Source organism: Rhizobium sp. BK008, assembly GCF_014197345.1.
Lineage (GTDB): Bacteria > Pseudomonadota > Alphaproteobacteria > Rhizobiales > Rhizobiaceae > Rhizobium > Rhizobium anhuiense.
On record NZ_JACIFK010000001.1, the window covers coordinates 1,124,029 to 1,179,665 of the forward strand.

At 61.3% G+C, this 55,637-nt stretch carries 58 protein-coding genes (1 of these 58 running past the window's edge); 29 read left to right on the top strand and 29 right to left on the bottom strand.

Annotation, left to right across the window (positions count from 1 at the left end; all coding sequences use genetic code 11):
- Window positions 1-6: 6 nt before the first annotated feature.
- Together cobT and FHT69_RS05450 are read left to right on the top strand one after the other, a co-directional pair.
- A complete protein-coding gene (cobT, locus tag FHT69_RS05445; protein WP_183905057.1) occupies window positions 7-1,023 on the top strand; it encodes a nicotinate-nucleotide--dimethylbenzimidazole phosphoribosyltransferase in 1,017 nt (338 codons plus the stop codon).
- A gap of 159 nt (window positions 1,024-1,182) precedes the next feature.
- Complete coding sequence (locus FHT69_RS05450; protein ID WP_183905058.1) at window positions 1,183-1,566, top strand: diacylglycerol kinase; 384 nt, start codon at window positions 1,183-1,185, stop codon at window positions 1,564-1,566.
- Between the two features lies 1 nt (window position 1,567).
- Here the strand turns inward: FHT69_RS05450 and FHT69_RS05455 are convergent, their stop codons facing one another.
- Window positions 1,568-3,103: a HAMP domain-containing sensor histidine kinase gene (locus tag FHT69_RS05455; protein WP_183905059.1), complete on the bottom strand. Its 1,536-nt coding sequence runs from the start codon at window positions 3,101-3,103 to the stop codon at window positions 1,568-1,570.
- 106 nt (window positions 3,104-3,209) lie between these two features.
- Here FHT69_RS05455 and FHT69_RS05460 point away from each other — a divergent pair, with 106 nt between their 5' ends.
- The 5 genes from FHT69_RS05460 to FHT69_RS05480 all read left to right on the top strand — a co-directional run bounded on the left by FHT69_RS05460 (window position 3,210) and on the right by FHT69_RS05480 (window position 8,063).
- Window positions 3,210-3,767: a thermonuclease family protein gene (locus FHT69_RS05460; RefSeq protein ID WP_047610206.1), complete on the top strand. Its 558-nt coding sequence runs from the start codon at window positions 3,210-3,212 to the stop codon at window positions 3,765-3,767.
- Between the two features lie 4 nt (window positions 3,768-3,771).
- Window positions 3,772-4,404 carry a uracil-DNA glycosylase family protein gene (locus FHT69_RS05465; RefSeq protein WP_183905060.1) on the top strand — a complete coding sequence of 211 codons (633 nt, stop codon included), beginning with the start codon at window positions 3,772-3,774 and terminating at the stop codon, window positions 4,402-4,404.
- A gap of 69 nt (window positions 4,405-4,473) precedes the next feature.
- Window positions 4,474-4,962, top strand: coding sequence for an Lrp/AsnC family transcriptional regulator (locus tag FHT69_RS05470; RefSeq protein ID WP_004678404.1), 489 nt, complete (start codon window positions 4,474-4,476; stop codon window positions 4,960-4,962).
- A 731-nt stretch (window positions 4,963-5,693) separates the two neighbouring features.
- A complete protein-coding gene (locus FHT69_RS05475) occupies window positions 5,694-6,716 on the top strand; it encodes a porin (RefSeq protein ID WP_047610200.1) in 1,023 nt (340 codons plus the stop codon).
- Window positions 6,717-7,166: 450 nt separating this feature from the next.
- Window positions 7,167-8,063 carry a LysR substrate-binding domain-containing protein gene (locus FHT69_RS05480; RefSeq protein WP_047610198.1) on the top strand — a complete coding sequence of 299 codons (897 nt, stop codon included), beginning with the start codon at window positions 7,167-7,169 and terminating at the stop codon, window positions 8,061-8,063.
- Between the two features lie 35 nt (window positions 8,064-8,098).
- Here the strand turns inward: FHT69_RS05480 and FHT69_RS05485 are convergent, their stop codons facing one another.
- Window positions 8,099-8,782, bottom strand: a complete 684-nt coding sequence (locus tag FHT69_RS05485) for a DNA alkylation repair protein (RefSeq protein ID WP_183905061.1) — start codon at window positions 8,780-8,782, stop codon at window positions 8,099-8,101.
- Window positions 8,779-9,648, bottom strand: a complete 870-nt coding sequence (locus tag FHT69_RS05490; protein WP_183905062.1) for an NAD(P)-dependent oxidoreductase — start codon at window positions 9,646-9,648, stop codon at window positions 8,779-8,781. Before FHT69_RS05490 ends, FHT69_RS05485 begins: the two co-directional genes overlap by 4 nt.
- Window positions 9,649-9,810: 162 nt before the next feature.
- Between FHT69_RS05490 and FHT69_RS05495 the strand changes: the two genes are divergently transcribed.
- The 10 genes from FHT69_RS05495 (at window position 9,811) to FHT69_RS05540 (ending at window position 16,874) form a co-directional block, all read left to right on the top strand.
- Window positions 9,811-10,188 (top strand): hypothetical protein, encoded by a 378-nt coding sequence (locus tag FHT69_RS05495; protein WP_047610193.1) that lies wholly within the window; start codon window positions 9,811-9,813, stop codon window positions 10,186-10,188.
- Between the two features lie 188 nt (window positions 10,189-10,376).
- Window positions 10,377-11,342: an aliphatic sulfonate ABC transporter substrate-binding protein gene (locus FHT69_RS05500; RefSeq protein WP_097543686.1), complete on the top strand. Its 966-nt coding sequence runs from the start codon at window positions 10,377-10,379 to the stop codon at window positions 11,340-11,342.
- A 368-nt stretch (window positions 11,343-11,710) separates the two neighbouring features.
- Window positions 11,711-12,886 carry an FMNH2-dependent alkanesulfonate monooxygenase gene (gene ssuD, locus FHT69_RS05505; protein ID WP_047610189.1) on the top strand — a complete coding sequence of 392 codons (1,176 nt, stop codon included), beginning with the start codon at window positions 11,711-11,713 and terminating at the stop codon, window positions 12,884-12,886.
- A gap of 85 nt (window positions 12,887-12,971) precedes the next feature.
- A complete protein-coding gene (locus tag FHT69_RS05510) occupies window positions 12,972-13,808 on the top strand; it encodes an ABC transporter permease subunit (protein WP_047610188.1) in 837 nt (278 codons plus the stop codon).
- A 10-nt stretch (window positions 13,809-13,818) separates the two neighbouring features.
- Window positions 13,819-14,643, top strand: coding sequence for an ATP-binding cassette domain-containing protein (locus FHT69_RS05515; RefSeq protein ID WP_097594306.1), 825 nt, complete (start codon window positions 13,819-13,821; stop codon window positions 14,641-14,643).
- A 247-nt stretch (window positions 14,644-14,890) separates the two neighbouring features.
- Window positions 14,891-15,214 (top strand): ArsR/SmtB family transcription factor, encoded by a 324-nt coding sequence (locus FHT69_RS05520; RefSeq protein ID WP_183905063.1) that lies wholly within the window; start codon window positions 14,891-14,893, stop codon window positions 15,212-15,214.
- Complete coding sequence (locus FHT69_RS05525; RefSeq protein WP_097594307.1) at window positions 15,211-15,621, top strand: SRPBCC domain-containing protein; 411 nt, start codon at window positions 15,211-15,213, stop codon at window positions 15,619-15,621. The genes FHT69_RS05520 and FHT69_RS05525 overlap by 4 nt, the downstream gene beginning before the upstream one ends.
- A 59-nt stretch (window positions 15,622-15,680) precedes the next feature.
- The gene (locus tag FHT69_RS05530) at window positions 15,681-15,902 is read left to right on the top strand and encodes a hypothetical protein (protein ID WP_097594308.1); all 222 of its coding nucleotides are present in this window, start codon (window positions 15,681-15,683) and stop codon (window positions 15,900-15,902) included.
- 11 nt (window positions 15,903-15,913) lie between these two features.
- A complete protein-coding gene (locus FHT69_RS05535; RefSeq protein WP_183905064.1) occupies window positions 15,914-16,384 on the top strand; it encodes a DUF1801 domain-containing protein in 471 nt (156 codons plus the stop codon).
- A 34-nt stretch (window positions 16,385-16,418) separates the two neighbouring features.
- On the top strand, window positions 16,419-16,874 hold the full coding sequence (locus tag FHT69_RS05540) for a DUF1801 domain-containing protein (RefSeq protein ID WP_183905065.1): 456 nt from the start codon (window positions 16,419-16,421) through the stop codon (window positions 16,872-16,874).
- 21 nt (window positions 16,875-16,895) lie between these two features.
- Here FHT69_RS05540 and FHT69_RS05545 read toward each other — a convergent pair whose 3' ends face one another.
- From FHT69_RS05545 to FHT69_RS05560, 4 genes are all read right to left on the bottom strand, one after another.
- Window positions 16,896-17,372: an SRPBCC family protein gene (locus tag FHT69_RS05545; RefSeq protein ID WP_168333203.1), complete on the bottom strand. Its 477-nt coding sequence runs from the start codon at window positions 17,370-17,372 to the stop codon at window positions 16,896-16,898.
- Window positions 17,369-17,710 carry an ArsR/SmtB family transcription factor gene (locus tag FHT69_RS05550; protein WP_047610177.1) on the bottom strand — a complete coding sequence of 114 codons (342 nt, stop codon included), beginning with the start codon at window positions 17,708-17,710 and terminating at the stop codon, window positions 17,369-17,371. Before FHT69_RS05550 ends, FHT69_RS05545 begins: the two co-directional genes overlap by 4 nt.
- A complete protein-coding gene (locus FHT69_RS05555; RefSeq protein WP_183905066.1) occupies window positions 17,707-18,393 on the bottom strand; it encodes a glutathione S-transferase family protein in 687 nt (228 codons plus the stop codon). Before FHT69_RS05555 ends, FHT69_RS05550 begins: the two co-directional genes overlap by 4 nt.
- A gap of 102 nt (window positions 18,394-18,495) precedes the next feature.
- Window positions 18,496-19,314, bottom strand: a complete 819-nt coding sequence (locus FHT69_RS05560; protein ID WP_047610172.1) for a class I SAM-dependent DNA methyltransferase — start codon at window positions 19,312-19,314, stop codon at window positions 18,496-18,498.
- A 115-nt stretch (window positions 19,315-19,429) separates the two neighbouring features.
- Between FHT69_RS05560 and FHT69_RS05565 the strand changes: the two genes are divergently transcribed.
- On the top strand, window positions 19,430-20,152 hold the full coding sequence (locus FHT69_RS05565; protein ID WP_063475036.1) for a DUF2270 domain-containing protein: 723 nt from the start codon (window positions 19,430-19,432) through the stop codon (window positions 20,150-20,152).
- Between the two features lie 60 nt (window positions 20,153-20,212).
- Here FHT69_RS05565 and FHT69_RS05570 read toward each other — a convergent pair whose 3' ends face one another.
- The 4 genes from FHT69_RS05570 to FHT69_RS05585 all read right to left on the bottom strand — a co-directional run bounded on the left by FHT69_RS05570 (window position 20,213) and on the right by FHT69_RS05585 (window position 23,220).
- Window positions 20,213-20,479 carry an usg protein gene (locus tag FHT69_RS05570; RefSeq protein ID WP_018242327.1) on the bottom strand — a complete coding sequence of 89 codons (267 nt, stop codon included), beginning with the start codon at window positions 20,477-20,479 and terminating at the stop codon, window positions 20,213-20,215.
- A 220-nt stretch (window positions 20,480-20,699) separates the two neighbouring features.
- Window positions 20,700-21,530, bottom strand: a complete 831-nt coding sequence (locus tag FHT69_RS05575) for an ABC transporter permease (protein ID WP_063475034.1) — start codon at window positions 21,528-21,530, stop codon at window positions 20,700-20,702.
- Window positions 21,527-22,333 (bottom strand): ABC transporter permease, encoded by an 807-nt coding sequence (locus FHT69_RS05580; protein ID WP_047610168.1) that lies wholly within the window; start codon window positions 22,331-22,333, stop codon window positions 21,527-21,529. Before FHT69_RS05580 ends, FHT69_RS05575 begins: the two co-directional genes overlap by 4 nt.
- Window positions 22,334-22,446: 113 nt before the next feature.
- Window positions 22,447-23,220, bottom strand: a complete 774-nt coding sequence (locus FHT69_RS05585; protein ID WP_183905067.1) for a transporter substrate-binding domain-containing protein — start codon at window positions 23,218-23,220, stop codon at window positions 22,447-22,449.
- 331 nt (window positions 23,221-23,551) lie between these two features.
- Here FHT69_RS05585 and FHT69_RS05590 point away from each other — a divergent pair, with 331 nt between their 5' ends.
- On the top strand, window positions 23,552-25,744 hold the full coding sequence (locus FHT69_RS05590) for an OmpA family protein (protein ID WP_183905068.1): 2,193 nt from the start codon (window positions 23,552-23,554) through the stop codon (window positions 25,742-25,744).
- A gap of 166 nt (window positions 25,745-25,910) precedes the next feature.
- Here the strand turns inward: FHT69_RS05590 and FHT69_RS05595 are convergent, their stop codons facing one another.
- The 11 genes from FHT69_RS05595 to FHT69_RS05645 form a co-directional block, all read right to left on the bottom strand.
- Entirely contained in the window at window positions 25,911-26,999 is a 1,089-nt protein-coding gene (locus FHT69_RS05595; protein WP_047610162.1) for an ABC transporter ATP-binding protein, read from the bottom strand.
- Between the two features lie 117 nt (window positions 27,000-27,116).
- Window positions 27,117-28,571 (bottom strand): ABC transporter substrate-binding protein, encoded by a 1,455-nt coding sequence (locus tag FHT69_RS05600; RefSeq protein ID WP_063475030.1) that lies wholly within the window; start codon window positions 28,569-28,571, stop codon window positions 27,117-27,119.
- 44 nt (window positions 28,572-28,615) lie between these two features.
- Window positions 28,616-29,644: a carbohydrate ABC transporter permease gene (locus FHT69_RS05605; RefSeq protein ID WP_018480741.1), complete on the bottom strand. Its 1,029-nt coding sequence runs from the start codon at window positions 29,642-29,644 to the stop codon at window positions 28,616-28,618.
- Window positions 29,641-30,516, bottom strand: coding sequence for a carbohydrate ABC transporter permease (locus FHT69_RS05610; protein WP_028758823.1), 876 nt, complete (start codon window positions 30,514-30,516; stop codon window positions 29,641-29,643). Before FHT69_RS05610 ends, FHT69_RS05605 begins: the two co-directional genes overlap by 4 nt.
- Window positions 30,513-31,445, bottom strand: a complete 933-nt coding sequence (gene rbsK / locus FHT69_RS05615; protein WP_063475029.1) for a ribokinase — start codon at window positions 31,443-31,445, stop codon at window positions 30,513-30,515. Before rbsK ends, FHT69_RS05610 begins: the two co-directional genes overlap by 4 nt.
- A gap of 12 nt (window positions 31,446-31,457) precedes the next feature.
- A complete protein-coding gene (locus FHT69_RS05620; RefSeq protein ID WP_183905069.1) occupies window positions 31,458-31,913 on the bottom strand; it encodes an RbsD/FucU family protein in 456 nt (151 codons plus the stop codon).
- Between the two features lie 158 nt (window positions 31,914-32,071).
- The gene (locus FHT69_RS05625; protein WP_183905070.1) at window positions 32,072-34,459 is read right to left on the bottom strand and encodes an aldehyde dehydrogenase family protein; all 2,388 of its coding nucleotides are present in this window, start codon (window positions 34,457-34,459) and stop codon (window positions 32,072-32,074) included.
- 5 nt (window positions 34,460-34,464) lie between these two features.
- Entirely contained in the window at window positions 34,465-35,478 is a 1,014-nt protein-coding gene (deoC, locus tag FHT69_RS05630; protein ID WP_047610154.1) for a deoxyribose-phosphate aldolase, read from the bottom strand.
- A gap of 179 nt (window positions 35,479-35,657) precedes the next feature.
- On the bottom strand, window positions 35,658-36,380 hold the full coding sequence (locus FHT69_RS05635) for a DeoR family transcriptional regulator (protein WP_028758701.1): 723 nt from the start codon (window positions 36,378-36,380) through the stop codon (window positions 35,658-35,660).
- A 366-nt stretch (window positions 36,381-36,746) separates the two neighbouring features.
- Window positions 36,747-37,505 (bottom strand): alpha/beta fold hydrolase, encoded by a 759-nt coding sequence (locus FHT69_RS05640; RefSeq protein WP_097594318.1) that lies wholly within the window; start codon window positions 37,503-37,505, stop codon window positions 36,747-36,749.
- Between the two features lie 55 nt (window positions 37,506-37,560).
- On the bottom strand, window positions 37,561-39,336 hold the full coding sequence (locus tag FHT69_RS05645) for a cytochrome c biogenesis protein DipZ (RefSeq protein WP_183905071.1): 1,776 nt from the start codon (window positions 39,334-39,336) through the stop codon (window positions 37,561-37,563).
- Window positions 39,337-39,693: 357 nt separating this feature from the next.
- Between FHT69_RS05645 and FHT69_RS05650 the strand changes: the two genes are divergently transcribed.
- The 6 genes from FHT69_RS05650 to maiA all read left to right on the top strand — a co-directional run bounded on the left by FHT69_RS05650 (window position 39,694) and on the right by maiA (window position 44,450).
- Window positions 39,694-40,740, top strand: coding sequence for an alpha/beta fold hydrolase (locus FHT69_RS05650; protein WP_183905072.1), 1,047 nt, complete (start codon window positions 39,694-39,696; stop codon window positions 40,738-40,740).
- A 123-nt stretch (window positions 40,741-40,863) separates the two neighbouring features.
- On the top strand, window positions 40,864-41,604 hold the full coding sequence (locus FHT69_RS05655) for a response regulator (RefSeq protein ID WP_028758697.1): 741 nt from the start codon (window positions 40,864-40,866) through the stop codon (window positions 41,602-41,604).
- Window positions 41,601-42,923 carry an ATP-binding protein gene (locus FHT69_RS05660; protein WP_183905073.1) on the top strand — a complete coding sequence of 441 codons (1,323 nt, stop codon included), beginning with the start codon at window positions 41,601-41,603 and terminating at the stop codon, window positions 42,921-42,923. The genes FHT69_RS05655 and FHT69_RS05660 overlap by 4 nt, the downstream gene beginning before the upstream one ends.
- A 191-nt stretch (window positions 42,924-43,114) precedes the next feature.
- A complete protein-coding gene (locus FHT69_RS05665; RefSeq protein ID WP_028758695.1) occupies window positions 43,115-43,531 on the top strand; it encodes an organic hydroperoxide resistance protein in 417 nt (138 codons plus the stop codon).
- A gap of 102 nt (window positions 43,532-43,633) precedes the next feature.
- On the top strand, window positions 43,634-43,795 hold the full coding sequence (locus FHT69_RS05670) for a hypothetical protein (protein ID WP_164735947.1): 162 nt from the start codon (window positions 43,634-43,636) through the stop codon (window positions 43,793-43,795).
- A gap of 19 nt (window positions 43,796-43,814) precedes the next feature.
- Entirely contained in the window at window positions 43,815-44,450 is a 636-nt protein-coding gene (gene maiA, locus FHT69_RS05675; protein WP_028758694.1) for a maleylacetoacetate isomerase, read from the top strand.
- 63 nt (window positions 44,451-44,513) lie between these two features.
- Here maiA and FHT69_RS05680 read toward each other — a convergent pair whose 3' ends face one another.
- Together FHT69_RS05680 and FHT69_RS05685 are read right to left on the bottom strand one after the other, a co-directional pair.
- Window positions 44,514-45,503, bottom strand: coding sequence for an aldo/keto reductase (locus tag FHT69_RS05680; protein WP_028758693.1), 990 nt, complete (start codon window positions 45,501-45,503; stop codon window positions 44,514-44,516).
- 14 nt (window positions 45,504-45,517) lie between these two features.
- A complete protein-coding gene (locus FHT69_RS05685; RefSeq protein WP_028758692.1) occupies window positions 45,518-45,913 on the bottom strand; it encodes a cupin domain-containing protein in 396 nt (131 codons plus the stop codon).
- Between the two features lie 133 nt (window positions 45,914-46,046).
- Here FHT69_RS05685 and FHT69_RS05690 point away from each other — a divergent pair, with 133 nt between their 5' ends.
- The 3 genes from FHT69_RS05690 (at window position 46,047) to FHT69_RS05700 (ending at window position 50,745) form a co-directional block, all read left to right on the top strand.
- Window positions 46,047-46,940, top strand: coding sequence for a LysR family transcriptional regulator (locus FHT69_RS05690; RefSeq protein WP_028758691.1), 894 nt, complete (start codon window positions 46,047-46,049; stop codon window positions 46,938-46,940).
- A gap of 153 nt (window positions 46,941-47,093) precedes the next feature.
- On the top strand, window positions 47,094-48,605 hold the full coding sequence (locus tag FHT69_RS05695; RefSeq protein ID WP_047610133.1) for an ATPase domain-containing protein: 1,512 nt from the start codon (window positions 47,094-47,096) through the stop codon (window positions 48,603-48,605).
- The gene (locus tag FHT69_RS05700) at window positions 48,580-50,745 is read left to right on the top strand and encodes a hybrid sensor histidine kinase/response regulator (RefSeq protein WP_183905074.1); all 2,166 of its coding nucleotides are present in this window, start codon (window positions 48,580-48,582) and stop codon (window positions 50,743-50,745) included. Before FHT69_RS05695 ends, FHT69_RS05700 begins: the two co-directional genes overlap by 26 nt.
- On the opposite strand, the gene mobB is transcribed toward FHT69_RS05700, so the two are convergent.
- From mobB to FHT69_RS05715, 3 genes are read right to left on the bottom strand one after another with little or no spacing between them, the layout of a single operon-like run.
- The gene (mobB, locus tag FHT69_RS05705; RefSeq protein WP_097594325.1) at window positions 50,677-51,198 is read right to left on the bottom strand and encodes a molybdopterin-guanine dinucleotide biosynthesis protein B; all 522 of its coding nucleotides are present in this window, start codon (window positions 51,196-51,198) and stop codon (window positions 50,677-50,679) included. The two genes, FHT69_RS05700 and mobB, sit on opposite strands and share 69 nt — an antisense overlap.
- Window positions 51,195-51,824 (bottom strand): molybdenum cofactor guanylyltransferase MobA, encoded by a 630-nt coding sequence (mobA, locus tag FHT69_RS05710; protein ID WP_097594426.1) that lies wholly within the window; start codon window positions 51,822-51,824, stop codon window positions 51,195-51,197. Before mobA ends, mobB begins: the two co-directional genes overlap by 4 nt.
- Before the next feature lie 41 nt (window positions 51,825-51,865).
- Window positions 51,866-52,774, bottom strand: coding sequence for a DMT family transporter (locus FHT69_RS05715; RefSeq protein WP_183905075.1), 909 nt, complete (start codon window positions 52,772-52,774; stop codon window positions 51,866-51,868).
- A gap of 329 nt (window positions 52,775-53,103) precedes the next feature.
- Between FHT69_RS05715 and FHT69_RS05720 the strand changes: the two genes are divergently transcribed.
- A complete protein-coding gene (locus FHT69_RS05720) occupies window positions 53,104-53,871 on the top strand; it encodes an SDR family oxidoreductase (RefSeq protein WP_183905076.1) in 768 nt (255 codons plus the stop codon).
- Between the two features lie 97 nt (window positions 53,872-53,968).
- On the opposite strand, the gene FHT69_RS05725 is transcribed toward FHT69_RS05720, so the two are convergent.
- Both FHT69_RS05725 and FHT69_RS05730 read right to left on the bottom strand, forming a co-directional pair.
- Entirely contained in the window at window positions 53,969-54,751 is a 783-nt protein-coding gene (locus FHT69_RS05725; protein WP_183905077.1) for an SDR family NAD(P)-dependent oxidoreductase, read from the bottom strand.
- Window positions 54,752-54,943: 192 nt separating this feature from the next.
- A protein-coding gene (locus tag FHT69_RS05730; RefSeq protein WP_183905078.1) for an SDR family oxidoreductase crosses the window boundary here: on the bottom strand, window positions 54,944-55,637 show its 3' portion. 95 nt of this gene lie beyond the right edge of the window; only the last 694 of its 789 coding nucleotides appear in the window; its start codon lies beyond the right edge, outside the window — the gene reads right to left on this strand; its stop codon occupies window positions 54,944-54,946.

The window sequence follows — 55,637 nt, forward strand, 5'->3', positions numbered from 1 at the left end:
GCACAGATGAGCGTTTCAGGCCTGCCGTTCGACGATTTCCGTACCCTGCTTCGTGACCTGCCGGGGCCGGATGCCCGCGCGCTGGTGGCCGCGCGCGAACGCGACGCGCAGCTGACCAAGCCGCCGGGCGCGCTTGGACGGCTTGAGGAAATCGCCTTCTGGCTTGCCGCCTGGACGGGCCGCACACCTGCCGTCAACCGGCCGCTGGTGGCGATCTTTGCCGGCAATCACGGCGTCACCAGACAGGGCATCACGCCCTTTCCGCCCGCGGTGACGCAGCAGATGGTCGAGAATTTTGCCGCCGGGGGGGCTGCGATCAACCAGATCTGCGTCGCCTATGATCTCGGGCTGAAAGTCTTCGATCTGGCGCTCGATTATCCCACCGGCGATATCACCGAAGAGGCTGCACTTTCCGAGCGCGATTGCGCCGCGACCATGGCCTTCGGCATGGAGGCGATCGCCGGCGGCACCGACCTGCTCTGCATCGGCGAGATGGGGATCGGCAATACGACGATTGCGGCGGCGATCAATTACGCGCTTTACGGCGGTTCGGCACGCGACTGGGTAGGACCCGGCACCGGTTCGCAAGGCGAGATGCTGGAGCGCAAGATCGCGGCGGTGGAAAAGGCGGTGGCGTTGCATCGCGACCATCTCGATGATCCGCTGGAGATCATGCGCAGGCTCGGCGGCCGCGAGATCGCGGCGATCGCCGGCGCCATCCTTGCCGCCCGGATGGAGCGCATTCCCGTGCTGATCGACGGTTATGTCGCAACCGCGGCGGCGGCGATCCTGAAGGCCGCCAATCCGTCCGCGTTGGATCATTGCCTGATCGGCCATGTCTCCGGCGAGCCCGGACATCTGCGCTCAATTGAGATGCTCGGCAAAACGCCGCTTCTGGCGCTTGGCATGCGGCTCGGCGAAGGCACCGGCGCGGCGCTCGCCGCCGGTATCGTCAAGGCGGCGGCCGCCTGCCATTCCGGCATGGCGACCTTCGCCCAGGCGGGTGTGACCAACAAGCATTGAGGCCGCGACCGGTGCCGCCGATCCCGCGGTCGGCGCGGCCGATCCGCCCGCCTCTGCTTGCGCCGCCCAAGGGGATTCGGTATTTGCGTATTCGCTCATCGAAGGGGAGACAGCAAGCCTTCCCGGGTCTGTGACGCAACGGCAAGAGGAGAGGGCGTCTTGACGAAGCCTGCGGTGACGAAAGAGACCGGATTTCGGCATTTTTTCGCCGCGGCCAGCTATTCCTGGGCGGGCTTCCTGCGCGTGCTGAAAGAGGCGGCCTTCCGCCAGGAGCTTGGTTTCTTCGTCGTTTCGATCGCAGCGCTGGCGCTCGTTGGTGCCAGTGTCGGCGAGATCGTCGTCGCGGTGCTTCTGTTTCTCGCACTCTTTTCGATGGAGGCGATGAATACCGCCGTCGAAGAGGTGATCGACCGGATTTCGCCGGAGATTTCGATCGTCGGCAAACATGCCAAGGATCTCGGCTCTTTCGCGGTAAGCTGCATGATCGCCGCCTGCTGCCTCTATCTCGGCTTCGTTCTCGGCAAGCACCTATTCTTTAGTTGATTCAGGCAAAACTCTTGCGCTTGCGCGCGACGGCCTGGGCCTCCTCGACGGCGGGCAGGCTCTGAAGCACGCGTTTGGCGGGCAGGATGGCAATGACCTCGGTGCCCTCGCGCAGCTTCGATTTCAGCAGGAACTGTCCGTCATGCTTGGCAAGGATTGCCTGGACGATCGGCAGGCCGAGACCGGTGCCCTGTTCGGCGCTCTTGATGGCAATCGAGCCCTGGCCGAAAGCCGACAGGACGACGGGGATCTCTTCTTCCGGAATGCCGGGGCCGTTGTCCTTGATCGAGATGTACTGCCCGCCGCCGGCCGTCCAGCCGACCTTGACATGGATCTCGCCGCCCTGCGGCGTGAATTTGACGGCATTGGAGAGAAGATTGAGCACCACCTGGCGCATCGATTTCTCGTCCGCCCAGATGGCCGGCAGCTGCCGCTCGAACTGGTCCGAAATGGCAATATTTTTGCCGCGGGCGCGCAGCTGGACCATGCCGATGCAATCTTCGGTGATATCGAGAAGCGAGATCGCCTCCTCGCTCAGCTCGTATTTGCCGGCTTCGATGCGCGACAGGTCGAGAATCTCGTTGATGAGATCGAGCAGATGCTGGCCGGAGCGGTGGATATCGCCGGCATATTCCTTGTAGGTCGGATTGGCGAGCGGCCCCATGACTTCGGCCGACATCACTTCGGAGAAGCCGAGGATGGCGTTGAGAGGGGTTCTCAGCTCGTGCGACATGGAGGCGAGGAAGCGGGACTTGGCGAGGTTCGCCTCTTCGGCGCGGCGACGAGCCTCGTCCGACATCGATTTCGCCACCTCCAGCTCGGCAATCAGGTCGTCCTTCTCCGACTGGTAGGAGAGGATCCTGAGGTTCGACTTGAAGAGCCGGTCGCTGATATAGTTGAAGAAGACGAGGGTGGTGGTGAAGACCCCTGTCAGGCTGATTTCGAGGAAGTCGCGCGACAGGCCGCTCTTGGCGGCGAGCGCCAGGACCGCCGGCGAGAAGGCGGCGAGCACGGCAGGCGTCAGCATGAAGTTCGACATCGCCGTGACGGAGAGCGCGATCAGCAGCGTGGCGCCCTTATAAAGAATGAAGCTCGACGGCTCGCAAGTGTCGCAGCCCTGCAGGGCGAAGACGGCCCAGCAGCAGCCGAGAAGGAACTGGCCGAGCAGCAGCATGCGGCGCCATTTGCGGGCGCTCTCGGGGGTGATTTCCTGCCGGCGCGCGCGCCGTGCGAGCAGGATATTGCCGGTGTGACAGGTGAGCGTCAGCAGCGCCCAGAAGAGCAATTGGGTGTTCTGGGTGAAATAGACGCCAAGCGCGGTGATGATGACAACAAACAGCGGCATGATCGTCGCGCCCTGCAGCATCGACGTCACATACATCTTGAGCACGTCACGGTCGAAGGAGGAATTGGACGCATGACCGGACTGAAGACGTTCGCGCGTTTGCCGCACGGCCTTGGAAACGGCCTTGTTGCGGTGGCTGCGCGACCTGTCGACGATGATCTTGTCGGTCGATGTGCTTACGCCGGTACTCATGTGCACGTTGAAACTTCATCCCAGGGTGGATAAGAGCTTAACCGGCAATTCTTAAGAAGATGTTTGCCATCTTTGCCAAGGATTTGTTTTTTAAGGAGGCAAAAGCGTGACACGGGGTCTGCGCCTGATTCGCGACGGCGTGACCGCTTTTGCCCTGCTGGTGCTCGTGGCGCTGATCGCCGCCAAGCTCAACGACGCAGCAAAGATCGAGCATATGGGTGCTTTCCACGCGGCCGACGGTGACAGTCTGACATTGGGAGCCGAACGTTTGCGCCTCGAAGGCATCGATGCGCCGGAACTCAATCAGAGCTGCCAGCGGGCAGGGAAGGCTTGGGCCTGCGGCCGGTCGGCGCGCGAGGCGCTGCAGGACATGATGCTGGCATCCGGAACGCTGTGCCAGGGCAGCCGGCGCGACCGCTACGACAGGCTGCTCGTCGTCTGCCGGAGCGAAGCGGACGGTGACATCAATGCCGCCATGGTGCGGCGGGGCATGGCCATCTCCTATGGCGGTTATGCTAAAGAAGAGGCCGAGGCGAAGGCTCGGAAGGCGGGCCTCTGGGCCGGGACCTTCGAGCGGCCGCGCGATGTGCGCGACCATGCGCGCCACAGTTCCGGTTTCGACGGCGTCCTGCGCTTCATCGGGCAGATTGCCGGATGGGAGTGAAGCCATGAACGATGAAGCCACGCTGGAGACGTTGCGGCGGGAGATCGCGTCCTGCCGAATCTGTCGTGACGCGCCGGCGAAGGGGCCCGAATACCGGCTGCCGCACGAGCCGCGGCCGGTGGCGGTGATTTCGTCGAGCGCGCGCATCCTGATCGCCGGACAGGCGCCGGGACTTCGGGTGCATGAGAGCGGCCTGCCGTTCGACGATGCTTCCGGCGACCGGCTGCGGTCATGGCTCGGCGTTGACAGGGCAAGCTTCTACGACTGCGACCGATTCGCCATCGTTGGTATGGGCTTCTGTTTTCCTGGCTACGACGATAAGGGTGCCGATCTGCCGCCGCGGCGCGAATGCGCGCCGTTCTGGCGGCAAAGAGTGATCTCGGCCATGCCGCAGATCGAACTGGTGCTGGTCATCGGCCAATATGCGCAGGCCTGGCATATGACCGGTGAAAAGCGGGGCAATATGACCGAGACGGTGCGGGCGTGGCGTGACTGTCTTCTGTCCGGCCGATCGCCGACGGTGCTGCCGCTGCCGCATCCGAGCTGGCGTAACAGCGGGTGGCTGAAGCGCAATCCCTGGTTCGAGAAAGAATTGCTCCCGGTCTTGCAGGATCGGACGAAAAAGCTGCTTTCCTGAAACAAAATTCTTTTCGTCGCGCGGAATCGAGTTATACAAAGAAAATAATTCGAAAGGACTGTTGTGCGCATGGACCGCCTTGACCGAAAAATACTGCGTCTTCTGCAAGAAGATTCGACTCTTGCCGTTGCCGATCTCGCCAAGAAAGTGGGGCTCTCGACGACGCCATGCTGGCGGCGCATCCAGAAGATGGAAGAAGACGGCGTCATCAAGCGCCGAGTCGCCATCCTCGATCCGGAGAAGGTCAACACCAAGGTCACCGTCTTCGTGTCGATTCGCACTGCCACCCATTCGATCGAATGGTTGCGGCGCTTTTCCGAGGTGGTCGCCGAATTCCCCGAAGTGGTCGAATTCTACCGGATGAGCGGCGATGTCGACTATCTCCTGCGAGTCGTCGTGCCCGATATCGCCGCCTATGACGCCTTTTATAAGCGGATGATCGCCAAGATCGAGATTCGCGACGTCTCATCGGCCTTCGCGATGGAGCAGATCAAGTATTCGACGCAACTGCCGCTCGACTACATGATTCTCGAGAATGCCAAGTCCAACGAGGATTGAGTCTCCCGGCGCGATCGCCGATCGCGTGGGAAAGCGATAAGTTGCAACAAAGCGAGTCGTGCGGTCCGAGACCGCACGCGACATGCTCGATCGCACGCCGATTGCGGCCTGCTTGAGGCAGGCCCCGCCACATTTAAGTATACTCGCTCGGTAAGAGCTAAGAGTAAGACAATGTGGCTTCGGACTGCACAAAACCCCCAAAAATAGCAAAAAACGCCCAAATCGTGCTGGAATCCGCAAAATATATATAGCCTGGTAAGGATTGCGGAGTTATTATCCATCTCATCAGTGGGCGTTATGTCATTATTTCGTCGCATTGGTATCGAATTCAGAACACCATGTTCTAAGCCGCTGCCTTGTATGTGTTCATTAGCCGGCGGTAGAGTTTATGCGCTTCACCAGTGTGTTCGACGGGGGTCGAACGGTGGAGAATTTGACAAATGGGGCGTAGCGTTTGCGGCTTGCGATGGAGGATTTCCGTCGCGGAGCCGTTTGGTGTGTTTTCTTCCTAGATAATTGAAATTGTTGTATAAAAATCACGTCCCCAGGGAAAGTTGCTCAACGGAACCCATCTGGCGTGTATCGAGAATTGCTTGATCAAGCCTTGTATGTGATGACGGTTTGGCGGTTCGATCGATCCGCACGCCGAGATGGCTGTTCAAACTGGGCCGGCTTCAAATCGACTACCCGATTGGAAGCCAGCCCCGATCGACAAAGGAATGGATTGGTAAATGAACATCAGAATGGTTTTGCTTGCATCAGCAGCAGCATTTGCTGCATCGACGCCGGTTCTTGCAGCTGACGCTATTGTTGCTGCTGAGCCGGAACCGGTTGAATATGTTCGCGTCTGCGACGCTTACGGCACCGGCTACTTCTACATCCCGGGCACCGAAACCTGCCTCAAGATCGAAGGCTACATCCGTTTCCAGGTCAACGTTGGCGAAGATGTCGGCGGCGATTCGGACTGGGATGCCGTCACCCGCGGTCAGGTTCAGTTCACGGCCAAGAGCGACACCGAGTATGGTCCGCTGACCGGCGTCATCGTCATGCAGTTCAATGCTGACAACGCCACCGATCAGGAAGCTATTCTCGACTCCGCTTACCTCGACGTCGCGGGCTTCCGCGCCGGTCTCTTCTACAGCTGGTGGGACGATGGTCTCTCCGGCGAAACCGACGACATCGGTTCGGTTGTAACGCTCCACAACTCCATCCGCTATCAGTATGAAAGCGGCACCTTCTACGCCGGCATCAGCGTCGACGAACTGGAAGATGGCGTTTACAAGGTTGGTGAAGAAGCCAACAACGTTGGCGTTGCTGTTGGTCTCGGCGGCACTGCCGGTGCGTTCAGCTACCAGATCACTGCCGGCTACGACGTCGACAATGAAGACGGTGCTGTCCGTGCAATGGGTACGGTTGACATCGGTCCCGGCACGCTCGGCCTCGCCGGCGTATACTCCACCGGCCCGAACTCCTACTACTCGACGGCTGAATGGGCTGTTGCTGCCGAATACGCAATCAAGGCAACCGACAAGCTCAAGATCACCCCGGCCGTTCAGTACTACGGCAACTACTTTGGCGGTTCCAAGGTTGTTCCGGATGACTTCGACGGTCTCGGCGATGCATGGAAGGTCGGTCTGACGGTTGATTACCAGATCGTCGACAACTTCTACGCCAAGGCTTCGGTTCAGTACCTCGATCCGGATGATGGCGACGACTCCACGACGGGCTACTTCCGTCTGCAGCGTTCGTTCTAATCCACTTGGTGGATGCTCCCGGTCTTCGGACCGGGAGCACTTAAATCAGTTTCTGATCCGAGTGACCTCCGATCAGCTACGGGGACGTGTCCGGTCTTCCCTGCCGGACCGTCCTTGCATTGTTTTTGGCGTGCAGTCTTCAACGCCGTCGATCACGATGGCCTTTCAGGTGAGCCGAACCGGCGCGTTGCGTATCGCAGGTCGGCATCCTGCCAGCCTTGTTTCCCGAGGCCCCCGTTTTTCCAATTTTTGAAATGAGCTGGTTCAGCCGATAGAAATACCGCACAGAACGGCTGTCGATTGCTGTCCTGCTCGGCGTTGGTTGGCTTTGCCGCAACATGTCGTGAAAAGAAAGTCCAATGCCGACAATGTGATCACAGCTTTTTTGGAGAGAGGGTACAACTTTTGCAGGGGCTGGCCTTCATTCCTACTCTCGGATAGCTTGTGCTTATGGATGATCTCAACGATTATTATTATTTCGCCGCTGTCGTCTCCAGCGGCGGTTTTGCTTCTGCAAGTCGCGATCTCAAGATACCGCGTTCGAAACTGAGCAGGCGGGTCAGCCGGCTTGAGGACGGTCTTGGCGCAAGGCTTATAGAACGCTCGACCCGTCACTTCCGGGTGACAGAGATCGGCCAAGCTTTCTACGAAAGATGCCAGACCATCCTGCAGGAGGCCGATCGCGCCAAATCGCTCGTCAGCGAGGCTCAGTCCGACCCGCAAGGTGTGGTGCGGATGGCCTGTCCGCTCGGTCTCGTCGACATTTCGGTCGGGGGGATCCTGCCCGAATTCCTGGAACGTTATCCGAAGATCAAGCTGCAGATCATCGGCTCCGACCGGCGCGCCGACCTCATCAACGAACGGATCGACCTTGAGGTGAGGGCGACCAACGAGCCGGAGACGCAGACGAGCCTGACGATGCGCAAGCTCGACCGTATCAGGCGTATCCTGGTGGCAAGTCCCGCGCTCGTCGAGCGTACCGGTAGCTTGAATGGTGTGGATGATCTCGCCGATCTGCCGACGTTGGCGATGACGTCATGGGTGTCGTTCCATACCTGGGAATTGATCGGTCCAAATGACGTCAAACGAGTGATTCGGCATCAGCCGCGGCTCACCTGCCGCAGCATGACAGCCATCCTCGACGCGGCCCGTGCCGGCCTCGGCTTCGGGCTTTTGCTCGAGAGTGCCTGCGAGGCCGATCTCCGGGCGGGCAAACTGGTGCGGGTGCTGCCGGAATGGCAGTCGGAGGAGAGCCAGTTCTACATCGTCTTCACGACCGCCAAGGGCATGCCGCCGGCAGTCCGCGTGCTGATCGATTTCCTGGTCGAGAAATCCAGGCAGCATTGACGAAGAGGCGCGGCACCTTGGAGCCGGCCTCTGCCTTATTTCAGCCGCGCCAGCAGCTTTTCGCCGGCCAATTCCCTGACGGCATCCTTGCCGATCCAGCGGGCGGTCTTATCAGAGCTCTCCGCCAGGGTCGTTGCGAGCGCCAACGCCGGCGCATGGCAGGCGAGATTACGCTTGCCGATGCTGCGCAGCGCCCAATTCACCGCCTTGCGCACGAAGTTTCGCGGATCGCCGGAATGGACCTCGATCAGCGGCAACCAGGCAAGGATGGCCGCATCGGGCTCCTTCTTTCGATGGACGGCGGCACCTGATATCATGGCGAAGGCGGTGCGTCGGACGAATTCGCGCTCGTCGTCTGCGAAGTCCCGGACGAGGTCATCCAGCCGAGCCTCGACGAAGAGATCGGCGGCGCAGTCGACGATTTCCCATGAGTCGAAATCATTGGCCCAATTTTGAGCCTCTTCCATCGTCAAGCGTTTCGGCTCGGCGGTGTAGAGGGCGATCAGGCGGGCTTCGCGGATATCGCTTCGCCAGAGCTGCATCGCCCTGACGTGATCCTTCTTCGCCAGTCTGGCGACCGCCCTGATATCGGGATTGGAGATACCAAGGGCGCGGCCGGTGACGATACCAAAGCGCGCCATGGCGGCGATATTCTCCTCCGAGCGCAGCGTTTCGAGATGCGCGATCAATCCGGCCGCATCGGAGGAGGGGCCGATCATTTCTCGAGGCGGGCGAGCAGCGAGGATGTGTCCCAGCGATTGCCGCCCATCGCCTGAACGTCGCCATAAAACTGGTCGACGACGGCGGTGACAGGCAGCTTGGCGCCGTTGCGGCGAGCTTCGGTGAGCACGATGCCGAGATCCTTGCGCATCCAGTCGACCGCAAAGCCGAAATCATATTTGCCGGCGTTCATGGTCTTGTGGCGGTTTTCCATCTGCCAGGAGCCGGCTGCGCCCTTGGAGATCACCTCGACGACCTTTTCGATATCGAGGCCGGCGCGCTTGCCGAAATGCAGCGCTTCGGCAAGCCCCTGGACGAGGCCGGCGATGCAGATCTGGTTGACCATCTTGGTCAGCTGGCCCGAGCCTGCCGGCCCCATCAGACCGACCATGCGGGCATAGGCGTCGATCACAGGCCTGGCGCGTTCGAAGACGGCTTCGTCGCCGCCGCACATGACGGTCAGGACGCCGTTTTCAGCGCCGGCCTGGCCGCCGGAGACGGGAGCATCGATGAAATCGACGCCTCGCTCCTTTGCCGCCGCATAAAGTTCGCGGGCGACCTCGGCGCTGGCGGTGGTGTTGTCGATCAGCACCGAACCTGGCTTCATACCGTGCAAGGCGCCGTTCTCGCCCGATGTCACCGATCGGAGATCTCCGTCATTGCCGACGCAAACGAAGACGAAATCGGCCCCAGTGGCAGCTTCTGCCGGGGTAGGGGCGGATTTGCCGGAGAATTTCTCGGCCCAGGCGGCGGCTTTTTCGGCAGTGCGATTGTAGACGGTAACATCGTGGCCGCCCTTCGTCTTCAGATGGCCTGCCATGGGAAACCCCATGACGCCGAGACCGATGAACGCGACTTTAGCCATATGTCCTATCCTTTTCCTCAAGTGCAGGCTTGAGGATTAACCGAAACGGCGGGAGCAGAAAAGCCCGTGAAGATGGACTTGTTTCCGATTGGTGCATAGGAGGCTGGCCACCGTTCGGCCGAGCCCTAGATTGGGAAGAAGGCATTATGTTCCGAGGGTGACATGAGCGAAATTCCGACGATCAAGCCGCGGCGCAAAGGCCGCAGCGGAACGCAGGCGATGCTCATTCCATCGCAGCAGATGGTCGTAGAGCAGATTCGATCAGCGCCGGAAGGTGTGCTTACCGACATCGGCGTCCTCCGCCGCCGTCTCGCTGTCCAATACGGGGCGGATGCCTGTTGCCCGGTGACCGTGCAGCGGCATTTGCGTGCGATCGCCGAACTGTCCTTCGGTGCGCTGGAAAAGGACGAACCGGTTTCGACGCTCACGCCCTATTGGCGCATGGTCGATCCCGCAAGCCTGCTTGCCAAGCGCCTTGCCGGCGGCCCAACCTTCATCCGTGAGCGTCTGGCCGCCGAAGGCTGGGACGGGGTGGAATAGCAGCCGGCAAAGCGGACGCGCGAAAAAAATCCGCTTAACCGCGATATCCGGGCCGCAAAATTTCAGCAATGGCCGAATCTTGCAAATAAAATTGTCGATATAAATTATAGATTTCATCATCATGACACTCATCGCTGAAAGGTCGACCAGCCGAAAACAGGCTCGGCGCCATCAAAAAGGGGAAAGTCATGATTTCACGTCGACAAACTCTCGGGCTTTTCGCAGCAGCCGCGGCCACGGCAATCCTGCCAGCTGTCAGGCCGGCACGCGCTGCCGCCAGCGAGTTCCGTATCGGCTGGCAGAAGAACGGCGTGTTGGCGCTCGCCAAGCGTCGCAGCGCACTTGAGAAGCGGCTTGCCGATCGCGGCATTACCGTCAGCTGGTCGGAATTCACCTCCGGCCCGCCGCTGCTCGAAGCACTGGGCGCCGGCGCCCTCGATTTCGGCGCGACCGGCGATGTGCCGCCGCTCTTTGCCCAAGCGGCCGGCGGGCAGCTCTATTATGTCGGTCTCTACAAGGGTAGCCCGGCAGCCTCGGCCATCGTCGTGCGCAAGGATTCGCCGATCAAGACGCTTGAGGACCTCAAGGGTAAGAAGGTCGCCTTCAAGCGCGGCTCTAGCGCCCATAACGTAACCGTCAAGGTTTTGCGTAAGGCGGGCCTGAAGCCCGAAGATGTCGAGCAGCTCGACCTTTCGCCGCCGGATGCCGCCGCCGCCTTCAAGAATGGTAGCATCGATGCCTGGTCGATCTGGGATCCTTATCTGGCGATTGCCGAAGCCGATCCGGAGACGCGTATCCTGACGACCGCCGAAGGCATCGTCGACTCCTACAGTTTCTTCCTCGCCAACCGTGATTTCACCGACGCCAACGGGCAGGTGATCGTCGACGTGATCGACGAGCTTGCCAAGGTCGGCAAGTCGGCACAAAGCAATCTCGACGCGACGGTGAAGGAGCTTTCCGAGATCACCGGCGTGCCGGTTGAGGTGACGCGCGTGACATTGACGCGCAAGGGCGCCGACCTCGGCAGCGTCTCGACCATCACCGATGCCGCTGCCGCCTATCAGCAGTCGCTCGCCGATGAGTTCTACGGGCTCGGCATCCTGCCGAAGAAGCTTACGACCGGTGATATCGTCTGGCGTCCCAAGGCGAGCTGATTTTCGCCCGGGGCCAAATTTTTCGCGCGGCGACATGGAGTGGGCCTCCATGTCGCCGATCCGGAAAAATATTCTCCAAAATGGATTACAATAGAAAATTGATATTGTCGATCTAATTGGTGGTCTATGTCACTATTCCAGTGATCCGTGGGTGGATGCCGAGAAGGGAGCCATCCGATCGACAGGAATATTTCAGATGCTCACGCACAGACAGGACCCGGCCTTCTTGCCGCCGCCACCGCGATCCTCCCAAGCATCCGTGCGGCGGCGGCGCTGCGCAGGCAGACGGGTTTGCGCGTCGCCGCTTGCCGGGGGCCATCTCGACCGCGTGAGCTAATTTTCGAATTCGCAGCAAAGGACCGTCTTCCATGACCACCACCTCAAATCCCATCAATTTCCTCTGGTTCATCCCGACCTCAGGCGACGGCACCTATCTCGGCTCCTCCGAGCTCAACCGCGCGCCCGAGATCGGTTATCTCACGCAGATCGCCCAGGCCGTCGACCGGCTCGGCTATTCCGGCGTGCTGCTGCCGACTGGGGTTGCCTGCGAAGAATCCTTCGTGACGGCGGCAGCTCTTGCCGCCAAGACCGAGAAGCTGCAGTTCCTGGTGGCGATCCGCCCCGGCACGGCGTCTCCTGCCTACTATGCGCGTCTTGCGACGACGCTCGACCGCATCTCCAACGGCCGGCTGCTGCTCAACATCGTCGTCGGCGGCAGCCCGGCGGAGCTTGCCGGCGACGGCATCCATCTCGAGCATGACGAGCGCTATGCCCATGCCGAGGAGTTCTTCACCGTCTTCGAGGAATTGCTGGAAAAGGGAACGGCAAGCTTCGACGGCAAATACATCAAGGCGACCAATGCGCGCCTCGGCTTTCCTTCGGTGCAGAACCCGCGCCCGCCGCTTTATTTCGGTGGTTCATCGGATGCCGGCATCGATTTCTCCGTCGGCCGTGTCGACAAATACCTGACCTGGGGCGAGCCGCCGGCGCAGGTAGCCGAAAAGGTCGCCAAGGTGCGCAAGGCCGCCGGCGAGCGCGGTCGCGAGGTGAGCTTCGGCATCCGCCTGCACTTCATCGTGCGCGAAACCGATGAGGAGGCATGGGAGGCGGCCGAACGGCTGATCCGCCATCTCGACGACGATACGATTCGCGAGGCGCAGGAGCGCTTCGTCCACGAGTCCGACTCGGTCGGCCAGAAACGCATGGCCGCCCTTCATGGCGGGCGCCGCGATAAACTCGAAGTCTCGCCGAACCTCTGGGCCGGCGTCGGCCTGGTGCGCGCTGGTGCAGGCACCGCGCTTGTGGGGTCACCGAAGACGGTGGCCGCGCGCCTTCGCGAATATCAGGAGATCGGAATCGATACGGTGATCGGTTCCGGCTATCCGCATCTCGAAGAGGCCTATCGCGTCGCCGAGCTGCTTTTCCCCGAACTCGGCATCACCCGCGAGCAGCAGCGCCTGGGCTTCAACAATGAGTTCGGGCGCAAGCAGGTTTTCGCCGGCGGCAGCCATGGCGGCAATCTGAAAGTCGTCTCCGGTTCCTGAGTTCGACGAAGACGCAGAGCGTGACACCGTCGCAAGCCGCTTGCGGCTTGCGGCATCCTGCTCCCGAAAAGCGTGAGGACAATGCATGTCGACTTTCGATACTCCGTTCGTACGGTCTGTCGCTTCCGAAAAGGCCGCGAAGGCGGGTTTACGCCTGCCGTTGCCCGGTCTGGAGAAGCTGACGCCTTACCTGGTGCCGGTGGTGATCGTGGCCTTCTGGCAGCTTGCCTCCTCTGTCGGCTGGATCTCGTCGCGCATCATGCCGTCGCCGGCCGATGTCGGCCTCGCCTTCTGGTCGACGACGGTTTCCGGCCAGTTGCCGAACGACGTGCTGGTGAGCGCCGGCCGCGCCTTTGCCGGCCTTCTCGTTGGCGGCTCGATCGGTTTCCTGCTCGGCATTGCCAATGGCGTGTCGCGCATTTCCGAACAGCTGACCGATACAACACTGCAGATGCTGCGCACCATTCCGCACCTGGCGATGATCCCGCTCGTCATCCTGTGGTTCGGGATCGGCGAGGAATCGAAGCTCTTTTTGACCTCGCTCGGCGTGCTTTTCCCGGTTTATCTCAACACCTATCATGGAGTGCGCAATGTCGATCGCGACCTGATCGAGATGGGCAAGGTCTATGGCATGGGCAATTGGACGCTGTTCCGCAAGGTGATCTTTCCAGGCGCGCTGCCGTCGATCTTCGTCGGCTTGAGATATGCACTGGGCATCATGTGGCTGACGCTGATCGTATCGGAATCGATCGCTGCATCGTCAGGCATCGGTCACATGGCCAACAATGCTCGCGAATTCATGATGACCGACGTCGTCGTGCTCGCCCTTGTCATCTATGCCGTGCTCGGCAAGCTTGCCGATGTCATCGCCCGGGCGCTGGAGAAGCGGACGCTCGCCTGGAACCCGGTCTATCAGAAATAGGAGAGACGCCATGACATCGATTGCGCATGAGCGTTTTCACGCTGCCGCCGACGAGCCGGCCTATGAATCTGCGGCGAAACGCATCGCCCCCGCGGGGGCGGCGGCGATCAGCCTGACGGGGCTTGAAAAGAGTTTTGGGACCAACCGCGTGTTGCGCGGCATCAACCTGCATATTCCGGCCGGCCAGTTCGTTGCCGTGATCGGCAAGAGCGGCTGCGGCAAGAGCACGCTGCTGCGCATCCTGATGGGCCTTGACGAGCCGAGCGCCGGCGAATTGCATTTCGAGGATGCCGAGGGCGCACAGGCGAGCCCGAATGCGCGCATCGTTTTCCAGGAGCCGCGGTTGCTGCCCTGGCTCAGCGTCGCCGACAATGTCGTGGTCGGGCTCGGTGACGGCATCGACCGACGGGCGGCGCTGAAGGCGACTGAGGCCGTGCTTGCCGAAGTCCAGCTTGGCGAGAAGGCCGGCGAATGGCCGGCGCGGCTCTCCGGCGGTCAGCGGCAGCGTGTGGCGCTGGCACGGGCGCTGGTGAGCCGGCCGGGTGTGCTGGCGCTCGATGAGCCGCTCGGCGCGCTCGATGCGCTGACGCGGATCAGCATGCAGGAACTCATCAATCGCGTGTGGCGCGAACTCGGTTTCACCACTGTGCTCGTCACCCACGATGTCAGCGAAGCGGTGCATCTCGCCGATCGAGTCATCGTGCTCGACGAGGGGCGGATCGCGCTCGATCTTCCCATTCCCTATCCGCATCCGCGCCGGCATGGTAACCCCGACCTTGCCGAGCTCGAAGGCCGGCTGCTCGCCGCGATCCTCGGCACCGGCGGCGGTCATTGATCCCAGCGCTGTTCGCGAAGTTGCATGATCTCGGCATAGGCGAGGCGTGTCGACGCGATCATGCATGACCGATGGCGAAATTGATAGGCGCATGGGTATGAGAAATCACTGTTCTCTGCCGAGGCATGCTGCTGCATGCGCGTAACTCGCCAATAATGGCTCCCTCAAGTCGTCTTGCGCCAGCTTGACTCACTCATATCTCTATGGCTATACGTATGAATCATAGCTATTGAGGTATGGATCGTAGATGTCGAACGCTCAGGACATGCTCTTCAGAACGCTCGCCGACCCGACCCGGAGGGCGCTTTTCGAGCGGCTGTGCCGTGAAGGAGAAAAGACGGTCGGAGCTCTGACGGCGCGGGCAGGGGTCTCGCAACCGGTCGTTTCAAAACATCTCGGAATCCTGAAGCAGGCCGGATTGGTGCGCGACCGCCACGAAGGTCGCCAGACGCATTATAGTGCCCAGCTCGGTGCGCTGGCGCCACTGGTCGACTGGACAAGTGAGATGGCTGGCTTCTGGCAAAGCCGTTTCGACGCGCTCGAAGATTTGCTGAAGAGGATGGATCCATGACCTATATATCGACCGAAACACGTTCCGTCGTGATCGAACGGGAGATGCCTTTTCCCACGGACAAGATCTGGCGCGCGCTCACCCAGCCGCACCTGATCCAGGAGTGGCTGATGAAGAGTGACTTCAAACCGGTCGTCGACCACCGTTTCAACTTCAATGCCGATTGGGGCTCGGTCGACTGCCGGGTTCTAGAGGTCGAGCCGAACAAGACGCTCGCTTATAGCTGGGACGCCTATGGCCTCGAAACCGTCGTCACCTGGACGCTCACGCCGACGGGCACGGGCACGCATCTGCGCATGGAGCAGTCGGGTTTCCGGCCGGATCAGCGGCAGGCCTATGGAGGCGCCAGGAGCGGCTGGCCGCAGTTCTTCGAAAAGCTGGAGCAGATTCTCGCGCGGACAGAGTGAGAGGCGCCCGCCCGGCAAGCAGCCCATCTTCAAGGCTCATTTCGAGGAGGAGGTCCCAATTGAACTGGAACAACTGGTTTCGCCAGATCCACCGATGGCTGTCCATTGCCTTTACGGTGGCGGTCATCGCCAATATCATCGCCATGGTGCAGGAGAAATCGTCCGCCTGGGTGGGCCTCTTGGCGCTGTTGCCGCTCACCTTGCTCCTGCTTACCGGTCTCTACTTGTTCGTCCTGCCATATGCCACCCGATGGCGCGGCGCGGGACGCAATGGCGGATAGGAGTGAAGGCGATGGCCGGCAAGACGTCCAAGACCGAAGCGAAGGTCACCAAGAAGGCAGCGGCCAAGCCGGCCACCGGGGAGCCGACCCTTCTCTCCGGCGGCAACCCTCAGATCGCCAAGGGTTACGGCGACGCTCCGGTGCAAGCCTATATCGCCGCCATGCCGGGCTGGAAAGGCGACGTCGGGCACCGCCTGGATGTGTTGATCACGCGCACGGTGCCCGGCGTATACAAGGCCGTCAAATGGAATTCGCCCCTTTACGGCATTGAAGGGCAGGGCTGGTTCCTCGGCGTTCATTGCTTCACGAAATACGTCAAGGTGGCTTTCTTCCGCGGCACGTCGCTGCATCCTCTGCCGCCCGGCCAATCCAAACAGAAGGAAGTGCGCTACCTCGACATCCGCGAGAACGACCAAATCGACGAAGCCCGGCTCGCCGCCTGGGTGGAGCAGGCCAGCCAATTGCCGGGCGAACGGATGTGAGCGGAAGCCAGGCCGGCACCCAGCAACGACAACCATGAAGAAAGCGACAGCAGTCATGAAGAAGAGCGATTCCAGGGAAGGAAACGAGGGAGCCTCTCCCTCTCAGCTGATCGATGCGAGGATCGAGGAACTGCACGATTGGCGGGGCGAGATGCTTGCCCGCGTCCGCATGCTCATCCGGCAGGCCGAGCCCGAGGTGGTCGAGGAATGGAAGTGGAGAGGCGTTCCGGTCTGGGAGCGCGCCGGCATCATCTGCACCGGCGAGACCTATAAGAGCGTGGTGAAGCTGACCTTCGCCAAAGGCGCCTCGCTGGCGGATCCCTCAGGCCTCTTCAATTCCAGCCTTGACGGCAATGTCAGGCGCGCCATCGATTTCCACGAGGGCGACGAGATCGACGAGGAGGCGTTGAAGGCGCTCATTCGGAGTGCCGTCACACTCAATACTTCAACGCGCACGGCCGGCTCGCAGAAGAAATCAAGCAACGCTTGACCCCTGGCAGATCGCCTGACGTCAATGAATCTGGCTTTCCTCGCGCTCGAGGAAGAGTTCCAGATTGTCGAGGCCGATTTCGGTGCCCTGGAGGCGGGCGCCGTTGTCGGCGTAGCCGTCGAGGAAGACCACCTGCTCTGTGAAGACCATTCTGGTGCCGCCGGGTTCGGCGTCGAAGGCGACGGTGGTCAACGAGGCGGAGATGCGGGTTTCACCGAGCTTCATTTCATAGGCATAGATGATGCGGGTATCGGGTACGATATCGATGTAATGGGCGTCATAGGCGTGCAGAAGGCCGTCGGTATCGGCGACGTGGTTTCTTTCCGTGCCGCCGGGGCGGAAATCGAGCCGGTAGTCGAGCGGCACCCAGTCACCATGGCAGGCAAACCATTGGCGCTTGGCCTCCGGCGCCGACCAGGCACGGAAGACGCGGGCAACCGGCGCTTTCAAATGGCGCTCGATGACGAGGGTGGCATGTTCGGCGGATCGTGTCGTCATTCGGGAAGGCCCTTTGTTTCATCGGCGAGAAATTGATCCAGCCTGTCGAAGGCGGTGGTCCAGCGGACCTTTCGCTGTTCCACCCAGCGTTCGACGGTGGCAAGCGCATCCTGCTGCAGGCGATAGGTTCGCACCCGGCCGGATTTTTCGGAGAGCACGAGGCCGCTCTCCTCCAGCACCTGCAGATGTTTCATCACCGTCGGCAAGGCAACCGCGAGCGGTGCGGCCAGTTCGGTAACGGAGGCCGGGCCGCGGCCGAGGCGATCGATCATGCCGCGGCGGCTGCGATCGGAAAGCGCATGGAACATACGGTCGAGATCTGCCTGGCTTTCGATCATCCCGCCGTATCCTGGAAGCGGACCGGCAGCCTGTCTTTGTAGGGGTAGAACTTGAAGTAGGGGCGGGCCTCTTCCAGAACCCGTGCAAAGGACGGGCGCGCCAGCAGTCGATCATAATAGGCGCGCAGGTTCGGCTGTTCCTGAGTGAAGGGGATGAGCGTCTCGGCATAGAAGAGAGCAGGCGCTGCGGCGCAATCAGCCATGGTGAGGGCGTCGCCTGATATCCATTGCTTGTCGGCGAGTTGCTTTTCGATCATCGCATAGGCGGTGGCGAGCGTTGTCTTGGCGGCAGCTACCTCGATTTCGTCAGCCGCGCCCTCGGGCCGCCGGCGATTGCTGACGAGCGTCTGCATCGGCGCCTGGACATAATGGTCGAAGAAGCGGTCCCAGAGGCGGACCTGGAGCACCCGGTCGATCTCTGGCGGCAGCAGGCGAACGGGGCCGGGATAATATTGCTCGAGATATTCGATGATGATCGATGTCTCGGGAATGGTGCTGTCGCGCGCCTCGTCCCGGAGCAGCGGCATCTTGCCGATCGGCCAGAAACGGAAAAGATCGGCGCGTGAGGTCTCATCGGAAAGGTCGACGATGCGATTTTCGAAGGGGGTGGCGTTTTCATAAAGCGCGATCAGCACTTTGTGGCAGAAGGAGGCGAGCGGATGCCCATAGAGCACGAGCGACATGCGGCAACCTTTCCTATCGTTGCGGTAAACTTTACCGATCGACTAACTATCAGGTTGCGACGTCTCAGGCAATAGATACTTCGCCAATCGTGCAAGTATCCGTCAGCCGATATAGCGAGCGATGACCAGATGGCCGGGTGTCGGCTGGCCGTCTTCCATACGCACGTTGATATCCGATATCTCGACGAGTTCGAAACCGGTGGCCGTCAGGCGTTCTCTTACATAGGCGTCGGCATGGGCGAAGCGCTGGTGCGGCCCGACCATGTAGGCGCGGCCGGCGAGGATTTCCTCGGGCAGGGTCTCCGAGGAGAAGATGAACAGGCCGCCCGGCGTCAGGTTCTCGGCGGCGCCGAAGAACAGCGGTTCGAGTGCGCCGAGATAGGGCAGCACGTCGGTGGCGGTGATGATGTCGAAGGCTTCCTCATCGTTGTCGTCGAGGAAATCCTCGACCTCGGCGACGAAGAGCGTCTCGTAAAGATCCTTCTCATGGGCGATCTCGACCATCTTCTCCGATAGATCGATGCCGGTCATGTCAGCGCAGAGATCGCGCAGTGCGCCGCCGGTGAGACCTGTGCCGCAGCCGAGATCGAGCAGTCGCTTGAACGGTCCGAGTTTCAGCGTCTGCAGTCGCTGGCGCACCAGCATCGGCACATGATAGCCGAGCTGCTCGACGAGCACGTCCTCGAAAACCTCGGCATGCTGGTCGAACAAGGTCTCGACATAGGCGTCGGGCGCCCTGACCGGCGTCTCGCCGCGGCCCATCGCGGCGATGCGCACGGCCGCACCGCCGTGATCGTCGGGATCGATTGCCAAGACTTCCTCATAGGCTGCAACGGCCGCGTCGACATCGCCGGCCTTTTCCAGCGCCAGCGCCCGGTTATAGGCCTCGCCAAGGGCTTCTTCGTCGATCTTCTTTGCCATAGCAGTCCATCGTCCTTTTGTTTCAAGCATGCGTCTAAGGCTGCTTTCGATGTTTTGCAATGGCGCGCTTGCGGGCGCAGAATGGCTGAAAAGAAGACGAAGGGAGGAACGAGCCATGAAAATGAAGGAAGACAGGACGTCATTGGTACGGGAAGGAGAGGGTGCACGGCCTTTGCTGCCAAGTACACCAGGCGAGGTTACGAACACGCTCATTCATTATTACCGCGGTGAACTCGGACGGATGACAAGTTGGCGCGACCGCATCGACCGAACCTCCAACTGGGCGATCACCGTGGTCGCAGCACTGCTTTCGGTGTCGCTGTCGACGCCGACTTCGCATCATGGAGTGCTGCTGTTCGGGATGATGCTGGTGACGCTGCTGCTGATGATCGAGGCGCGGCGTTACCGCTTCTTCGATATCTACCGTGCCCGCATTCGCCAGATCGAGCGCTGCTATTTCGCCGAGATTCTGGCGCCGGAGGCCGGGGCCGGCGGCGAATGGGCGATGGTGGTCGCCCGTAGCCTGCGCAAACCGCGCTTCCTGCTCAGCTATCAGGAGGCGATGCACCGCCGGCTCAAACGCAATTACGGCTGGATGTATTTCATCCTGTTGCTCGCCTGGTGCCTGAAGATCTCGACGCCGAAACTGCAGACGGAGGGCATGCCGGCGCTGCAGGCGCAGTCATGGGCCTATGTCATCGACAATGCCGTGCTCGGGCCGGTTCCCGGCCTTGCAGTCATTGCCATTGTCGTCGCCTTCTATCTCGGCATGCTCGCTTTCGCGCTTCGCCCGGATCGCGACGAAGGCGAATTCGGTCATGGCGAGGCGCATGTCTGACGCGGTCAGAACATGCCGCCCGAACCGCTCACACTTTTCGGCAGCCTGCTGCAGAGCCGATCAGTGCAGGATGAACTCGCCCTTCAGCGCCCGCCACTCGGTTGCCGAGATCAGCTTGCGGTGGATGTAGCGCACCGAATGCAGCGGCCCGTCGAGCTTCTCTTCCCAGAATTTCAGGAAGCCGCGCATTTCGGGAAAATCGGGGGCGAGATCGTAGTCCTGCCAGACATAGGTCTGCAGGATCGCCGGGTGGTCCGGCAGGTGGTAGAGGATCTGGGCGGTCGTAAGACCGTAGCCCTGCAATTGTTTTTCCATGTCCTTGTGCATCGCATTCCACTTCTTCTTGTTCCCACTCGCGCGCTTATTAGCGCTACGTGATATGGAAACATGCGAGTGGTTAATGAAATCTTTACAGATACTTCATAAAAGGACAATTTATTTTTTATATCAATGACTTGGCAGCATCATGCCGAGAGTGCTGCCAAGTCGGCTTTGTCTCATGCACGCGCTTATCCCAAAACTGCGACATGCGTTTCGGCGTCACGCATCAGCGCTTGAGATGCCGGGTCAGGCGGCGTTCGATCCAGGCCCAGAGATGGCGTAAGGCCTCGACGATGACGAGATAGAAGATCGCCGCCCAGAGATAGGTCTGGTAGTCGAAGGTGCGGGAGAAGGCGTAGCGAGTTTCGCCCATCAGGTCGAGGACGGTAATGATGGCGACGACCGCCGAGCCCTTGATCAGAAGGATGATCTCGTTGCCATAAGGGCGAAGCGCGACGATGAGAGCCTGTGGCAGGATGATTTTCCGGAAAGCGATGAACTTGTGGATTCCGAGTGCGGCGGCCGCCTCGTGCTGGCCATGCGACACGCTTTCGATCGCGCCGCGCAGAATTTCGGCCTGATAGGCCGCGGTATTGATGGTCATGGCAAACAGGCCGCAATACCAGGCATCTCGGAAGAACCACCAGATGCCGACGGCCTCAAGCTGCGGCCGGAATATGCCGAGGCCGTAATAGACCAGGAACAGTTGGGCAAGCAGCGGCGTGCCGCGGAAGAAATAGATGTAGCTGTAGGCCAGCGCATTCAGTACCCGGTTCTTCGACATGCGCGCCACGGCAAGCGGCAGCGACAGGATGGCGCCGCAGATGACGGAAATGAAAACGAGGCTCAGCGTTATCCAGAGACCATGGAGGTAGCGCGGACCGTAACGGGTGAATTTTTCCGGATCCCAGCCATTGACGACGGAAAAGACAAGAAGCGCTGCCAGCAGAGCCCAGACGGCGACGAAGATATAGCCGGCCATGCGCGCCGGCGTCATCGGTTTCATCACCTCGCGGGGCGCGGGCTGCGGTGGAATCAGCGTTTCGGCATAGCTCATCGACTGATCTCCGAACGCTTGGCCCAACGCTCGACATAGACGAGCAGGAAGGAGGAGAGGATGGCGAGCACCAGATAGAGGCAACAGGCCAGGCCATAGAAGAAGAAGGGTTCCTTGGTCACGCGCACGGCGACACTCGTCTGGCGGAGGATATCGGCAAGGCTGATGATCGAGACGTAGGAGGTGTCTTTCAGCAGCACCATCCAGAGGTTCGTCAGGCCCGGCAGCGCGATGCGCACGAGTTGCGGCAGGATGACCAGGCGCAGCGTGCGGCCGCGATGCAGGCCGAGCGAATCTCCCGCCTCATATTGTCCCTTGGGAATGGCGCGGAAGGCCGAGAGCAGCACCTCCGAACAGTAGGCGGAGAAGACGACCGAAAGCGCGATGACACCGGCGAGGAAGGCATTGATCTCGACGGGCGGCCCGTCATAGCCGACGAAGGTCAGCAGAGACTGGATGAGCATCTGCATGCCGTAATAGATGATGAAGAGCGTCAGAAGCTCCGGCAGGCCACGGAAGATCGTCGTGTAGATACCGGCCGCCAGCCGCAGCGACTTTTCCTCCGACTGCTGGCCGAGCGCTACCAGGAAGCCGATGACGAGGCCGATCGGCAGGGTGACGATCGCCACCGAAATCGTGACCTGCAGGCCAAGCGCGATCTCATCGCCCCAGCCGGTATCGCCACAGGCAAGAATCGTCGACTGACCCAACCAGGTAAAGATGCCAACGGGTCCGCATAGCGGATCGAAAATGTGCACAATCCAGCTCCAGAAGGAGCCGAGCGCGGAAAATAATCCGCCCATGCGTAAATTCCCCTCACGGCTTTTGCCGTTTTGATCTTGCCATCTTTGTCAAACAAAAATGGCGGAAGAGCAAGCCTTCCGCCATTACCTTCCTCGGCCAGATACCGAATTTCTTATTCGCCGTAAACGTCGAAGTCGAAGTACTTGTCCTGGATCTTCTTGTATTCACCGCTGGCGCGGATCGCGGCGATCGCCGTGTTCAGCTTTTCCTTGAGCGGATCGCCCTGACGGATGGCGATGCCTGCGCCGTTGCCGTTGATTTCCTTGTCGACCGGCAGCGTCGTCAGGATCTTGCAGCAGGCGCCGGCGTCGGACTTGACCCATTCGGAGAGAACGACGACGTCGTCGATGACGGCATCGACACGGCCGCTGGCAACGTCCAGCTTGTATTCATCAGCCGTCGGGTAGAGCTTCAGCTCGGTGTCGGCGAGATGCTTCTCGGCATAGTTGGCGTGAGTCGTCGAGGTCTGCGCGCCGATCACCTTGCCCTTCAGGCCGGCGACATCCGCGATCGTCGAATCCTTCGGCACGGCGATTGCCGGCGGAGTGTTGTAGTACTTGTTGGAGAAGTCGACGAGCTTCAGACGCTCCGGTGTGATCGACATGGAGGAAACGATCATGTCGAACTTCTTGGCGTTGAGCGCCGGGATGATGCCGTCCCAGTCGGTGCTGACGAAGGTACATTCCGCCTTCATCTCGGCGCAGAGCGCCTTGGCGATGTCGATGTCAAAACCCTGGATCGTGCCGCTGGCATCGACGAATTCGAAGGGCGGATAGGTCGAATCGGTGCCGATCACGTACTTCTCGCCATCGGCCATGGCCGAGCCGGCAAAAAGGGACATCGCCGCGATCGAGGCTGCCGCGAAAATACTGGTGGAGATATGCATGAGGATCCTCTCTGTTGGTAGCCGTCGCTCCTTTTTCTCTTGGGCTGACGGCCGCAGTTCAACGGTGCTGAGACCGCCTTGCGGCGATAATCAGACTTTTTTTCATGGAATTGCAACACAAATCCCACCGCAATTGGGCGGTGCAAATAGCGGGCGAGATGAACGTCGGCAGACTGCAACATTCACGCGAGGTTAATCCCGACCTCCCTAGAACCGGAACAAATCGGCGGCTGGGCGATTGCCATTCCGCCGTTTCGCCTCAATGCGAAGCTAGGGGCGGAACCAGGGCCTTGCGGCCTTCAAGAAGCTCAAACAGGATCGAGGAAACCCGATGGGCATGAAATCAAGATTGTTCGCGAGCGCGGCTTTTCCGCTGCTTTCTCTTTCGCTGGCGCTGCAGCCGGCATCGGCGATGGCGGCCGTACGCGACGTTGCGACGCAGGCCGCGGCCGTGCGGCAGGTCGAGCCGGGTAGCTTCGAGGTGGCGCAGGATGCGCCTTCCGAGGAGGAGTTGCTGAAGAAGAAAAAGCACAAGGGACAGGGGGAAGCCCCGGCCGAACAGGCGCCGGCCGCCGAGAAGCCGGCGCAGCAGGAAGCGCCCGCCGAAAAGCCGAAGGCCGAGCGGAAGGAAGCACCTGAACCCAAGGCAGAGCCGGAAGCGCCGAAGGCGGAGGCACCGAAGGAGGCGCCCGCGGAGCAGCCTGAAAGCAAGCCCGAGCGGAAAGCCAAACAGCAGGCCCAGCCCGATGCAAAGCCGGAGGCCGCGCCGCAGCAGGAAGAGCAGCCGGTAACGCAGGAAAAGCCGAAGAAGCCGAAGAAGCAGGAGACGCAGCAGGCCGAGCCGGAGGCTCAGCCTCAGCCCGAACAGCAGCCGGCAGCAAAGGAAGCTCAGCCGGAAACGGAACAGGCACAACCTGAAGTCAAGCCGGAAGGCGGCAAGCGGGAGAAGGGGCAGGATAAGGCCCAGGGCAAAGATAAAGGCAAGGGCAAGGCTGAGACTGCCGCTCCCGAGGCGGTGACACCGACCGAAGAACAGGCCAAGCCCGAAGCGAAGCCAGAGATGAAACCCGCAGCCGAGGCGCCTGCCAAGCAGAAGCCGACAAAGGGCGAGACTGCAACACCTGCAGAAAATGCCCCTGCGGCTAAGACGACCGAAGACAAGGCGGCAGCACCGGAAGCCGCGCCGGCCGAGAAGCCGAAGGACGGCACGGCGGCAAAGCCCGCCGGCGAGCAGCCCACCGGCGCCCCGCCGGCCGCGCCCGCGACTGGCACTGCCCAGCCGCAGCCGGACGCCAGCGGTGGCCAGCAGGTGGAGCAGGCTATTCCGGCACCGGAAAAGGTTTCCCCCGAGGAACTGGAGCGCCGCAAGAAGATCGCTGCAGATCCGGCCAAGAGCAATGAGACCGTCGTTCTGCCGGTCGAGAACGGCGCAGCCGTGCTCGACAGCGACAAGGATGCCGACCGCAGCAAGGGCCGCGAAGGCCGCCGCGACCGCGACCGGCAGCGCGCCGACAGCCAGGAAGTGAAGGTTCCGACCTCGGATGCCGATGCGCAGGCTGCCACCGGCGGCCAGGCGACGGCGCCGGTCAAGCTCGAGGCGGTGACCCGCGAGAAGGGCAGGAAGCTCGATGAGCGGCCGCAATTCGTCCGTCCCGACGGCGCGCGCTTCGACGACCGCGGCGACGACGACAGCCGGGTGATCATCCAGTACGACAACAGGACGATCGTGCGCGGCGACGACGACCGGCGCTTCCTGCGCGACGGCGAACGGCCGAGCTACGAGGAGCTTTCAGGCGACCGCTACCGTGAGACGATCACGCGGCCGGAAGGCTACCGCATCGTGACGATCCGCAACCGCTACGGCGACATCATCCAGCGGTCGCGCGTCGACGCCCGTGGGCGCGAGGACGTGCTCTATTATTCGCAGGACCTCTATGACGATCCGGACCGCGACTATTTCGAGGATCCGGGCGCCGACCTGCCGCCGATGCGGCTGCGCGTACCGCTCAGCGACTACATCATCGACACGCGCAGCGACCCGAACCGGGACTATTACGAGTTCCTGAGCGAGCCGCCAGTCGAGCCTGTGGAACGCGTCTACTCGCTTGATGAGGTGAAGTATTCGGCCCGTATCCGCGACAAGGTGCGCCGCATCGACCTCGACACGATCACCTTCGCGACCGGTAGCGCCGAGATTCCGATGACCCAGGCGCGCACGTTGCGCAAGGTCGCCGACGCGATCAGCCAGGTGCTCCAGAAGGATCCGAGCGAGACCTTCCTGATCGAGGGGCATACCGATGCTGTTGGCTCAGACCAGAGCAACCTCCTCCTGTCCGACCAGCGGGCGGAATCGGTCGCCAACGTGCTCACCGACGTCTACGGCATCGCGCCGGAGAACCTCGCGACGCAGGGTTATGGTGAGCAGTATCTGAAGGTCAACACGTCGGGCCCCGAGCAGGAAAACCGCCGCGTCACCATTCGCCGCGTCACCCCGTTGGTCCGCCCGGTCGCGGCCAACAGGTAATGATGTTGCCCCTCTCCAGTTCCGGAGAGGGGCATTTCTCCTTTTGCGCGACGCGCTTTCGCGCCTATGCAGCGCTGCCAATGCCACGCATCTTTGAATTCATACCGAGCAGATCGCGATCTCCGCATGTCCTTTGATGGATCGCTGTATAGGGTCGCGGTGGTTCTTAGCCGACCGTGTCTCCGGTACTTTTAAGGAAGAAGTGCATTTTTTGGGGATCAATTGGAACGCTGATCCTGTCATCCGGGCCAACGCGCGAGGATGCGTCGATTTGGGCAGTAAAGGCTGCTGACCCGACCTTGCCGATCGCCAGTGTGTATGGACCGAGGGGCTCGATATCGGCGACATGGAGGCTCACAGTCGAAGCGTTTGGATCCCTGACCATCGTATGTTCCGGTCGGATTCCGAGAACCACGGACTGTCCCACTGCCGCCGAAAGGCGCTCGGCTCTTTGCGCAGGAATCGCAATGTCGACGTCACCCTCGGCTTGGAAGGCAATTCCACCGGAGGTTTGCACAAGTCGGCCCTCGATGAAATTCATGCTGGGCGAGCCGATGAAGGCAGCGACAAAGAGGTTCTTCGGGGATTCATATAGGGTGATCGGATCAGCGGCCTGCTCGATCCGCCCTTGATTCATAACCACGACCCGATCTGCCATCGTCATCGCCTCTACCTGATCGTGCGTAACGTAGACGATCGTGGTTTTAAGTCGGCGGTGTAACAGCTTGATTTCTGTTCGCATTTCAATGCGCAATTTGGCGTCGAGGTTGGACAATGGTTCGTCGAACAGGAACACATCCGGCTGGCGGACAATCGCCCGGCCAATCGCCACACGTTGGCGTTGACCACCCGAAAGCGCGTTCGGCTTGCGTTTCAAATAGGCACCGAGATTGAGAATGCGCGCCGCATTTGCAACGGCGGCATCGATGTCCTGCTTCGGCGTTCCGCGCACCTTCATGCCGTAGCCGATGTTTTCGGCGACTGTCATATGCGGATAGAGCGCATAATTCTGAAACACCATCGAGCAATTGCGCAGACCCGGACGCAGCGCCGTAACGTCGCGCTCGCCGATACGGATTTCCCCTGATGTCGTCTGTTCCAGCCCCGCGATCATCCGCAAGGTGGTTGTCTTCCCGCAGCCGGACGGCCCGACGAGAACCACGAATTCCTTGTCGGCAATTGCCAGATCGAGCGGAGGGATGACCTCAACGCTGCCAAAGGATTTGGTGACCTGATCCAAACGCACCTGGGACATGCTGTAACCTTTTCACGAGAATTCCATCGCCAGTTCTAAGCGGCGATCGTCTCCGTCTTCTTTCAACGATGCCTGATCCCATCCCGGCACTGCCGGGATGGGATGTTGCGGATGGGTTTATTTTGCAGGCAGGCCCATCGACGAACGATAGGCTGCCAGTTGCTTGTCGCGGCCAAACTCGTCCGTCAGCTTGTTCCATCCGGCAGCCACGGTATCCAGCGCCTGCTGCGGCGTCACTTCTCCTGCCAATGCCTTGGAAAGCTCGATCTCAAGAATTTCCGTATAGGAGAAATAGCCCGGCAGGCGCATGTCGAGCGCGGTGTTCTTGGCGGTTACCGCGTCCTTCTGGCTTCCAAGATATTCCTTTGCCTCACGCTCGGTGAATATCTTCGACCACAACGCCGTATTTGTAGTGTGCGATAGACGATAAGGATTGACGCCTGTGCCGCCGGTGATCGCCGCCTGACCGGAAACTGCCGGGCTCGTCAGGAACTGGATATAGTTCCAAGCCGCCTCCTGGTTCTTGGAAGACGACGGTACGGCTGCCTGCCAACCGCCGAAGGCCATGAAAGAGGTCTGGACGACGTGGTCGAACTTATCCCACTTCTTGGTCTTGTAGTTCCAGATTTCGTCCGATCCCGGCAGTGATGCCGAGCCGACGCTACCGGCAACCTTCGACTGCTTCGGATCGGCGGCAATGACGCCGGTATCGCCCCAGCCGATCGACTCGGCGACCTGGCCTCCGGCAAAGGCCGCGTTCACTTCGCCGAACGAGAAGTTCAGCGCATTTGGCGGGGCCAGTTTCGACGCGCGAATATATTCCTCCAGACCGCGCACCCAGCCCGGATTGTTGACCTGCGCATCCATCGTGTCGGGATCGAAGAACATGCCGCCGGGATTGTCGGGATGGCTGGTGTATCCGGCGACGTGACTGAACAGGAACCAGAATTGCTGGCCACCACGGCGAAAGGCTTCCGCGGTGCCCCAGAGGCCCTTGTCCGGCTGCTGGAAGAACTCGGCGATGTCGAGATATTCCTTCCAGGTTTTCGGCGGCGCGAGATCATGACCATACTTTGCCTTGAAGGCCTTCTGGTTGTCGGCGTTCTCGAAAAGGTCGATGCGGTAGGTATAGGTATGCGCGTCACCATCCATGGTCTGTGACAGCACTTTGCCGTTCCAGACCATCAGTTGCTCGCGGTAAACCGGAGCGATGTCGTCCCAATCGGCACCCGATTGCATCGCCTTGGGCATTTCCGAGAGAAAATCGGTGAAGTCTGGCGCCCAGGCTGGCGCGAAGGCGACCACGTCGAACGTGTCTTCGCCCGAGGTCAGCGAGGTGACGATCTTGGGATAGAGTTCCGACCACGGAAATTCCACCACATTAACCTTGCCGCAGGTCTTTTCCTCCCAGCCCTTGGCCGCGAGTTGCAGCGCAGAGGCGATATAAGGTCCCGTCTGCGTCGTGGCAGTCAGCGTGACACCGGTGTAGTCCGGTTCGCATGCGAGCGCGGATGTCGTGCCCGTTCCAGCAAGCAGTACCGCTGCCGTTGAACTCAGTAGTAATCTTCTCATGTTTTCCTCCCCGGAATTAAACAATGACTAGGGTTGTCGGACGGTCACTTTATTGCTCCCAAAAGCAGGCCGGACCGCATCAGCCTGCTCAAAATGCCCGCCATGACGACCATGGGTATGATCGCGACCAGGGCGGCTGCCGATATCGACCACCACTCGTCGCCGCGCTGGCTGTTTTGCCCTGCGACGAGAATGGGAAGGGTCTGCCATTTGGAACTGGTCAGGAAGAGCGCGAACAGGAACTCGTTCCAGACGAAGGCGAGGGTGATCATGAATGTCGCGATCAGGCCCGGCTTGGACATGGGCAGGACGATACCGAAGAAAATTCTCCACGACGGCACATTGTCGACCATCGCCGCCTCTTCGACTTCAACCGGCAGTGCCGCAAAGAAATCGCGCATCAGCCAGATCACGATCGGCAGTGAGAAGGCGACATAGGCGAAGGTGAGGCCTGTATAGGTGTCGACCAGCTTGAACCCCAACTTGCCCATTTCCGTATACATCAGGAACAAGGCAAAGGCGGCGACGATCGGCGGAAACATGCGCTGGCTCACAAACCAGAAGACGATATCATCATTGCCGAGGAGTGGCCCCGGAAGCTTGATACGGCTGGAGCCGATGGCGAGCGCAAGCGCTGCAACAAAAGCAAAGATCAGCGATATAGCCTGCCCGTAGCCCAGCACATGGCGGCCGAGCAGATATCCGCCGAAGGCAACGACGACGAAAATCACGCCGGACAGCAGCTTGACCTCGAAGGTGAAGCGCACCAGCGCATAGGCGGCCATCGATCCGATGAAGGTGGCCAGCACCGATGCGGACAGCCCGACGATCGTCGAGGCGATGAAGGTGTTGTAGAACTGGCCGCGTGCGCCCGACAGAAGCTCGCTCCAGGCTGTCAGCGTTGGGTCGAAGTCGACAAAGGGAATATAGGTCGGCCCGCCGACGACGCCGAGCGGCGACTTGAACGAGGTGATCGCGACCCAGTAAAGCGGAAAGAAGGTGAAGGCCAGCCAGAGCAGGCAGCCTGCAAGCGCCCACCAGCGGCCGGATCCCTTGAGGTCACGCACGCTCATTTGTGCTTCTCCAGATAGGGCTTCAGGATGGCGAGATAGACCAGCCCGATCACGGTGATGACGATCAGGAACAGGAAGGACAGGGCGGAAGTGTAGCCGAGGTTGAACTTCTTGAAGCCCTCCTGATACGCGAACAAGGTGAGCGTTTCTGTGGAAATGCCAGGCCCTCCGCCTGTCATGACGAACACCGTATCGATGATCTTGTAGCTTTCGATGAGGCGGATGAAGACCACAGCCACCGAAATCGGCAGCATCATCGGGAAGGTGATCCCCCAGAACTGCTGCCAGGGGCTGGCATTTTCAAGCGCGGCAGCCTCGTAGACGTCCTCCGGCAGGGTTTGCAGCCCGGCAAGCAGCATCAGGATGACGAAGGGTGTCCACTGCCACACTTCGACGGAAATGATGGCGCCGATAGCCCATCTGGTCTGCGTCAGAAACGGCAGATTGGGAAAGCCGAAGGCGGTCATCAACTCATTGAGCGGGCCCATCGTGGGATTGAGGATCTGGCGGGCGATGAGTGCAACGGCAACGGGCGCCACCAGCATCGGCACCAGGAAGCTCACCCGGAACAAACCTTCGCCAGGCACCCGGCGGTTGAGCGCCAGCGCCACGGAAAATCCGATGACATATTGCAGCGTCACCGCGACAAAAGCGATGATCGTCGTCGTCCAGGCGACATTCCAGAAGCGCGGATTCTGAAGCAGTTCCATATAGTTGCCGAAGCCGACGAAATGCGCGGGGATCGGCGGCACCAGCCGCAGGCTCATGAAGCTGGTGGTCAGCGAATAGATCAGCGGAAAGATCGAGATCACCAGCACGATCAGCAGTGCCGGCCAGATGAAGACGTGCTTGATCGGATCGTTGCGGGTCATGCCGCGCCTCCTTGCCGGAGAAGCGCCTCGATTTCCTCGATCTTCGGCATTGCAGGCGCGGTACCCCGCCGCGTCACCGCGATACCGGCGGTCGCGCAGCCGAAACGCACGGCCTCGACCGGAGTAGCGCCCCGCGAGAGTGCCGCCGAGAAGCCACCGACAAATGCGTCGCCGGCGCCTGTGGTGTCAATGACTGCTCCCGACGAGACGGCCGGAACATGAACCGATTGCCCCGCCGTATGATACAACACGCCGCGACCACCCAGCGTGATCAGCGCGGCTTTCACGCCCTTGGCAAGAAAGGCGTCGCCAGCCCGTCTGGCCTCGTCGAGCGTGTCGAGCGGAAAGCCGACGATAGCGGCTGCCTCGGTTTCGTTTGGCACGATATAGTCGCAGAGCGGATAGATCGTGTCCGGAAACGGCTCGGCCGGCGCTGGATTGAAAACTGTGGTCACGCCGGCCGCATGGGCGATTTCGAGGGCGCGCTGCGCCGCTTCGGCCGGTTGTTCGAGCTGGGTGACGAAAACCGCCGATTGCTCGATGGTTTCGCGTGCCGCCTCGACATCGCCAACGCCGATGGTGCCCGCGGCACCTGGATAGACGATAATCGCATTGTCGCCGTTACCGTCATTGACGTAGATGAAGGCAGCGCCGGTCGGCATATCGTCCATCTGGACAAGCTTTGGCGTCACGCCCGCTTCCGCATAGGTCTTCAGCGCCATATCGCCGAACGTGTCGCGGCCGATCTTCGAGATGAAGGAGACTGTTCCCCCGGCGCGGGCTGCAGCGACAGCCTGGTTGGATCCCTTGCCGCCCGGGCCCACTGCAAAACCGGTCCCGGTGATGGTCTCGCCAATGTTTGGCATGCGCTTGGCCAGATAGGCCGTATCGGCGACGAAAATCCCGAGGATCGAAACACCCACCTTCATTATCGTTTCCCTTCAAACGGCTTCCGGCGGAATCACGCCTTTGGTGAACAGGAAGCAGCCGTAGAAGCGGTTTTCGCCCGTGGTGATGACGCAATAAGCCTTTTTGGCTTCCTCATAGAAGGCGAAACGCTCGATGCCATACATCGGCGCCGGCTTGCCCTCGGCGCTGTCGATGACGGCCTGGACCTCCTGCTGCACGGGAGGGATCTCGTCCGGCGCGCCCATGATTTCCATTCGCCCGGCAGACGGCTGCAGCGGCGTATCCAGCGGCATCACCGAAAGAATAGCCTTGATGGCGCGGGCAGCGGACACATTGTCTATCCGCAACAGCTTGCCGAGCACCGATTGCCGGGCAATCGAATCCGAAGGAAAATTGGTGTCGGAAACAACGACCGTGTCGCCATGCCCCATGGACCGGAGCGCGTGCAGCACATCCGCGTTCAGAGCCGGATCGATATTCTTCAGCATGCAAGTCCTCCCTTAATTGCACTATTTCGCGGCTCGTCGTGCCGCGGAACAGACCCCACAATCGCAGCTCCGTTACAGCTCTGCGATTCCCTCAAATTCCGTTGTTCTCGCCTGCCGGTGCGGTTCTCCTCCCGCCCGGATGACCAGAGCTGGAGCCCTTATTCTCCGTAGGGGATCCAGATATTCTTCACATCCACAGCGCGGCGAAGGTATAGCGCGCCCTCGGCAGCGGCTCGGTCCATCCAGTCCGTCGCCTTGCCATTGTCCACGAAGGTTCGCTTGAGATTGCCCGAAGACAGCTTCTCCACCGTCGTCGACAATTCCGCGGAGCCGAAGGCCCACAACGCATCAACGTCGTTGTGGGCGGCAAGGATCTTTGCCAGTTCCATCGCCGACCCGGTGACGATATTGACGACACCGGCAGGCACATCCGACGTTTCCAGAACGGAATAGAAATCCGTCGCCGAAAGCGGGAAGGGCTCGCTCGGCACCGCGACGACACGATTGCCGGTGGCAATCAACGGCGCAACCAGACTGATAAAGCCGAGCAGCGGCGCTTCCGGCGGGCAAATGACGCCTACGACGCCGATGGCTTCCGGCATGGCCAGGGCAACGCCGCGAAGCGGCGGCTGGTGAATGCCGCCTTCATATTTGTCCGCCCAGGCTGCGTAGGTGAAGAGGCGCGAAATCGCGGCGTCGACCTCGGCATTTGCATTGGCTGCGGACGCTCCGGTCATCGCTGTTATCCGCGAGGCGAACTCATCGGCGCGACCATTGAGGTTTTCGGCGATGTAATAGAGGATCTGAGCGCGGTTATGCGTGGTGGCATTCGACCAGGCGGAGGCGGCCTGTGCGGCAACCACGGCATTGCGGATGTCCTTGCGGTTGCCCTCGCCGACCTCTCCGACCGCCTTGCCTTTGGGGGAGGCGATGACACGGGAATAATTGCCGTCCGGGCGCGCCTGCTTGCCGCCGATGAAGAGCTTTGCCGTCCGGTCGATGGTTGGCAGGGCAAAATCGCCGGCAACCGGCTTCACTTGCGAAAGTGCGGGCATTGCTGCGCGCGCCTTGCGACCGACCCAAGCCTTCGGCTTCAGATATTCGTAGCAACCTTCCCGTCCGCCTTCACGGCCGAACCCGGACTCGCGCTTGCCACCAAAACCGACGGCGGCGTCAAAAAGATTGGTGGCATTCACCCAGACCACGCCGGCTGCGAGCTTTGCCGCAACGTTCAGCGCCAAGCCGATCGTCTCACTCCAGACACTGGCGGCGAGGCCGTAGCGGGTATGATTGGCAAGCTGGACGGCTTCTTCCGGTGTGCGGAAAGTCATGGAGACCGCAACCGGCCCGAAGATTTCCTCGGTCGCGACGATCGATGTCGGCTGCACGCCGCTGAGAAGCGTCGGCGGGTAGAAGCTGCCGCCTTTCGGCAGGTCGATCTTCGCCTGATGCAGCGTCGCGCCTTCTGAAACTCCCTTTTTCACCAGGGTTTCGATACGCGTCAATTGCACGGGTGCGATGATCGCACCCATATCGATGCACTTGTCCAAAGGCTGACCGACCCGCAATGTCTGCATGCGGCGCTTCAGCCGCTCATGGAAAAGATCGGCAATGCCTTCCTGGACCAGAAGCCGCGAACCCGCGCAGCAGACCTGCCCCTGGTTGAACCAGATCGCGTCGACCACGCCTTCCACGGCGCCGTCGATATCGGCGTCGTCAAAAACGACGAAAGGTGACTTGCCGCCGAGTTCCAGCGTCAATGATTTGCCGCTGCCTGCGGTACGCTCGCGAATAACGCGCCCGACTTCTGTCGATCCGGTAAAGGCAATTTTGTCGATATCCTCATGCCCGACGAGCAGCGCGCCGGTTTCGCCTTCTCCCGTCACGATATTGAGCACGCCCGGCGGAAGGCCCGCCGCAGATGCCAGTTCGGCAAAGAGAAGCGCCGTCAGCGACGTGAATTCGGCAGGTTTCAGGATGACGGTATTGCCGAGCGCCAAAGCCGGCGCCACTTTCCAGGCCAGCATCAGGAACGGGAAATTCCAGGGGATGATCTGGCCGACGACGCCCACCGGCACATGGTCGGCGAATTCCGTGTCCTGGATTTGCGCCCATCCGGCGTGATGATAGAAATGACGGGCTGCCAGCGGCACGTCGAGATCGCGGGTTTCGCGGATCGGCTTGCCGTTGTCGATGGCCTCGACCACAGCAATCAGACGTGCATGGCGCTGGATCATCCGGGCAAGTGCATAGAGATGGCGCGCCCGCGCGTGGCCTGACAGTCGCGCCCATGACGCCTGCGCCTTGCGGGCCGCAGCAACCGCGTTGTCCACATCCGCCGCACCGCCGTTGGCGAGCTTCGCCAGGACCTTGCCGGTGGCTGGTTCGAACGTGTCGAAACTCTTGCCCGATACCGAGGGCACGAACGCGCCATTGATGAAGTGACCGAAACCGGAAGCGTGGCGCGCCAGCCAGTCGCGCGCTTCGATATCGGATTCAGGGGCAGGGCCGTAGGACATTTCGTCGAAATACTTGGCAACAGTCATCTGGATCATCCAATCGGGTGTCTGTTGAGGGCCGAATAGGCACCGGTGACATGATGCTCCAGCTGCCGTTCGATATCGGCAAGCAAGCTCGATGCACCGATGCGGAAGAGATCGGGCTCCAGCCATTCTCGCCCCAGTTCGTCCTTCATCAGGAACTGGTAGTTTAACACGTCCTTCGCCGCGGAAATGCCACCGGCCGGCTTGTAGCCGATCTTGATGCCGGTGCGCTCGTAATAGGCGCGGATCGCCCGCAGCATGGTCAATGTCACGGCCAGCGTCGCATTGACGCCTTCCTTGCCGGTCGAGGTCTTGATGAAATCGGCGCCTGCCATCATGCAGACCAGCGAGGCCCTGGCGACATTGCGCAGCGTCTTCAGGTCGCCGGTCGCCAGAATGGCCTTGACATGCGCATCACCGCAGGCGGCGCGATATTCTTTCATTTCGTCGTAGAGTGCCGCCCAATTGCCGGTCAGCACATGCTCGCGGGTGATGACGATGTCGATTTCCTTGGCGCCATCGGCAACCGATGCCTCGATTTCCTTGACCTTGAGGTGGTGCGGGCTGAGGCCGGCGGGGAAACCGGTCGAAACCGCTGCGACCGGAATGCCGGAATCGCCGAGCGCCTCGACGGCTGTTGCAACAAAACGATGGTAGACGCAGATGGCGCCGGTCGTGATCGAACGGCCGCTCATGCCAAGCGAATCGAGAAGGTCGGCGCGCACCGGATTCATCGCCTTCGCGCACAACCGCTTGACGCGCTCGGGGGTATCGTCGCCGTTCAACGTCGTCAGATCGATGCAGGTAACCGCTTTCAGGAGCCAAGCCGCCTGTGCGTCTTTTTTGACGGTCCGGCGTCCGGGAAGCGAGGCTATGCGGCGCTCGGTGGCAGACAGGTTGACCCTAGCATCGAGAACCCAAGAGAGATCGAGTTCCATGCCGGCATTGCGCGGCCGGTTATGGGTGCGCTCCGGCGATTGCGAGGGGGCGTTTGCCGCATTGTGAACAGCAACGGTTTCCAAACAGAATCCTCCCGGGCAGAGTGTGAAGATCCTGTTGCTGTCTGTGCAGATGCACGCAGCGGAAGACGGTCTTCACAATCAACGAAAATGTTAGTTTTTTTTCATTGTTTGTGAGAGTTGCATCACCTGGCTGTCGCGTCAAGTTAGATTTCGACAGGTGCAGAAAAAATGCGGATTTGTCAGTCGAAATCGCTCATGCCGTTTTCGGTAATGACCGCATCGAACGCCTTCATCTCGCTGAAAAAGGCTGGCTTCAGCTTGCCGATCTTGCTGCTGTCGGCGAGAAGAATATTCTTCCGTGCGCGGGACATCGCCTTTTTCTTGATCTCCGCTTCGTGGAAATGTGCGCATGTCGCGCCACGCCGGGCATCGATACCGGCTGCAGAAAGGAATGCCACGTTGATCACCAGCGAATCGAGCATTTCCAGCCCCGAGGCACCGGAAAAGCTTGCCGATGCGGGGTGATAGAGACCGCCGAGCATAACGAGGCGAACGTTGGGTTTTCGCGTCAGACGATCGGCGACGTTCAGCGCGTAACAGATCGCCGTTATATGAATCTTGTCTGGGAGAAGATCGACCAGATAGGGCAAGGTGGTGCCGCAATCGAAAAAAACGGTATCGTCATCGTGAATGTAATCAATGGCTTGTGTGCAGATCTGCCGCTTTGCCGCGGCATGGCTGTCGGCTGCCCTGGAAATTTCATAGGCATCGTTCTCCGCTTCGACAGCCGGAACGATATGGCCGCCCAGGAACGCGAACTGGCCTGCATTGGCGCTGACATCACGCCGAACCGTCATTTCCGAGACGCCCAGGATCTCGGCAGCATTCTTGATGTGCAGAATGCGATGTTGCGAAAGGGCCTCGGATAAGACTGCGATGCGCCGGCCCCTGCGACTATCCATATCGCGTGTCTCCCTTATCGTTCACACTGGAATAGTGTTCTGACGAAAATTTAACAAGGACTGCCATTCCCGAGTCTCGTTCGGCCGTGGACCTGCGATTCGGCATTTGCGCCGAGACACAGTTTCTGCACCAGCCGGTTGCGCCCGACATGGCATATCGCTTCAATTTTATAGGGAACCTCCTCAAATTGAAATGAGAATTTGTGACTGATCTTCCATTTTTTGATGGAATAGTCACAAAAATGCATAAATGGCGCCGACTTGGCCGCGGGAGCGGGTCCCGGCCGGCAGGGCGTGCCTCCGGTCGGGCGGACGTCCGACCGGAGGCATCATCCTCGCGACTGAGGAACATTTCCTGGCTGCGCGCTACTCGCCGGCTTGTCTTGCCGCCTTTTCGATCGCATCGGCGACCTTTTCCGCCTGGGAGGCGAAGACGGCGTGGCTGGCCTTGATTTCGGTCACTTCGCTGCCGGCGCGTTTTGCCATGTCACGCTCCAGATCGGGGTTGATGGAGCGATCCTCGGTGGCGACGATCGACCAGCTTTTTTTTGTTCGCCATGCCGGCTGGGTGATCTTGGCCGAGAAAGCCTGCTTCGAGGCGAAGACCTGCGACCTTGCCATGAAATCGGCTTCGGCTTGCGGAAGGTCTGCTGCGAAAGCCGCAGCGAAGGCGCCGGGATCGAGATAGAGATATTTGCCGTCCTTCGTTTCCTTGATATCCATGCTGCCGGCGGGCTTCGAGCTGGCGAGGCTGAGCAGGCTTTCGCCCTTGTCGGGCTGGAAGGCGGCGACATAGACGAGCCCGGCGACATTGGGATCATTGCCCGCTTCGGTGATAACCATGCCGCCATAGCTGTGGCCGACGAGCAGGCTTGGTCCTTGCTGCAAGTCGAGAACGCGCTTGGTCGCCGCCACATCGTCCTCGAGCGAGGTGATGGGCTGCTGGACGATGGTGACGTTGAAGCCGCGTTTTTCGAGAATGTCGGTCGCCCTACGCCATCCCGAGCCGTCGGCCAGCGCGCCGTGGACGATCACGATGTTTTTCACCTCGGCAGCCTCTGCCGCGAATGCGATGACGGTGGTGGCAAATGCAAGCGCTGCGGTGAACATAAGACGTCTATTCATGACTATTACTCCTGTGGGTCAATGTTAAGGGTCGGGATATTGATGCGTCCCGGGTTCAGCCGAATGTGAAGGCGTAGGCTTGCACCCCGGGATCGAGGAAGCTGATTTCGAAATTGCGGGCGACGACCGGGCCGGACTGGCGGACAAGCTGGTAAAGCCTGGTCGCGGTCACCGTGCCGTTGCCGTCGGCATCGATGTCTGCACCGTGGTCAGGCCCCGGCGCCTTGCCGTCGATCTTGACCTGGAAGCGGATCGGCTTGCCACCGGCGCCAGGCCCGAGAACGAGATGCAGATCGCGGGCGCTGAAGCGATAAGTGATGCCGCCGCCCGGCTGATCAAGGGTCGCCTGATCCGGGCCGACGATCCAGGCTCCGGAGAGGCCCCATTCGTTGAGGCCCGGTTCGCCGATCGTATAATTTTGCGCCAGGTCGGCCAGCAGCCCTTCCGGAGAGGCGAAGTTCGCCGCCTGTTCGTAGCCGAGATAGGTCTCGCCGGAGCGGATATTGCGGAGATCAGGGCTTGCTTCCACGCCCTTGGCAACAGGCGCGACCGGCGCGCTTGCCGTCGTCTGGCCGCCAGCCTCACGCAACAAGTCCTGAATGGCCTTTTCGGTCCTGTCGTAATTGCCTTCGCCGAAATGGTGGTAACGGATCTGGCCCTTGGCATCGATCAGATAGGCGGCAGGCCAGTAGCTGTTCTGGAAGGCGCGCCAGATTTTGTAATCATTGTCGATCGCAACGGGATAGCCGATCTTGAAATCGTCGATTGCGCTTTTGACGTTGTCGATCTTCTTCTCGAAGGCAAATTCCGGGGCGTGGACGCCGATCACCACGAGGCCCTGGTCCGCATATTTTTCCGCCCAGGCCCTGACATAGGGGATGGTTCGAATGCAGTTGATGCAGGAATAGGTCCAGAAGTCGACGAGAACCACTTTGCCCCGCAACTGCTCTGATGTCAGCGGCTTCGAGTTCAGCCATTCGACCGCGCCGTCGAGCGAAGGCGCGTCACCTTCGACGGGCAGATCGCTGCGGAAGGGCTTCTTCGTATCGGCGGCGGCGATCACCATGTCTTTGCTCGGCAGCTCGGAGGATGCGCCACTCAGCGGCCTTGCATGCAACCTGTTGAGCACGGCCTGTTCCAGCGATGCGGTGCTGGCGTAGGAGAGCCGGGCGAGCAGGCTGGTATCGAGGCCGAGCGCGATGACGGCGACACCCGCCAGCACGGCAGCGCCGAGCCCTTGACGAATCCGGTCGCCGAGGCCGAGAGAGCGCTTCATGGCGGTGAATATCCTGCCGCCGACCAGCAAGGCGGCGGCAAGGGACGTTGCAGCACCGGCGGCATAGGCGATCAGCAGGAAGGTCGTCTGCAGATTGGCGCCCTGCAAGGCCGCCCCCGTCAGAACGAGGCCGAGGATCGGTCCGGCGCAGGGGGCCCAGAGCAGACCGGTGGCGATGCCGAGAATGAGCGCGCTCTTTGCCGTCGGGGCGGCGCGTCCGCCGCCGCTGGCATTTAGCAGGTTGTTTCCAAGGTCGACGACCGGCCGGGCAAGCGTGCTTGCGAAGCGTGGTGAAAGCAGGCTCAGGCCAAAGAGCCCAAGCAGGACGATCGCGGCAAGGCGGCCATATTCATTGGCGCGAATGGCCCAGCTGCCGCCGACTGCCGCAAGCGTGGCAACCAGCGCGAATGTGGCGGCCATGCCCGCCAGCATGGGCAGCGTGCTCCTGACGAAGGGCTGTCCGGCACGGGCAAAGACGAAGGGGAGGATGGGGAGGATGCAGGGGCTGAGGATCGTCAGCACGCCTCCGAGATAGGCAATGATCAGAAGTGTCATCATCGTTTCCTTTGAAACCGATTGATCGGGCTCTGGACGGCGATGGGGCCCGAACCAGCAACGGCGGGGATATGGCCGGGCGGACGTATCCTCGATGTGTCCGGTTTCGCGGGGAAATGTACCGAACTATTGCGGTCGCGGCGGGCGATACAAAGCGATACAAACTGCCGCCCAGCGGTGGGCTGTGGCGAAAGCGCCGGGGCCGGCGCGAGGCTTTGCTCGGTCGGCGCGATTGTATCAGAATGTATCCCGGCGGCCGAAAGCTACATCCGCATGCAAAACCGACGGCTTGCGACATATGAGGGATACAAGCGCAACCTCATTTCAGCACCGTGATCCATTCGACAGGAGAGACCGATGTCAGAGCAAATCAATCATCACCGCCGCCGCTTCTTCGGCATGACGGCCGTCGCCCTTGCGGCGGTCGAGTTCGGCGTGGCCGGCAAGGCCGCCGCTCAATCAGCGTCCGCCGCATCCGTGCCTGACGTCAAGGTGGGAACCCACACGTCCTTCGAAGCGCTGAAGCAGGTGAAAGCCGGCGTGCTCGATATCGGTTATGCCGAGGCGGGGAAGGCGGACGGTCCTGTCGTGTTGCTGCTGCATGGCTGGCCCTATGACATCTATAGTTTCGTCGATGTCGCACCGCTGCTTGCCTCGGCAGGCTACAGGGTGATCGTGCCCTATCTGCGCGGTTACGGCACGACCCGCTTCCTGGACGACCAGACGCCGCGCAACGGCCAGCCGTCAGCGCTCGCCGCCGATATGATCGCGCTGCTCGATGCGCTCGATATCGAGAAGGCGGTCATTGCCGGCTATGACTGGGGCGGGCGGACCGCCAACATCATGGCGGCGCTCTGGCCGGAGCGTTGCAAGGCGATGGTCTCGGTGAGCGGCTACCTGATCGGCAGCCAGGAGGCCAACAAAAAGCCGCTGCCGCCGAAGGCCGAACTTGCCTGGTGGTATCAGTTCTATTTCGCCACCGAACGCGGCCGTCTGGGTTACGAGAGCAATACCCGTGATTTCGCAAAGCTTATCTGGCAGACGGCTTCGCCGAAGTGGAACTTCGACGATGCGACATTCGGCAGATCGGCCGCCGCCTTCGACAACCCCGACCACGTCGCCATCGTCATTCACAATTATCGCTGGCGCCTGGGGCTTGTCGAAGGCGAAGCCAAGTACGATGCCTATGAACAGACGCTTGCGGGAGCGCCTGTCATTTCGGTGCCGACGATCACCATGGAGGGCGATGCAAACGGTGCACCGCATCCGGAGCCCTCCGCCTATGCCGGAAAGTTCTCCGGCAGATACGAGCATCGCACGATCGGCGGCGGCATCGGCCATAACCTGCCTCAGGAGGCGCCGCAGGCCTTCGCGCAGGCTGTCATAGACGTCGATCGCTTCTAAGTCGACGGTATCGTGCCGCAGGGCCTCGTTGCTCCGGCCGGCGGAATATGCGTAGGTCGCGTCAACCGCTTCGATATCGAGGCCGCGGGCGCGGCCGCCTTTACGGGTGAGGAACCGGGAAATATGGATCATGTCGATCACATCCTGATTGTCGATGACGATCGCGAAATCCGCGAGCTGGTCTCGGGCTATCTGCAGAAGAACGGTCTCAGGACGAGCGTTGCCGCCGACGGGCGCCAGATGCGCAGTTTTATCGAGGCCAATGCCGTCGACCTGATCGTGCTCGATGTTATGATGCCGGGCGACGATGGGCTGGTGCTGTGCCGCGAACTGCGTGCCGGCCGGCACAAGGCGATCCCGATCCTGATGCTGACGGCCCGCACCGATGAGATGGACCGGATCCTCGGCCTGGAGATGGGCGCCGACGACTATCTTGCCAAACCGTTTGCAGCGCGCGAGCTGCTCGCCCGCATCAAGGCGGTGCTGCGGCGGACGCGCATGCTGCCGCCCAATCTGCAGATCAGCGAGGCCGGACAGTTGCTGACCTTCGGCGACTGGCGGCTCGATACGGTCGCCCGGCATCTTCTCGACAAGGAGGGGACCGCGATTGCGCTTAGCGGCGCCGAATACCGTCTGCTTCGCGTCTTCATCGACCATCCGCAGCGGGTGCTCAATCGCGACCAGCTTCTGAGTCTGACACAGGGCCGCGACGCCGATCTCTTCGATCGCTCGATCGATCTCCTGGTCAGCCGGCTGCGTCAGCGGCTGGGCGACGACGCACGCGAGCCGACCTACATCAAGACGGTGCGCAGCGAAGGTTATGTGTTTTCAGTTCCGGTCGAAATCTCGGAGCTGCGCCAATGAAGTCGGTGGTCCCTTTGCGCTCGGGTTTGGCTTGGCCGAGCACGTTGCGCTCGCGGATATTTCTGATCCTGCTGATTGGCTTGGCTGTGGCCTACGGGCTGTCCTTCAGCGTTCTCTATATGGAGCGCTATATGTCGGCAAAGGCCGTGATGCTCGGCACGCTGGAAAACGACGTTGCGACGTCGATTGCCGTTCTCGACCGACTTCCGCCAGGCGAACGTGGCGATCTGCTGGACCGGCTGAGCCGCGGCAACTACCGCTTCGTGCTCGGACCCGGCCTTGCCGGCGTGCCTGACACGTCAAGCAACGGCGCCGAGATATCAGGCAAGATCGAGGAGGCGATCGGGCACCGCTTTCCGATCCGTATCGAACGGATTCCTGGCGATGTGAACCGGTTGCAGGCGCATCTGACGCTCAGCGACGGAAGCCCGTTGACGATCGACGTCACGCCGAAGGGGGTCATGCCGATCGCCGCGTGGCTGCCCTATGTCTTCGTCATCCAGATGGCGCTGCTCATTCTTTGTACCTGGTTTGCGGTTCGTCAGGCGATCCGGCCGCTCGGCGCGCTTGCCGCCGCTGCCGATGCCCTCGACCCGAACAAGGATGGTCCGGCCTTGAGCGAGGCGGGGCCGAGCGAGGTCGCGCATGCGGCAAGGGCGTTCAACGCGATGCGGGAGAGGATTGCCCATTACCTCGAAGAGCGCGTCCAGATCCTGGCGGCAATCTCGCATGACCTGCAGACGCCGATCACCCGCATGCGGCTGCGCGCCGACATGGCGGAGGACTCGCCGGAGAAAGACAAGCTGGTGCATGATCTCGGCGAGATCCAGCGTCTCGTCCAGGACGGGATTGCCTATGCGCGCAGCGCGCATGGCGACGGCGAGAAGAACGCCCGCATCGATCTCGCCTCGTTCATCGACAGCATAGCCTATGACTATCAGGATACCGGAAAGGCCGTCACCGTCGTCGGGCTGGTTCACGGCGCCGCCTTCACCAAGCCGCATGCGCTTCGCCGAATCCTGTCGAACTTCATCGACAATGCGCTGAAGTTCGCCGGCGCTGCCGAGATCAGCGTCGAGCGCAGCGCCGAGAACGATATCGTCATCACAGTCATGGATCGCGGGCCGGGAATTCCGGACGATCTGCTGGAAGCCGCCATGCAGCCTTTCTTCCGGTTGGAACAATCCCGCAACCGGGAAACCGGCGGCACCGGTCTCGGTCTTGCGATCGCCCAGCAGCTGACGGCCAAGATCGGCGGGTCGCTCCGGCTCTACAATCGCGCCGACGGCGGACTGGCGGCGGAAGTCACCATCCATTGACATCGGCAGCCGCCGCAAAATTTCGCGATGTTTGTATGTAAAGATGTCCTCGATATCGGATGCTACGTTTTGTGACATTTCGGGCGATTTCGGAAACATGGCGGATATATCCTTCGGTCAAAACACACTCCGTCAACCCGGCCGCGCAGTGCGGCCAGTCGCCTGAAGCGACGCAACACAAGGAGTGTTCCATGACAAAGATCGACAAGGTTCTCTATACCGGCAAGACCCATACGACGGGCGGGCGCGACGGCGCTTCGCACAGCGACGACGGCCAGCTGGATATCAAGCTTTCGCCTCCGGGCAGCAACCGGGCCGGCACCAATCCCGAACAGCTTTTCGCCGCCGGCTGGTCTGCCTGCTTCATCGGCGCGATCGGCTTTGCCGCGGCCAATCAAAAGGTCAGGCTCCCCGCCGATCTCGCCGTCGACACCGAGGTCGATTTGGGAACGGCCGATGGCGGCTATTTCCTGCAGGCCCGTCTCAAGGTCAGCCTGCCGGGGATCGAAGCGGATGTGGCAAGAGCGCTCATTGAAGAGGCGCACCAGACCTGCCCTTACTCGAAGGCCACGCGCGGCAATATCCATGTCGAATTGAGCGTTGCCTGACGAATGCATTGCCCGCCGAAGGCCATTGGCCGCGGCGGGCAAAGGACAGCAGCCGAAAGCAAACAGGACGAGGCCGACCGGGCCTCGTCGTTGGAGGATCTGATGAGATTGATGATCATCTGCATTCTGGGAGCGGCGGTCTTCGCCGCGCCCTGCATCTACGACGTAAGCTCGCAGGAGCCTTCGCCGCTTGCGGGCCTCGTGACGGCAGCATCCGCAGCGTCGTCTTCCGGGGCGCCGCGGCCGTTCCAACCCCTCTTTTAGGTCACCAGGGAGAAGACCCGTGAAGCTCTATCAGAATGAAATTTCCTCGGCGACGTCGAGAGTCCGTATCGCGCTCGCCCTCAAGGGATTGACGGCGGAAACACTGCCGGTGACCATCCTCGGCGAAAATGCCGAGAGCCGGCAGGCCGGATATCGCAGCGTCAATCCGCAAGGGCTGGTCCCGGCCTTGTTGACGGATAGCGGCGTCCTCATCACCCAGTCGCTGGCGATCGTCGAATATCTCGACGAGATTCAGCCCGAACCGGCGCTGCTGCCGGGAACGGCGGAGGACAGGGCGCTGGCGCGGTCGATCGCGCTTGCGATCGCCGCCGAGATCCATGCGCTGCTGCCGCCGCGGATCGGCCTGCATCTCGGCAAGACCTTCCAGGCGGAAGCCGATGCCGTTGCCGCCTGGAATCGTCATTGGGTCGGCGAGGGAATGGCCGCGATCGAGACGATGATCGCCGGCCGCAGGCAGGGGGCTTTCGCCGTTGGGGATCAGCCGTGTGTTGCCGATATCTTCCTTTTTCCGCAGGCGATCAGCGCCCGGCGTATGGGCTTCGATCTCGCCCAATGGCCAAATATCGCGGAGATTGTCGCTCGGCTGGAAGCGATACCGGCCTTCCAGGAGAACGCGCCGGCACCGAGGCGATAATGCGATCGACGAAGAAGCGGCCGCAAATGACTGCGGTCGCTAATTTTCCATTGTTGGCGGCCCTCAGCGATTGACCCTTGCCTGCAGATGCGCGGGATAACGATCGCCTTCCACCTTGATGGTGGCGAGCGCGCTTTCGATGCTGCCAAGATCCTCGGCCGTCAGTTCGACCTCGGCGGCCTGAATGTTCTCCTCGAGACGATGCAGCTTGGTGGTGCCGGGGATCGGCACGATCCAGGGTTTTTGTGCCAGCAACCATGCCAGGGCGACCTGGGCGGCGGTTGCCTTCTTGTGGGCGGCGATGTCCGCGAGCAGATCGACGAGTGCCTGGTTGGCCTTGCGCGCTTCCTGGGAAAAGCGCGGCACGATGTTGCGGAAGTCCTTGCTGTCGAAGGTCGTCGTTTCGCTGATCGCGCCGGTGAGGAAGCCCTTGCCGAGCGGGCTGAAGGGCACGAAACCGATGCCGAGCTCTTCAAGCACCGGCAGGATTTCCTGCTCGGGTTCGCGCCACCACAGCGAATATTCACTCTGCAGTGCCGCCACCGGCTGGATCGCATGGGCGCGACGGATCGTCTGGGCGCCTGCTTCCGAGAGGCCGAAATGCCTGACCTTGCCCTCGGCGATCAGCGCCTTGACCGTGCCGGCCACATCTTCGATCGGGACATCGGGGTCGACACGATGCTGATAGAAGAGGTCGATGACATCGGTCTTCAAACGCTTCAGCGCCTGGTCAGCAACCGCGCGGATCTGTTCCGGCCGGCTGTTCATGCCGCTCTGGCCGCCATTGGCATCGAAGTTGAAACCGAATTTCGTGGCGATCACCACCTCGCTGCGGAAAGGCGCCAGGGCCTCTCCCAGAAGCTCTTCGTTCTTATAGGGGCCATAGGCCTCGGCCGTGTCGAAGAAGGTCACGCCGCGTTCGAACGCGCGGCGGATCAGCGCGATCGCCTCCGGAATTGCTGTCGCCGGGCCATAACCATAACTCAGCCCCATGCAGCCGAGACCGATGGCCGAGACTTGAAGCCCGCTCTTTCCGAGTTCACGTTTCTGCATTGCCGTTTCCTTTTCTAACCCTGGTACTGCGTGTCGGTGACATGCTCCATCCAGTCGACGACCTTGCCGTCGAGCTGTTCCTGGATGGCGATATGGGTCATCGCCGTGGTCGGCGATGCGCCGTGCCAATGACGTTCACCCGGGGCGAAGCTGACGACGTCGCCGGCGCGGATCTCCTCGATGGGGCCACCTTCGCGCTGCACACGACCGCAGCCCGATGTGACGATCAGCGTCTGGCCGAGCGGATGGGTGTGCCAAGCGGTGCGGGCGCCGGGCTCGAAGGTGACGCTGGCGCCAGCCGCGCGTGCGGGGCTGGTCACGGCAAACAGCGGGTCGACACGCACATTGCCGGTGAACCAGTCGGCCGGTCCCTTGGCCGAAGGCTGCGAACCGCTTCGCTTTATATCCATCCTTGTCTTCCTTTCGATGTCGGGCTTTCGATGTCGGGTGGACATGTCCACTCGCTTAACAAGGTATTTAGGGCGTGCGCCTGGTTGCGATTAGATGGTATAAACGGCAAGAACTCATGAGGATTTTTCATAAATGTCACGCCCTGCCGTCAACGATCTCATCGCTTTCCTCGCCGTTGCGCGTGCACAGAGCTTCACTAAGGCGGCGGGCAAGCTGGGTGTGTCGCAGTCGGCGCTCAGCCACACCATCCGCGGGCTCGAGGAGCGGCTTGGATTGCGATTGCTGACACGCACGACACGCAGCGTCTCGCCGACGGAGGCGGGTGAACGGCTGCTCGTCTCCATCGGACCGCGGCTCGATGAGATCGAGAGTGAACTGGCTGCCTTGAGCGCGTTCCGGGAGAAGCCGGCGGGCACCATCCGCATCAATGCCGGAGAGCACGCGGCCGATGCCGTCCTTTGGCCCGCCCTGGAAAAGCTGCTGCCCGATTATCCCGATATCAATGTGGAGATCATCGTCGACTACGGCCTCACCGACATCGTCGCGGAGCGTTACGATGCCGGGGTGCGGCTCGGAGAGCAGGTGGCGAAGGACATGATCGCGGTGCGCATCGGCCCCGACATGCGCATGGCCGTGGTCGGCACTCCCGCTTATTTCACCACCAGGCCGAAGCCGCTGACGCCGCAGGATCTTACGGATCACAATTGCATCAATCTGCGTTTGCCGACCTATGGCGGCGTCTATGCATGGGAGTTCGAGAAGGACGGGCGCGAGCTCAGGGTTCGCGTCGAGGGCCAGTTGGTTTTCAACAATATAGCCCTGCGGCTGAGCGCCGTGCTGGCCGGTCTCGGGCTGGCCTACATGCCGGAGAACCTGGTCGAGGGGCATCTTGCCGATGGACGGCTGGTGCGGGTCCTCGAGGACTGGTGCCTGCCGTTTTCCGGCTACCATCTCTACTACCCAAGCCGTCGGCACACGTCACCGGCATTCGCCCTCGTCGTCGATGCGCTTCGCTATCGAGGATAGAGGCCCATCATTCGAGCTGCGCGAACCGGCAGATATCCGAGCCATGGAGACGTTCAATCGATCGGCTCTTGCCGGAAGCGAAGTCATGCCTGCAGCGATTTGACATTCCATCACTCGCCACTAATTCACACTTGATATTGAAGGAAACAGTGAATGAATACTGCGGCACCTGCCACGAAAGCCCGGACCGGTGTGTCCGGTTTGGACACAGTTCTGGCGGGAGGCCTTTCCACGGGCCACGTGTTTCTCCTGGAGGGAAATCCAGGAGCGGGCAAAACGACCATCGCGCTGCAGTTTCTGATCGAAGGTGCGCGGCTCGGCGAGCAGGGGCTCTACATCACCCTTTCAGAAACCGAGAGCGAACTCCGGGCCGGCGCCGCATCGCATGGCATGGTGATCGACGGCAATATCGAGGTCTTCGAGGTCGTTCCTCCGGAAAGCCTGTTGGATGCTGACCAGCAGCAGAGCCTGCTTTATTCATCGGACCTAGAACTTGGAGAGACGACAAAGGAAATCTTTGCCGCTTTCGAGAGGATCAAGCCACGTCGCGTGGTTCTCGACAGCCTGTCGGAGATAAGGCTGCTCGCGCAAAGCTCGCTGCGCTACCGCCGGCAGATCCTCGCGCTCAAACACTATTTTGCCCGACAGGGGGCGACAGTCCTTCTGCTCGACGATCTGACGTCCGACGTGCTCGACAAGACGGTGCACAGCGTCGTGCACGGTGTCATCCATCTTGAGGAACTGGCACCGAACTACGGCTCCGAACGCCGACGTCTGAGGGTCATGAAATACCGCGGGCAGGCCTTCCGCGGCGGCTATCATGATTTCATCATCCAGACCGGTGGCGTGATCGTGTTCCCGCGTCTCGTCGCTGCCGAACACAGGTCGAGCTATGTCCGCGATCAGATTTCCTGTGATATTGCGGAGCTGGATCTTCTTCTCGGCGGCGGCCTCGAGCGGGGTTCCAGTACCCTGATCCTCGGTCCTGCCGGCACAGGCAAGAGCACCTTCTCGTTTCAATTCCTGATGGCGGCGGTGGCGCGCGGCGAGAAAGTGGCGGCCTTCATTTTCGACGAAGAGCTAGGCCTGCTCTTCACGCGGCTGAAAGCGCTCGGAATGGATCTCGAAGCCATGAGGGATGCGGGTCTTATCCACATCGAACAGCTCGATGCCGCCGAACTGTCGCCGGGCGAATTTGCTGATCGCGTGCGCAAGTGCGTCGACAAGTCGGATGCGAAAACTGTCATCATCGACAGTATCAACGGTTATCAGGCTTCGATGCCGGATGAGAATTCCCTGATCCTTCATATGCATGAGCTGCTGCAGTATCTGAACAGGCAAGGCGCCAATACCTTCCTGACCGTTGCGCAGCACGGGCTGGTTGGCGACATGAAGGCTCCCGTCGACGTCACCTATCTCGCCGATACCGTCATTCTGCTGCGCTATTTCGAGGCTGCGGGTAAGGTGCGTCGGGCAGTCTCCGTGATCAAGAAGAGGACCGGCTTTCACGAGGATACCATCCGCGAGTACCGCATCGACGCTTCCGGCTTGAGATTCGGCGATCCTCTCATCGGGTTCCAGGGCGTGCTTCGCGGCGTTCCCGAATTTATCGCGCCCTTGGCGCCGCTCCTGTCGACCAATGGCGGGGATAGCGGCAATTCCTAATTCCAGCAAACCGAAAGCATTGATCTACGCCCCCGCCGGTCGCGATGCCTGGGTGGCGAGATCGTTGGTCGATGAGGCCGGATTGACATCGATTGCCGCCGCCGACCTGTCTATGTTCGCGTCATCGCTCAGCGATGACATCGCGCTTGGTGTGCTGACGGAAGAGGCCGTTCGCTCGAGCGATCTCAAGCCGATCGCCGCCTGGGTCTCGGCCCAGCCGAGCTGGTCAGACCTGCCGTTCATCGTGCTCACCATACGTGGCGGCGGGCCTGAACGAAATCCGGCCGCTGCCAGGCTTTCCGAGGTTCTGGGCAATGTCACCTTCCTGGAAAGGCCGTTCCATGCGACCTCCTTCATCAGCGTTGCCCGGACCGCTTTGAAGGGGCGCCTGCGCCAATATGAAGCGCGCGCCCGGCTCGAGGCTCTCAGCGAAGGAGAACGACGGTTGCAGACGGCGCTCGCCGCCGGTCGTCTCGGGGCCTGGGAGCTGGAGCTGTCCTCGATGGCCTTGTTCGCCTCGGCGACCTGCAAAGCGGTCTTCGGTCGAGCGCCGGATGATGAGGTTACGCGTGACGATCTGATTGCGAGCATCCACCCCGACGACCGGGACATTGTGCTGGCACGCCTGCGCCGGACGATCGATACCGGGCTTGACTATTCGATCGAGCACAGAACGATCTGGCCGGATGGATCACTGCATTGGACCGAGGTCCATGCGCAGCTCTACACCGACAGATATGGTTCCGCCAGAAAGCTTGTCGGGGTCTGCTCCGATACCACCGCCCGCAAGACCATCGAGGAAAATCTGCGACGGCTCAATGAAAACCTCGAGGAGCGCGTGAGGGAACGGACCAGGGAGGTCAACGCCGCCCACCAGACCCTGCTCGAGGAAGTCGCCCAGCGTGAAAGAGCCGAGGAGCAGCTTCGCCAATCGCAGAAGATGGAAGCGATCGGTCAGCTGACCGGCGGCGTCGCCCACGACTTCAACAACCTGCTGATGGTCGTTCTCGGAAATCTGGAGCTGCTCGGCAAGCACGTGGCCGGAGATGCCAAAGCGACGCGTCTGATCGACGGGGCGCTTCAGGGTGCGCGGCGCGGGGCGGCGCTGACGCAGCGGCTGCTGGCTTTTGCCAGGCAGCAGGATCTGCAGGTCAAGCCCGTCGATCTGACCGAGCTGGTCTCCGGCATGAACGACCTGTTGCGGCGCTCGGTCGGATCCTCGATCAGCATCGAAACCATGCTGCCGACGACCCTGCCGCCGGCGCTGGTCGATGCGAACCAGCTCGAATTGGCGCTGCTCAACCTTGCGGTCAACGCCCGTGATGCGATGCCGGATGGGGGGACGCTGTCTATTTCGCTGCGCCAGGAACAGGTTGGCGGCAATAACGGCGATCTCGGCGAGGGGACCTATCTGGTGTTGGCGGTGGCCGACAGCGGCACCGGCATGGACGCGGAGACGCTGAAGAAGGCGGTCGATCCGTTTTTCTCGACCAAGGAGATCGGAAAGGGCACGGGTCTCGGCTTGTCGATGATCCACGGGCTTGCGGTCCAACTCAACGGCGCACTTCTTCTGACAAGCGAGCTTGGGGCGGGGACAACAGCCGAATTGTGGCTCCCGGCCACCGAACGACGCCCAGAGCGGCCGGCCGAGGCGGAGCTGCCCGTCGCGCAAGCCGCATCCAGACTGAAGATCCTTCTGGTCGATGACGATGCCTTGATTGCGATGAGTTCGGTCGACATGCTTGAAGATCTCGGCCATGAGGTCATCGAAGCAAATTCAGGCTTGCAGGCGCTGGAGTTGATCAGGAGCGGTCAGCATTTCGACTTGATCATCACCGACTATTCGATGCCTGGTATGACCGGCGCACAGCTCGCTCAGGCCGCGCGGGACATTCATCCGGCGGTGCCGATCGTCCTGGCGACAGGTTACGCCGATCTTCCCGCCGGCACCGATATCGATCTTCCGAGATTGGGAAAGCCCTACAATCAGGCTCAACTTGCCAAGGAAATCGCCAAGGCGATGGCAGGCGAAACGGCTGCGACGCTCAGATCCGGCAGTGACGCAGCTGGCTTAGAGCCTCGCCTGTCCAAGGCCGACGATGTCAGCGATGAAATCGGCGATGGCGCCTGTGTCGTCTAGATCGAAGACCGGCAGGGTCGCATCCGTGACGGCGTGATCGGCGGCGATGGCGCAGATATGGGGATCGCTCGGCGCCAGCGGTTCGCGATTGGCGGCCTCCAGGCGGCGGGCCTCGATCTTCGGGATCGGCTCGCGCTTGTAGCCTTCGATCAGCACGAGATCGCAGGGTGCGAGGCGGGCGAGGATTTCCTCGAACTCGGGTTCGGGGGCGCCGCGCAGTTCGTGCATGATGGCGTAGCGGGTGCCGGAGACGATGGTGACTTCATGGGCGCCGGCCTGGCGATGGCGATAACTGTCGGCTCCGACCTTGTCGATGTCGAAATCGTGATGGGCGTGCTTGATCGTCGAGATCCTGTAGCCGCGGCGGGTGAACTCCGTCACCAGCCGGACCGCGAGCCCCGTCTTGCCTGAATTCTTCCAGCCGGCGATGCCGAAGATTTTCGGTGCGGTCATGCGTGAAGGGCCTCCAGCCAGCGTTCCGCCTCGACGAGATCGTCAGGCGTATTGATGTTGAAGAAGGGATCGAGCAGGCTGGCGCGGGTCGGATGCAGCGGGAACGCCACTTCCGTAACGTCATGCCGCAACAGGAAGTCGCGCACGCGGCGCTTCTCGTCGGTGGCGATCCAGGCTTCGAGATCAGCGGCCAGCGTCACCGGCCAGAGGCCGAAGACGGGATGGCTGCGGCCCTCGGAGGCGGCAATGGCGATCTGCGACGGGCGTTCGATCGCTGCGGCCAGCCGGGCGACGAGATCGGCCGGGAAGAACGGGCAATCTACCGAGACGGTGACGACATGGCTGATCGAGGGAAGGCCGGCGGCATAGACCATGGCCGCATGGATGCCGGCCATCGGCCCGGCCTTGCCGGGAAAGCGGTCGGAAACGACGGGCACATCCTCGGCGGCGGCATCGGCGTTGACGGCAACGAGCAAGGTCTGTTGCGAGAGGCGGGTCAGCGCATGGCGGAGCAGGCTCTCGGTCCCGAGCATCACGCCCGCCTTGTCGCGGCCCATGCGCTGCGAGCGGCCGCCGGCCAGCACGACGCCCGCTATGTCGGATCTGTCCAGCGAGAATTCAGCCATCATCCTTCCTCAGCCATCATTTGTCTCAGCCATCATTTGTCTCAGACTGGCGCGCGCGGGGCGGATTCCTGCGCGATCGGCGATACGCGGCGCTTGGCCTCACGATAGAACGTATAGAGGCCGGAGGCGATGACGATCGCAGCGCCGATAAGCGTCCAGCTATCAGGCACTTCGGCGAAGAAGAAGATGCCGAGCAGGGAGGAGAAGATCAGGCTGGTATAGCGGAACGGCGCCACGAAGGAGATTTCGCCGGTGCGCATGGCAAGGATGACCGACTGGTAGCCGACGAGCACCAGCACCGAGGCGAGCGCCAGATGCCCGAGCGCGGTGGCGCTGACCGGTTGCCAGCCGCCGAGCACCGGGATCAGCAGCGCGCCGAAGAAGGAGGCAGACATGGCGGTGATGACGGTTATCATCAGCGAGGGAATTTCCGGGCTGATGCTCCGGGTGGCGAGATCGCGGCCGACCGTCGTCAGCACCGCAGCGACGCAGAGGACGGCGGCGGGGGTGAATCCATCGGGGCCGGGACGGATGATGATCATCACGCCAATGAGGCCGACGAGGATCGCCGACCAGCGCCGCCAGCCGACCGGCTCGCCGAAGAAGAGCGCCGCACCGAAGGTGACGACCAAAGGCAGCGACTGCAGGATCGCCGAGGCATTGGCGATCGGCATCATGCCGAGCGCCGTGATATAGGTCACGGCGGAGAGCGTCTCGCAGATGATCCTGAAGATGATCATCGGCTGCAGCATGATGCGCCAGGAGCGCAGCGCGCCCATTTTCCAGGCAATCAGATAGACGAGCAGGCTGGTGAAGAGGCCGCGCAGAAACATGATCTCGCCGGCGTTCATATAGGCGATCACCGATTTGGACAGAGCGTCGCTTGCAGAAAAGCCGGCCATCGCCATGGTCATATAGATGGCGCCCTCAGTATTGCGTGACCGCGGCATGAAGAGATTCCCGTTACCTGTGCGCCCCTTTTAGTCGCGAAGATGCATCAAGGGAATCGGATGAATGTCACACCAGGCATAAATCGATGATGCGGTGCACAATGGCGCTGATGTCAACGCAGGCGTGTGGGCGGAAGTCCCGGCAAATCCCCGTTTTTTAAGTTGAATTCCGATATTTCCGACGCCGCAATCAAGGCGTCGATGGGGAATGCCATCGCGCCTGCCGGTTCGCCTCATCGGCGTTTTTCTCTTCCTGCGCGGGAAACGGGTGGCTGTATCGCCTGATGTTTGAGCATCTCGGTTATCGCAACAATCCAGGAGAAACCGATATGACACTTCTCAACGACAAGATCGCCATCATCACCGGCGCAAGCTCCGGCATCGGCCGCGCGGCGGCGAAACTCTTTGCGCGGGAAGGCGCCAAGCTCGTGGTCACCGGCCGCCGACAGGACGCGCTTGATGCCGTCATCACCGAAATCGAGGCGAAGGGCGGACAGGCGGTCGCCATATCGGGCGATGTCAGGGACGAGGCGCTGCAGGCACGGCTCGTCGAGACGGTAGTCTCGCGTTTCGGCCGGCTCGACATCGCCTTCAACAATGCCGGCATCCTCGGCGAGATGGGACCGGTCGCCGGGCTATCGCTGGAGGGCTGGCGCGAGACGATCGAGACCAATCTGACGGCAGCTTTCCTCGGCGCCAAGCACCAGTCGGCGGCGATGGGAAAAAGCGGCGGATCGCTGATCTTCACCTCGACTTTCGTCGGCCACACCGTCGGCATGCCCGGCATGGCCGCTTATGCGGCGAGCAAGGCGGGACTGATCGGCTTCGTGCAGGTGCTCGCCGCCGAACTCGGCAGGCAGAAGATCCGCGTCAACGCCCTGCTGCCCGGCGGCACCGACACACCCGCCAGCATCACCAACGCACCGGACGCGACACCCGAGGTGCTCGCCTTCGTGGAGGGGCTGCATGCGCTGAAACGCATGGCGCAGCCCGAAGAGATCGCCAAAGCCGCGCTGTTCCTCGCCTCCGACATGTCGAGCTTCGTGACCGGCACGGCGATGCTAGCGGATGGCGGGGTGTCGATCAGCCGAACATAGGTGGGGCGAGGGGCGGGGATCGGCAGTGTATGAGGTCGAGCCACCCGCCCTCGAAGGACGGGGCTGGCCGCCATGGCACCGTCGCCTCCGAGAGGGCTCAGGACATGATCAAACCACCGTCGACATTGATCGTCTGGCCGGTGATGTAGGCGGCGTCGTCGCTGGCGAGGAAGGTGACCAGGCCGGCGACGTCTTCTCCGGAGCCGGCCCGCTTCATCGGGATGCCCTCGACCCATTCCTTCATCAGCTCGCCGGGGGCGTAGTTGCCGAGCAGCTTACCCCAGGCCTGGTCGTTATAGGCCCACATATCGGTTTCGATGATGCCGGGGCAGAAGGCGTTGACGGTGATCTTCTCGGTCGCGACTTCCTTGGCCAGGCTCTGGGTGATGCCGACGACGCCCATTTTCGAGGCTGCATAATGCGGGGTATAGATGAAGCCGTCGCGGGCCTGGCCGGAGGCGGTGTTGATGATGCGGCCGCCGCGCTTGTGCTTGCGCATTCTTGATATCGCCTCCTGGGCGCAGAGGAAGACGCCCTTGGTGTTGACCGCCATCACCTTGTCCCACTCGTTTTCGGTCAGATCCTCGACGCGGGCAATGGTGATGACGCCGGCATTTTGAATTGAAATGTCGACCGTATCGAAGGCGTGTTCGGCAGCGTCATAGAGAGCCTTCACGCTCGCCTTGTCCGTGACATCGCCCACGAAAGAGATCGCCTTGCCGCCTTCGGCTATGATCTGCTCGGCGACCGCATGCACCGAATCTTCGTTTGCGGAGATGACGAGGTTGGCGCCTTCTTTCGCAAACCGCCTGGCGATCGCCGCTCCGATGCCGCGGCTACCCCCGGTAATGACGACAGTCTTTTGCTCAAAGCGTTTCATGCTCTTTCCTTCCCGGTATCCTGACATAAACAGCAAATCTGGGCGCGACTGCCCGTTCGATCGGCGTGAAGGGCGGGCAGACGACAATATTGCACGCCGTCATGCCCGTTGGTCCCTTCAGCGCCTCGATCTCAGCCAGGGAGGAAGCGAGACCGTTCATTTTCCAGCGGCGGCATTGCGCTTCTCATCGCATCACCAGCAGCAGAAACCGCCGTCGACGAGAAGATCGACGCCGGTCACGTAGCTGGCTGCATTCGACAGCAGGAACACCGCCGGACCTACCATCTCGTCGACCGTGGCCATACGCTGCATCGGCGTCTGCTCTTCAAAGAGCTTGGTCTGATGAACCATCTCGGGACGGGTATTCATGGGCGTTGCCGTGTATCCGGGGGAGATGGTGTTGACGCGAATGCCGCGGTCGACCCATTCCATCGCCAGAGACTTCGACAGATGTATCACGCCCGCCTTGGAGGCGTTATAATGCGCTTGGCTCAGCCCCCGGTTTACGATCACACCGGACATGGAAGCGATGTTGACGATGGAGCCGCGTCCATTCTTCAGCATGGCGCGGGCCTCGGCCTGGCAGGAAAGGAATACGCCTTTCAGGTTGATATCCATCAACGTCTGATACTGGTCCTCCTCCATCTCTTCCGCCGCGTTGGCGTTAGCAATGCCCGCAGCGTTGACTGCAAGCGTCAATGCGCCGAGATCTGCTTCGGTATGTGCGACTGCCTCTCCAAGGGACGATTTGCTCGTGACGTCAGCCGCGATCTGGATCGAACGGCGGCCGGCGGCGCGAATATATTCGGCCGTCCTGGCCAGTCCGTCGTCGGTTCGACGGTCGAGCAGCGCCACGTCGGCGCCGCATTGCGCAAGGCCGATGGCA

Coding starts and splice junctions, on each gene's coding strand:
- FHT69_RS05605 (WP_018480741.1), bottom strand. CDS start 29,644: ATGAGCGTGCGTGACCTCAAGGGATCCGGCCGCTGGTGGGCGCTTGCA.
- FHT69_RS05495 (WP_047610193.1), top strand. CDS start 9,811: ATGAGCGAAATTCCGACGATCAAGCCGCGGCGCAAAGGCCGCAGCGGA.
- FHT69_RS05470 (WP_004678404.1), top strand. CDS start 4,474: ATGGACCGCCTTGACCGAAAAATACTGCGTCTTCTGCAAGAAGATTCG.
- FHT69_RS05580 (WP_047610168.1), bottom strand. CDS start 22,333: ATGGGCGGATTATTTTCCGCGCTCGGCTCCTTCTGGAGCTGGATTGTG.
- FHT69_RS05635 (WP_028758701.1), bottom strand. CDS start 36,380: ATGGATAGTCGCAGGGGCCGGCGCATCGCAGTCTTATCCGAGGCCCTT.
- FHT69_RS05595 (WP_047610162.1), bottom strand. CDS start 26,999: ATGTCCCAGGTGCGTTTGGATCAGGTCACCAAATCCTTTGGCAGCGTT.
- FHT69_RS05690 (WP_028758691.1), top strand. CDS start 46,047: ATGTCACGCCCTGCCGTCAACGATCTCATCGCTTTCCTCGCCGTTGCG.
- FHT69_RS05600 (WP_063475030.1), bottom strand. CDS start 28,571: ATGAGAAGATTACTACTGAGTTCAACGGCAGCGGTACTGCTTGCTGGA.
- FHT69_RS05535 (WP_183905064.1), top strand. CDS start 15,914: ATGGCCGGCAAGACGTCCAAGACCGAAGCGAAGGTCACCAAGAAGGCA.
- FHT69_RS05625 (WP_183905070.1), bottom strand. CDS start 34,459: ATGACTGTTGCCAAGTATTTCGACGAAATGTCCTACGGCCCTGCCCCT.
- mobB (WP_097594325.1), bottom strand. CDS start 51,198: ATGACCGCACCGAAAATCTTCGGCATCGCCGGCTGGAAGAATTCAGGC.
- FHT69_RS05570 (WP_018242327.1), bottom strand. CDS start 20,479: ATGCACAAGGACATGGAAAAACAATTGCAGGGCTACGGTCTTACGACC.
- FHT69_RS05685 (WP_028758692.1), bottom strand. CDS start 45,913: ATGGATATAAAGCGAAGCGGTTCGCAGCCTTCGGCCAAGGGACCGGCC.
- rbsK (WP_063475029.1), bottom strand. CDS start 31,445: ATGAAGGTGGGTGTTTCGATCCTCGGGATTTTCGTCGCCGATACGGCC.
- FHT69_RS05480 (WP_047610198.1), top strand. CDS start 7,167: ATGGATGATCTCAACGATTATTATTATTTCGCCGCTGTCGTCTCCAGC.
- FHT69_RS05560 (WP_047610172.1), bottom strand. CDS start 19,314: ATGGCAAAGAAGATCGACGAAGAAGCCCTTGGCGAGGCCTATAACCGG.
- FHT69_RS05660 (WP_183905073.1), top strand. CDS start 41,601: ATGAAGTCGGTGGTCCCTTTGCGCTCGGGTTTGGCTTGGCCGAGCACG.
- FHT69_RS05515 (WP_097594306.1), top strand. CDS start 13,819: ATGACATCGATTGCGCATGAGCGTTTTCACGCTGCCGCCGACGAGCCG.
- FHT69_RS05525 (WP_097594307.1), top strand. CDS start 15,211: ATGACCTATATATCGACCGAAACACGTTCCGTCGTGATCGAACGGGAG.
- FHT69_RS05575 (WP_063475034.1), bottom strand. CDS start 21,530: ATGAGCTATGCCGAAACGCTGATTCCACCGCAGCCCGCGCCCCGCGAG.
- FHT69_RS05500 (WP_097543686.1), top strand. CDS start 10,377: ATGATTTCACGTCGACAAACTCTCGGGCTTTTCGCAGCAGCCGCGGCC.
- FHT69_RS05695 (WP_047610133.1), top strand. CDS start 47,094: ATGAATACTGCGGCACCTGCCACGAAAGCCCGGACCGGTGTGTCCGGT.
- FHT69_RS05640 (WP_097594318.1), bottom strand. CDS start 37,505: ATGAATAGACGTCTTATGTTCACCGCAGCGCTTGCATTTGCCACCACC.
- FHT69_RS05545 (WP_168333203.1), bottom strand. CDS start 17,372: ATGACGACACGATCCGCCGAACATGCCACCCTCGTCATCGAGCGCCAT.
- FHT69_RS05650 (WP_183905072.1), top strand. CDS start 39,694: ATGTCAGAGCAAATCAATCATCACCGCCGCCGCTTCTTCGGCATGACG.
- FHT69_RS05550 (WP_047610177.1), bottom strand. CDS start 17,710: ATGATCGAAAGCCAGGCAGATCTCGACCGTATGTTCCATGCGCTTTCC.
- FHT69_RS05565 (WP_063475036.1), top strand. CDS start 19,430: ATGAAAATGAAGGAAGACAGGACGTCATTGGTACGGGAAGGAGAGGGT.
- FHT69_RS05485 (WP_183905061.1), bottom strand. CDS start 8,782: ATGATCGGCCCCTCCTCCGATGCGGCCGGATTGATCGCGCATCTCGAA.
- FHT69_RS05670 (WP_164735947.1), top strand. CDS start 43,634: ATGAGATTGATGATCATCTGCATTCTGGGAGCGGCGGTCTTCGCCGCG.
- FHT69_RS05490 (WP_183905062.1), bottom strand. CDS start 9,648: ATGGCTAAAGTCGCGTTCATCGGTCTCGGCGTCATGGGGTTTCCCATG.
- FHT69_RS05680 (WP_028758693.1), bottom strand. CDS start 45,503: ATGCAGAAACGTGAACTCGGAAAGAGCGGGCTTCAAGTCTCGGCCATC.
- FHT69_RS05455 (WP_183905059.1), bottom strand. CDS start 3,103: ATGAGTACCGGCGTAAGCACATCGACCGACAAGATCATCGTCGACAGG.
- FHT69_RS05610 (WP_028758823.1), bottom strand. CDS start 30,516: ATGACCCGCAACGATCCGATCAAGCACGTCTTCATCTGGCCGGCACTG.
- FHT69_RS05540 (WP_183905065.1), top strand. CDS start 16,419: ATGAAGAAAGCGACAGCAGTCATGAAGAAGAGCGATTCCAGGGAAGGA.
- FHT69_RS05585 (WP_183905067.1), bottom strand. CDS start 23,220: ATGCATATCTCCACCAGTATTTTCGCGGCAGCCTCGATCGCGGCGATG.
- FHT69_RS05720 (WP_183905076.1), top strand. CDS start 53,104: ATGACACTTCTCAACGACAAGATCGCCATCATCACCGGCGCAAGCTCC.
- FHT69_RS05520 (WP_183905063.1), top strand. CDS start 14,891: ATGTCGAACGCTCAGGACATGCTCTTCAGAACGCTCGCCGACCCGACC.
- mobA (WP_097594426.1), bottom strand. CDS start 51,824: ATGGCTGAATTCTCGCTGGACAGATCCGACATAGCGGGCGTCGTGCTG.
- FHT69_RS05555 (WP_183905066.1), bottom strand. CDS start 18,393: ATGTCGCTCGTGCTCTATGGGCATCCGCTCGCCTCCTTCTGCCACAAA.
- FHT69_RS05590 (WP_183905068.1), top strand. CDS start 23,552: ATGGGCATGAAATCAAGATTGTTCGCGAGCGCGGCTTTTCCGCTGCTT.
- FHT69_RS05665 (WP_028758695.1), top strand. CDS start 43,115: ATGACAAAGATCGACAAGGTTCTCTATACCGGCAAGACCCATACGACG.
- FHT69_RS05655 (WP_028758697.1), top strand. CDS start 40,864: ATGGATCATGTCGATCACATCCTGATTGTCGATGACGATCGCGAAATC.
- cobT (WP_183905057.1), top strand. CDS start 7: ATGAGCGTTTCAGGCCTGCCGTTCGACGATTTCCGTACCCTGCTTCGT.
- FHT69_RS05620 (WP_183905069.1), bottom strand. CDS start 31,913: ATGCTGAAGAATATCGATCCGGCTCTGAACGCGGATGTGCTGCACGCG.
- FHT69_RS05645 (WP_183905071.1), bottom strand. CDS start 39,336: ATGACACTTCTGATCATTGCCTATCTCGGAGGCGTGCTGACGATCCTC.
- FHT69_RS05725 (WP_183905077.1), bottom strand. CDS start 54,751: ATGAAACGCTTTGAGCAAAAGACTGTCGTCATTACCGGGGGTAGCCGC.
- FHT69_RS05700 (WP_183905074.1), top strand. CDS start 48,580: ATGGCGGGGATAGCGGCAATTCCTAATTCCAGCAAACCGAAAGCATTG.
- FHT69_RS05465 (WP_183905060.1), top strand. CDS start 3,772: ATGAACGATGAAGCCACGCTGGAGACGTTGCGGCGGGAGATCGCGTCC.
- FHT69_RS05715 (WP_183905075.1), bottom strand. CDS start 52,774: ATGCCGCGGTCACGCAATACTGAGGGCGCCATCTATATGACCATGGCG.
- FHT69_RS05475 (WP_047610200.1), top strand. CDS start 5,694: ATGAACATCAGAATGGTTTTGCTTGCATCAGCAGCAGCATTTGCTGCA.
- FHT69_RS05510 (WP_047610188.1), top strand. CDS start 12,972: ATGTCGACTTTCGATACTCCGTTCGTACGGTCTGTCGCTTCCGAAAAG.
- ssuD (WP_047610189.1), top strand. CDS start 11,711: ATGACCACCACCTCAAATCCCATCAATTTCCTCTGGTTCATCCCGACC.